At 68.5% G+C, this 55,615-nt stretch carries 50 protein-coding genes and 1 pseudogene (2 of these 51 only partly in view); 19 read left to right on the top strand and 32 right to left on the bottom strand.

Annotation, left to right across the window (positions count from 1 at the left end; genetic code table 11):
- From ACWHMB_RS03700 to htpX, 3 genes are all read right to left on the bottom strand, one after another.
- On the bottom strand, positions 1-157 hold the beginning of the coding sequence (locus ACWHMB_RS03700) for a phasin family protein (RefSeq protein WP_377482402.1). Its footprint begins 284 nt before the window's first position; 157 of the gene's 441 nt are visible here — the first part of the coding sequence; the start codon lies at positions 155-157; its stop codon lies beyond the left edge, outside the window.
- 132 nt (positions 158-289) lie between these two features.
- Positions 290-874 carry a hypothetical protein gene (locus tag ACWHMB_RS03695; RefSeq protein WP_377482400.1) on the bottom strand — a complete coding sequence of 195 codons (585 nt, stop codon included), beginning with the start codon at positions 872-874 and terminating at the stop codon, positions 290-292.
- A 214-nt stretch (positions 875-1,088) separates the two neighbouring features.
- Positions 1,089-1,958 carry a protease HtpX gene (gene htpX / locus ACWHMB_RS03690; protein ID WP_377482398.1) on the bottom strand — a complete coding sequence of 290 codons (870 nt, stop codon included), beginning with the start codon at positions 1,956-1,958 and terminating at the stop codon, positions 1,089-1,091.
- Between the two features lie 275 nt (positions 1,959-2,233).
- Between htpX and argE the strand changes: the two genes are divergently transcribed.
- The 4 genes from argE (at position 2,234) to ACWHMB_RS03670 (ending at position 8,050) form a co-directional block, all read left to right on the top strand.
- The gene (gene argE / locus ACWHMB_RS03685; RefSeq protein WP_377482396.1) at positions 2,234-3,391 is read left to right on the top strand and encodes an acetylornithine deacetylase; all 1,158 of its coding nucleotides are present in this window, start codon (positions 2,234-2,236) and stop codon (positions 3,389-3,391) included.
- A 60-nt stretch (positions 3,392-3,451) separates the two neighbouring features.
- Complete coding sequence (locus ACWHMB_RS03680) at positions 3,452-5,029, top strand: bifunctional aminoglycoside phosphotransferase/ATP-binding protein (protein ID WP_377482394.1); 1,578 nt, start codon at positions 3,452-3,454, stop codon at positions 5,027-5,029.
- Between the two features lie 326 nt (positions 5,030-5,355).
- A complete protein-coding gene (locus ACWHMB_RS03675; protein ID WP_377482392.1) occupies positions 5,356-6,051 on the top strand; it encodes a response regulator in 696 nt (231 codons plus the stop codon).
- Positions 6,044-8,050 (top strand): sensor histidine kinase, encoded by a 2,007-nt coding sequence (locus tag ACWHMB_RS03670; protein ID WP_377482390.1) that lies wholly within the window; start codon positions 6,044-6,046, stop codon positions 8,048-8,050. Before ACWHMB_RS03675 ends, ACWHMB_RS03670 begins: the two co-directional genes overlap by 8 nt.
- 161 nt (positions 8,051-8,211) lie before the next feature.
- Here ACWHMB_RS03670 and ACWHMB_RS03665 read toward each other — a convergent pair whose 3' ends face one another.
- The gene (locus tag ACWHMB_RS03665; RefSeq protein WP_447648439.1) at positions 8,212-9,012 is read right to left on the bottom strand and encodes a DUF3025 domain-containing protein; all 801 of its coding nucleotides are present in this window, start codon (positions 9,010-9,012) and stop codon (positions 8,212-8,214) included.
- A 34-nt stretch (positions 9,013-9,046) separates the two neighbouring features.
- Here ACWHMB_RS03665 and ACWHMB_RS03660 point away from each other — a divergent pair, with 34 nt between their 5' ends.
- Positions 9,047-10,270 (top strand): low temperature requirement protein A, encoded by a 1,224-nt coding sequence (locus ACWHMB_RS03660; protein WP_377482386.1) that lies wholly within the window; start codon positions 9,047-9,049, stop codon positions 10,268-10,270.
- Positions 10,271-10,273: 3 nt separating this feature from the next.
- On the opposite strand, the gene ACWHMB_RS03655 is transcribed toward ACWHMB_RS03660, so the two are convergent.
- Positions 10,274-11,110, bottom strand: coding sequence for an NYN domain-containing protein (locus ACWHMB_RS03655; protein ID WP_377482384.1), 837 nt, complete (start codon positions 11,108-11,110; stop codon positions 10,274-10,276).
- Positions 11,111-11,172: 62 nt separating this feature from the next.
- Here ACWHMB_RS03655 and ACWHMB_RS03650 point away from each other — a divergent pair, with 62 nt between their 5' ends.
- The 5 genes and pseudogenes from ACWHMB_RS03650 (at position 11,173) to ACWHMB_RS03630 (ending at position 14,201) form a co-directional block, all read left to right on the top strand.
- Positions 11,173-11,424, top strand: a complete 252-nt coding sequence (locus tag ACWHMB_RS03650; RefSeq protein WP_377482382.1) for a transposase — start codon at positions 11,173-11,175, stop codon at positions 11,422-11,424.
- Positions 11,421-12,320, top strand: coding sequence for an AAA family ATPase (locus ACWHMB_RS03645; protein ID WP_377542753.1), 900 nt, complete (start codon positions 11,421-11,423; stop codon positions 12,318-12,320). The genes ACWHMB_RS03650 and ACWHMB_RS03645 overlap by 4 nt, the downstream gene beginning before the upstream one ends.
- A complete protein-coding gene (locus tag ACWHMB_RS03640) occupies positions 12,314-13,360 on the top strand; it encodes an IS481 family transposase (protein ID WP_377542751.1) in 1,047 nt (348 codons plus the stop codon). The genes ACWHMB_RS03645 and ACWHMB_RS03640 overlap by 7 nt, the downstream gene beginning before the upstream one ends.
- A pseudogene (locus ACWHMB_RS03635) lies at positions 13,260-13,487 on the top strand (AAA family ATPase); the annotation flags it as partial. The gene ACWHMB_RS03640 and the pseudogene ACWHMB_RS03635, both read left to right, overlap by 101 nt.
- 141 nt (positions 13,488-13,628) lie before the next feature.
- On the top strand, positions 13,629-14,201 hold the full coding sequence (locus ACWHMB_RS03630; RefSeq protein WP_377542785.1) for a hypothetical protein: 573 nt from the start codon (positions 13,629-13,631) through the stop codon (positions 14,199-14,201).
- 109 nt (positions 14,202-14,310) lie between these two features.
- Here the strand turns inward: ACWHMB_RS03630 and pyrC are convergent, their stop codons facing one another.
- The 3 genes from pyrC to ACWHMB_RS03615 form a co-directional block, all read right to left on the bottom strand.
- On the bottom strand, positions 14,311-15,348 hold the full coding sequence (gene pyrC, locus ACWHMB_RS03625) for a dihydroorotase (RefSeq protein WP_377484192.1): 1,038 nt from the start codon (positions 15,346-15,348) through the stop codon (positions 14,311-14,313).
- 120 nt (positions 15,349-15,468) lie between these two features.
- Complete coding sequence (locus tag ACWHMB_RS03620; RefSeq protein ID WP_377484190.1) at positions 15,469-15,876, bottom strand: GreA/GreB family elongation factor; 408 nt, start codon at positions 15,874-15,876, stop codon at positions 15,469-15,471.
- Between the two features lie 143 nt (positions 15,877-16,019).
- Positions 16,020-16,181: a hypothetical protein gene (locus ACWHMB_RS03615; RefSeq protein WP_377484187.1), complete on the bottom strand. Its 162-nt coding sequence runs from the start codon at positions 16,179-16,181 to the stop codon at positions 16,020-16,022.
- A 110-nt stretch (positions 16,182-16,291) separates the two neighbouring features.
- Between ACWHMB_RS03615 and ACWHMB_RS03610 the strand changes: the two genes are divergently transcribed.
- The 4 genes from ACWHMB_RS03610 (at position 16,292) to ACWHMB_RS03595 (ending at position 20,397) form a co-directional block, all read left to right on the top strand.
- Positions 16,292-16,876: a TRAP transporter small permease gene (locus ACWHMB_RS03610; RefSeq protein WP_377484184.1), complete on the top strand. Its 585-nt coding sequence runs from the start codon at positions 16,292-16,294 to the stop codon at positions 16,874-16,876.
- 85 nt (positions 16,877-16,961) lie between these two features.
- A complete protein-coding gene (locus ACWHMB_RS03605; RefSeq protein ID WP_293225624.1) occupies positions 16,962-18,260 on the top strand; it encodes a TRAP transporter large permease in 1,299 nt (432 codons plus the stop codon).
- A gap of 85 nt (positions 18,261-18,345) precedes the next feature.
- Positions 18,346-19,392, top strand: a complete 1,047-nt coding sequence (locus ACWHMB_RS03600) for a DctP family TRAP transporter solute-binding subunit (protein ID WP_377484181.1) — start codon at positions 18,346-18,348, stop codon at positions 19,390-19,392.
- Between the two features lie 111 nt (positions 19,393-19,503).
- A complete protein-coding gene (locus ACWHMB_RS03595; protein ID WP_377484179.1) occupies positions 19,504-20,397 on the top strand; it encodes an amino acid ABC transporter substrate-binding protein in 894 nt (297 codons plus the stop codon).
- Between the two features lie 63 nt (positions 20,398-20,460).
- On the opposite strand, the gene ACWHMB_RS03590 is transcribed toward ACWHMB_RS03595, so the two are convergent.
- Complete coding sequence (locus ACWHMB_RS03590; RefSeq protein ID WP_377484196.1) at positions 20,461-21,198, bottom strand: amino acid ABC transporter ATP-binding protein; 738 nt, start codon at positions 21,196-21,198, stop codon at positions 20,461-20,463.
- Positions 21,199-21,223: 25 nt separating this feature from the next.
- Positions 21,224-21,892 carry an amino acid ABC transporter permease gene (locus tag ACWHMB_RS03585; protein ID WP_377484177.1) on the bottom strand — a complete coding sequence of 223 codons (669 nt, stop codon included), beginning with the start codon at positions 21,890-21,892 and terminating at the stop codon, positions 21,224-21,226.
- Between the two features lie 148 nt (positions 21,893-22,040).
- On the opposite strand from ACWHMB_RS03585, the gene ACWHMB_RS03580 reads away from it, so the two are divergent.
- Positions 22,041-23,012 (top strand): IS481 family transposase, encoded by a 972-nt coding sequence (locus ACWHMB_RS03580; RefSeq protein WP_377542748.1) that lies wholly within the window; start codon positions 22,041-22,043, stop codon positions 23,010-23,012.
- A gap of 50 nt (positions 23,013-23,062) precedes the next feature.
- Here ACWHMB_RS03580 and ACWHMB_RS03575 read toward each other — a convergent pair whose 3' ends face one another.
- The 3 genes from ACWHMB_RS03575 to ACWHMB_RS03565 form a co-directional block, all read right to left on the bottom strand.
- A complete protein-coding gene (locus ACWHMB_RS03575; RefSeq protein ID WP_293225617.1) occupies positions 23,063-23,821 on the bottom strand; it encodes an amino acid ABC transporter permease in 759 nt (252 codons plus the stop codon).
- A 115-nt stretch (positions 23,822-23,936) separates the two neighbouring features.
- Complete coding sequence (locus tag ACWHMB_RS03570; RefSeq protein ID WP_447648438.1) at positions 23,937-24,833, bottom strand: transporter substrate-binding domain-containing protein; 897 nt, start codon at positions 24,831-24,833, stop codon at positions 23,937-23,939.
- A gap of 89 nt (positions 24,834-24,922) precedes the next feature.
- Positions 24,923-26,842 carry an ABCB family ABC transporter ATP-binding protein/permease gene (locus ACWHMB_RS03565; protein WP_377481382.1) on the bottom strand — a complete coding sequence of 640 codons (1,920 nt, stop codon included), beginning with the start codon at positions 26,840-26,842 and terminating at the stop codon, positions 24,923-24,925.
- Positions 26,843-26,886: 44 nt separating this feature from the next.
- Here ACWHMB_RS03565 and ACWHMB_RS03560 point away from each other — a divergent pair, with 44 nt between their 5' ends.
- Positions 26,887-27,351, top strand: a complete 465-nt coding sequence (locus ACWHMB_RS03560; RefSeq protein ID WP_447648437.1) for an acyl-CoA thioesterase — start codon at positions 26,887-26,889, stop codon at positions 27,349-27,351.
- Between the two features lie 5 nt (positions 27,352-27,356).
- On the opposite strand, the gene ACWHMB_RS03555 is transcribed toward ACWHMB_RS03560, so the two are convergent.
- The 3 genes from ACWHMB_RS03555 to ACWHMB_RS03545 form a co-directional block, all read right to left on the bottom strand.
- On the bottom strand, positions 27,357-27,842 hold the full coding sequence (locus ACWHMB_RS03555; RefSeq protein WP_293225609.1) for a thioesterase family protein: 486 nt from the start codon (positions 27,840-27,842) through the stop codon (positions 27,357-27,359).
- 70 nt (positions 27,843-27,912) lie between these two features.
- Complete coding sequence (locus ACWHMB_RS03550; RefSeq protein ID WP_377481385.1) at positions 27,913-28,686, bottom strand: enoyl-CoA hydratase; 774 nt, start codon at positions 28,684-28,686, stop codon at positions 27,913-27,915.
- Positions 28,687-28,711: 25 nt separating this feature from the next.
- Positions 28,712-30,514 (bottom strand): chloride channel protein, encoded by a 1,803-nt coding sequence (locus ACWHMB_RS03545; protein WP_377481388.1) that lies wholly within the window; start codon positions 30,512-30,514, stop codon positions 28,712-28,714.
- 144 nt (positions 30,515-30,658) lie between these two features.
- On the opposite strand from ACWHMB_RS03545, the gene ACWHMB_RS03540 reads away from it, so the two are divergent.
- Positions 30,659-31,744 (top strand): tellurite resistance/C4-dicarboxylate transporter family protein, encoded by a 1,086-nt coding sequence (locus ACWHMB_RS03540; RefSeq protein ID WP_377481391.1) that lies wholly within the window; start codon positions 30,659-30,661, stop codon positions 31,742-31,744.
- A 1-nt stretch (position 31,745) separates the two neighbouring features.
- On the opposite strand, the gene ACWHMB_RS03535 is transcribed toward ACWHMB_RS03540, so the two are convergent.
- The 12 genes from ACWHMB_RS03535 to ACWHMB_RS03480 form a co-directional block, all read right to left on the bottom strand.
- Positions 31,746-32,348 (bottom strand): 2-hydroxychromene-2-carboxylate isomerase, encoded by a 603-nt coding sequence (locus ACWHMB_RS03535; protein ID WP_377481394.1) that lies wholly within the window; start codon positions 32,346-32,348, stop codon positions 31,746-31,748.
- Between the two features lie 198 nt (positions 32,349-32,546).
- On the bottom strand, positions 32,547-33,290 hold the full coding sequence (locus ACWHMB_RS03530) for an SDR family oxidoreductase (RefSeq protein WP_377481397.1): 744 nt from the start codon (positions 33,288-33,290) through the stop codon (positions 32,547-32,549).
- A 210-nt stretch (positions 33,291-33,500) separates the two neighbouring features.
- On the bottom strand, positions 33,501-34,373 hold the full coding sequence (locus ACWHMB_RS03525) for an acyl-CoA thioesterase (protein WP_377481400.1): 873 nt from the start codon (positions 34,371-34,373) through the stop codon (positions 33,501-33,503).
- Between the two features lie 76 nt (positions 34,374-34,449).
- Positions 34,450-35,658 (bottom strand): acetyl-CoA C-acyltransferase, encoded by a 1,209-nt coding sequence (locus ACWHMB_RS03520; RefSeq protein WP_377481403.1) that lies wholly within the window; start codon positions 35,656-35,658, stop codon positions 34,450-34,452.
- Positions 35,659-35,683: 25 nt separating this feature from the next.
- A complete protein-coding gene (locus tag ACWHMB_RS03515) occupies positions 35,684-38,167 on the bottom strand; it encodes a 3-hydroxyacyl-CoA dehydrogenase/enoyl-CoA hydratase family protein (RefSeq protein WP_377481406.1) in 2,484 nt (827 codons plus the stop codon).
- Between the two features lie 21 nt (positions 38,168-38,188).
- The gene (locus tag ACWHMB_RS03510; protein ID WP_377481409.1) at positions 38,189-38,617 is read right to left on the bottom strand and encodes a DUF2147 domain-containing protein; all 429 of its coding nucleotides are present in this window, start codon (positions 38,615-38,617) and stop codon (positions 38,189-38,191) included.
- Between the two features lie 60 nt (positions 38,618-38,677).
- Positions 38,678-40,474: an acyl-CoA dehydrogenase C-terminal domain-containing protein gene (locus ACWHMB_RS03505; protein WP_377481412.1), complete on the bottom strand. Its 1,797-nt coding sequence runs from the start codon at positions 40,472-40,474 to the stop codon at positions 38,678-38,680.
- A 26-nt stretch (positions 40,475-40,500) separates the two neighbouring features.
- On the bottom strand, positions 40,501-41,154 hold the full coding sequence (locus tag ACWHMB_RS03500) for a TetR/AcrR family transcriptional regulator (RefSeq protein ID WP_447648436.1): 654 nt from the start codon (positions 41,152-41,154) through the stop codon (positions 40,501-40,503).
- Between the two features lie 196 nt (positions 41,155-41,350).
- Positions 41,351-42,220: a fumarylacetoacetate hydrolase family protein gene (locus ACWHMB_RS03495; protein ID WP_377481418.1), complete on the bottom strand. Its 870-nt coding sequence runs from the start codon at positions 42,218-42,220 to the stop codon at positions 41,351-41,353.
- A 69-nt stretch (positions 42,221-42,289) separates the two neighbouring features.
- Positions 42,290-42,931, bottom strand: a complete 642-nt coding sequence (gene slmA / locus ACWHMB_RS03490; protein WP_377481421.1) for a nucleoid occlusion factor SlmA — start codon at positions 42,929-42,931, stop codon at positions 42,290-42,292.
- 209 nt (positions 42,932-43,140) lie between these two features.
- Positions 43,141-44,034, bottom strand: coding sequence for an acetylglutamate kinase (gene argB, locus ACWHMB_RS03485; RefSeq protein ID WP_447648435.1), 894 nt, complete (start codon positions 44,032-44,034; stop codon positions 43,141-43,143).
- Between the two features lie 55 nt (positions 44,035-44,089).
- Positions 44,090-45,202 carry an MraY family glycosyltransferase gene (locus ACWHMB_RS03480; protein WP_377481427.1) on the bottom strand — a complete coding sequence of 371 codons (1,113 nt, stop codon included), beginning with the start codon at positions 45,200-45,202 and terminating at the stop codon, positions 44,090-44,092.
- A 128-nt stretch (positions 45,203-45,330) separates the two neighbouring features.
- On the opposite strand from ACWHMB_RS03480, the gene ACWHMB_RS03475 reads away from it, so the two are divergent.
- Positions 45,331-49,083 carry a methyltransferase domain-containing protein gene (locus ACWHMB_RS03475; RefSeq protein ID WP_377481430.1) on the top strand — a complete coding sequence of 1,251 codons (3,753 nt, stop codon included), beginning with the start codon at positions 45,331-45,333 and terminating at the stop codon, positions 49,081-49,083.
- Between the two features lie 133 nt (positions 49,084-49,216).
- Entirely contained in the window at positions 49,217-51,649 is a 2,433-nt protein-coding gene (locus tag ACWHMB_RS03470) for a DUF7657 domain-containing protein (RefSeq protein ID WP_377481433.1), read from the top strand.
- A 39-nt stretch (positions 51,650-51,688) separates the two neighbouring features.
- Here the strand turns inward: ACWHMB_RS03470 and ACWHMB_RS03465 are convergent, their stop codons facing one another.
- The 4 genes from ACWHMB_RS03465 to ACWHMB_RS03450 form a co-directional block, all read right to left on the bottom strand.
- Positions 51,689-52,588: a class I SAM-dependent methyltransferase gene (locus ACWHMB_RS03465; protein WP_377481436.1), complete on the bottom strand. Its 900-nt coding sequence runs from the start codon at positions 52,586-52,588 to the stop codon at positions 51,689-51,691.
- 13 nt (positions 52,589-52,601) lie between these two features.
- On the bottom strand, positions 52,602-53,810 hold the full coding sequence (locus tag ACWHMB_RS03460) for an ABC transporter ATP-binding protein (protein ID WP_377481439.1): 1,209 nt from the start codon (positions 53,808-53,810) through the stop codon (positions 52,602-52,604).
- 87 nt (positions 53,811-53,897) lie between these two features.
- Positions 53,898-54,698, bottom strand: coding sequence for an ABC transporter permease (locus ACWHMB_RS03455; protein WP_377481442.1), 801 nt, complete (start codon positions 54,696-54,698; stop codon positions 53,898-53,900).
- 48 nt (positions 54,699-54,746) lie between these two features.
- On the bottom strand, positions 54,747-55,615 hold the 3' portion of the coding sequence (locus ACWHMB_RS03450) for a peptidylprolyl isomerase (protein WP_377481445.1). Its footprint extends 100 nt past the window's final position; the window shows 869 of its 969 coding nt (coding positions 101-969); the start codon falls outside the window, past its right edge — the gene reads right to left on this strand; its stop codon occupies positions 54,747-54,749.

Here is a 55,615-nt window from a genome sequence, read left to right as displayed (position 1 = left end):
TGTCCAGCCGAAAGGCCTTCAGGCCGGCGCGCAGCAGCTCTTCGGTGCTGGGCAGGCCGGCGGCGGCGGGCGCCGGCTCGGCCGGGGCGGGCGCAGCGGCCGGGGCCGTGGCGCGCTGGCGCCGCGGCGGGGTGGGCGCGGTGGTCTTGCTGGCCATGGATGACTCCTGCTGAAGACCCGAGGATAAGGGAGAAGGCCTGCGTCCGCGGTCGCAAGCGACGCGCGGGCGCAGGCCTTCTCCGGGGACCTGACGCTGACGATGGCCCGGTGCGGGCCACCGGGCGGCCGATCAGGCGGCCTTGCGCGCGCCGCGGCGGGCGGCGGGGCGCTTGGCGGAGCGCACGGGCTTGGCGACCACGTCGGTCACTTCGGCCTCGGCCTGCTCGGCCTTGGCGACGAAGGCCTCGGCGCGCTCTTCGACGCGCTGGGCGCCGGCGGCGACCTTGTCGGCCAGCCTGGCCGACAGCTCGGCCACCGGCAGTTGCAGCGACACCACGCCGTTGACGAACTGGCGCACGGCGGGCGAATCGATCATCACGGCGCGCTGGGTGGCGGCGTCAATGCCGCTGGTGGCGGCGACGGCCACGCGGTCGAACACGGTGACGGCGGTGTTGGTGCCGGCCTCCAGGCGCTGCAGCACCATGTCGCTCCACTTGGCGCCGGTCTGCAGCCACTGGTCACGGGCGGCGTCGCTCAGCACGGAAGGCTGGTGCGCGCGAAAGGCGTTCTGGCGCGCGGCAATGCGGGCCAGCGCGCCCTGCACGCCCTTGCAATAGGCGGCGGCAAAGGTCTTGGCGGCGGCGTTGTAGGACTCGACCACGCGGGTGTTGGCGGCGGCGAGGTTCTCGATGGCGGAAAGGGTTTGCTTGGTCATGTGAAAGCTCCTGGAAGTAAAGCCATGCACGATGGCGATGGGATGATTGTCGCGGGTAAACCCTAGGGCCTGCCAACCAAAAACCATCAAAAACTAGGGCGTTTGACCTAATTAGCACCAAAAACAACAAAACCGCAGACGCTGCCATCGCGCTGCGGTTTTTATAGCTGCTGGCGCTTGTCCCGCAAGCGCCTGAAGGCGATCAGGCCATCAATCAGCGCCCCAGCGCCTGCAGCGCGGCAATGCGCTGCTCCATCGGCGGGTGGGTCGAAAACAGCTGGCCGATGCCGCCGGCGATGCCCATGGCCGCCAGGTTCTTGGGCATGTCCTGGCCCTGCGCGTGCATGCCGCCCAGGCGCTGCAGCGCGGCGATCATGTTGCGCGCGCTGCCCGTCAGCTGGGCCGAGCCGGCATCGGCGCGGAACTCGCGCTGGCGCGAGAACCAGGCCACCACGATGCCGGCCAGAAAGCCGAACAGGATGTCGAGCACCACGGTGGTGATGTAGTAGCCCACGCCCGGGCCGCTGCGGTCGTCGCCACGGCGCAGAAAGCCGTCCACCAGCGAGCCGATCACGCGGCTGGCAAACACCACGAAGGTGTTCATCACGCCCTGGATCAGCGCCATGGTCACCATGTCGCCGTTGGCCACGTGCGCCACCTCGTGGCCGATGACGGCCTCGACCTCCTCGCGCGTCATGCCGCGCAAGAGGCCCGTGGACACGGCCACCAGCGACGAGTTCTTGAACGCGCCGGTGGCGAAGGCGTTGGGCTCGCCCTCGTAGATGCCGACCTCGGGCATGCCGATGCCGGCCTTGTCGGCAAAGCCGCGCACGGTCTCGACCAGCCAGGCTTCGTCAGCGTTTTGCGGCGCCTGGATGATGTGCACGCCCATGCTCATCTTGGCGGCGGTCTTGCTCATCAGCAGCGACACGATGGCGCCGGCAAAGCCGACGATGAGCGAAAAAATCATCAGCTGGCCGGTGTTGGTGCCGGTGTAGCGGCCCACGCCCAGCAGGCTGGAGACGATGCCGACCACCACCATCACGGCGATGTTGGTCAGCACGAACAGTGCGATGCGCTTCATGAAGTCCCTCGGAGAATGGCCGCCGTCGGTCGAGTGCCGGGGCTGGCGCGAATGGTAGGGGCAATTGGAGCCGATTCAAGCCCCGGGGTTCCGTGGGGGCCTGCTTGACTCGGTTCAAAAAGCCTCTGAACGCAGAGGGCGCAAAGGATTCGCAGAGGGCGCAGAAAAAATCCACAATCCACTTCGTTCAGGTTTCTTCTGCGTCCTTTGCGTTTTCTTTGCGCCCTCTGCGTTCGGCTGTTTTAATCGGTCTGATTCACCCCTGAGGATTTTTCATGAACACCCTCGCCTGGCTCGAACGCCTGGTCGCCATCGACACCACCAGCCGCAATTCCAACCTGGGCCTGATCGAGACCGTGCGCGACGCGCTGGCCGGCCACGGCCTGGCGCCCTGGCTGGCCGCCAACGCCGAAGGCAGCAAGGCCAACCTGTTCTGCACCCTGCCCGCGCAGGACGGGCAGACCCAGGGCGGCATCGTGCTGTCCGGCCACACCGACGTGGTGCCGGTCGACGGCCAGGACTGGACGAGCAACCCCTTCAAGCTGACCGACAAGGGCGACGGCCGCCTGTACGGGCGCGGCAGCTGCGACATGAAGGGCTTCATCGCCGCCAGCCTGGCGCTGGTGCCGCAGGCGCTGGCCATGCCGCGCAAGAAGCCGCTGCACCTGGCTTTCTCGTACGACGAGGAGGTGGGCTGCGTGGGCGCGCCCGTCATGCTGGCCGAGCTGCAGCGCCGCGGCATTCGCGCCGACGGCTGCGTGGTCGGCGAGCCGACCTCGATGAAACCCGTGGTGGCGCACAAGGGCGGCTACTTCTTCAGCTGCAAGGTGCATGGCAAGGCGGCGCATTCCTCGCTCACGCCGCAGGGCTGCAACGCCATCGAATACGCCGCGCGGCTGATCTGCCACATCCGCGACCTGGCCGACACCTGGCGCGCCCAGGGGCCGTACGACAACGCCTTCGACGTGCCGCACACCACCATCACCACCAACCTGATCGCCGGCGGCATCGCCATCAACACCGTGCCCGAATCCTGCGCCTTCAGCTTCGACTTTCGCCACCTGCCCGGCCACAGCGCCGAAGGCATCCAGGCTGACGTGCAGCGCTATGTGGACGACGAGCTGCTGCCGCGCATGCGGCGCGAATACGCCGGCGCGCGCATCGACATCGAATGCGGCGCCGCCGTGCCCACGCTGGACGCCAGCGAGCAGGCCGCCATCACCGCCCTGGTGCGCGCCCTCACCGACGACCGCGCCGTGCGCAAGGTCGCCTACGGCACCGAGGCCGGCCAGTTCAGCCAGGCCGGCATCCCCGCCGTGCTGTGCGGCCCGGGCTCCATCGAGCAGGCGCACAAGGCCGACGAATGGGTCGAGGTCGAGCAGCTGGCGCAGTGCGACCGCTTCTTGCGGCGCATGGCCGAATCCTTGTGCTGAGGACGCCCGCCGGTCCGCTCACCCGCGCGAATCGCGCAGCGCGCTGGCGCGGGACGTGCCATGGCCACCCCCGCTGAAGCCGCCACGACACGCCTGGTCGACGCCCTGCGACGGCAGCTGGCCGCGCAGCACCCGGGCGCGCAGGTGCAGCGCATCGAAACCCACATCTCCTGGCTGCTGCTGGCCGGCGCCGACGCCTACAAGCTGAAAAAGCCGCTGACGCTCGACTTCCTCGATTTCGCCACCGGGGCCCAGCGCCGCGCGGCCTGCGAGGAAGAGTTGCGCATCAACCGCCGCAGCGCGCCCGATCTTTACCTGCAGGTGCTGCCCGTCACCGGCACGCCCGAGGCGCCGCGCCTGGGCGGCGACCCCGCACAGGCCATCGACTGGGCCGTGCACATGCGCCGTTTTCCGGACCATGCGCTGCTGTCCGCGCGGGCGGCGCGCGGCGCACTGGGCCCCGCGCACATCGACGCCCTGGCGCGCGAGGTGGCCGCGTTTCAGGCCCAAGCCGCCGTGGCGGCGCCGGACAGCCCCTGGGGCCGGCCCGAGGACCTGGCGCAGCTGGCCCAGGACAATTTCAAGCCTCTTTTCGACCTCCAGCCCTTGTCCGATCAGCGCGGCCAGCTGCAATTTTTGCAGCAATGGACGCAAGCCGAAGGCGCCCGCCTGGCCCCGCTGATGGCCGCCCGCCGCGCCGCCGGCTGCGTGCGCGAAGGCCATGGCGACCTGCACCTGGGCAACCTGCTGTGGCTGGATGGCCGCGCGCGGCTGTTCGACGCCATCGAATTCAACCCCGCGCTGCGCTGGATCGACACCGCCGGCGACATCGCCTTCCTGGTCATGGACCTGCACGCCCACGACCTGGCGCCGCTGGCCTGGCGCTTTCTGAACGCCTGGCTGGAGCACACGGGCGACCTTGGCACCGTGGCGCGCCTGCCCTGGGACGCGGTGTATCGCGCCCTGGTGCGCGCCAAGGTGGCGGCGCTGCGCGTGGCGCAGTGCCAGCACGCCGCCGACCGCGCCGCCGCGCTGGCCCAAGCGCAGCGCTACGTGCGCCTGGCCGCCCGCCTGGCCGCGCCGCGCCGGCCCTGGCTGGCGCTGACCCTGGGCGTGAGCGGCTCCGGCAAGAGCAGCCAGTCGCAGGCGCTGATCGAGCAGCGCGGCCTGGTGCGCCTGCGCGCCGACGTCGAACGCAAGCGCCTGTTCGGCCTGGCGCCCGAAGCCAGCAGCGCGGCCGTGCCCGGCGGCATTTATGGAGAAGACGTGAGCGAGCGCGTGTTCGCCCACCTGCTCGATGCGACGCGCGCGCTGCTGCAGGCCGGCCAGCCGGTGCTGGTGGACGCCACCTTCATCCGCCGCGCGCGCCGGGAGCCCTTCGTCGCGCTGGCCGAATCGCTCGGCCTGCCCTGGCGCATCCTGGCCTTCGACGCGCCCGAAGCCGTGCTGCGCGAGCGTGTGCGCCGCCGCCACGCCAGCGGCGGCGACGCCTCGGAAGCCGATGAAGCCGTGCTGCTCAGGCAGCTGGCCCAGCGCGAACCGCTGGCGGCCGACGAAGCCGCGCACGCGCTGCGCATCGACACCGACGCGCCGGTGGACTGGGCGCACTGGGACGCCGCCTTGCCGCCCGCCGATTGATCCTGAAATGATAGCTGCCCACGCTTTATGGACGGGCGCCAGCGGCAGATTTGCCTTCAAACCTTCAGGGGAGCGACGCGCACTTCAGGCGCGCCGCCGCAAGCCGCGCTAGCCCAGGCCGGGCGGGCGCCGGGCGCTGTTATTCGATAGCACTCCCTGTGACGCCTGGTCGCCCGCCGGTCTGCAGCGTGTCGAATCTAGGATATTTGTGTCGTATTGTATGTAGCCCGAACGGGCCACGGCGCCGGCCGTGTCGCCCGTTTGGGCGACATGCCAAAGGCCGTGCGCTGGGCGATGATGTCGAACTGCGCCCCCAACCGTCCACCATGCCGCCGCCGTCCACCCCCGCGCCCAGCCGCACCGCCGCCATCCGCGTGGCGGTGGTGGAGGACGACGCGGCCTGCCGCGCCTCGGTGGTGCAGGCCGTGCAGGCGGCGCCCGACATGCGGCTGGCCTGGCAAGCCGCCGCGCGTGCGCCGGCGCTGGCGCTGCTGCCCGACACGCCGCTGGACGTGCTGCTGGTCGACCTGGGCCTGCCCGACGGCTCGGGGTTGGAGGTGATTGCCGCCGCGCGCCAGCAGTGGCCCGACTGCGCGGTGATGGTGAGCACCATTTTTGGCGACGAGACGCACGTGCTGCGCTCGATCGAGGCGGGGGCCATGGGCTATCTGCTGAAAGACCTCGACGCGCCGGCCCTGCTGGAGGAGGTGCGCAGCCTGCACGCGGGCGGCAGCCCGATCAACCCGATGGTGGCGCGCAAGCTGCTGCTGCGCACGGTGGGCGGAGACACGCCGGCCGGGCCGGCGGCGCCCGCGGCCCCCGCCAGCGCGCTGTCGGCGCGCGAGGCCGAGGTGCTGCGCCTGGTGGCGCGCGGCCACACGCTGGAGGAGGTGGCGCAGGCGCTGGGCGTGTCGCGCCACACGGTGCGCAGCTTCGTGCGACGCATCTACGACAAGCTGCAGGTGGGCACGCGCGCCGAAGCCGTGCGCGCCGCCGCGCGGCAGGGGTGGCTGGATGAATGAACGGGCGCCCTCGGGCGGGGCGCTCGCGGTGCTTCGATGGCTGCTGCTGCTGGCGGGCCTGCTGGCGGGCCTGCTGCTGGCCGGCTGCGCGCCGGCCGCGGGCCCGCCACCCGCGCACCTGGTGCAGGCCGAGTTCTGGGCCTCGCCCAGCAGCGACTGGGCGCCGCCGCCCAGCCTGCCCGCCGCCAGCGACGGGGTGAACGCCGCGCGCACGCCCTGGGCCGCCGTGGCCCTGCCCCACGCGCGCGCGCGCCAGGCCGCCACCGACCCCCGCGGCGCCACGCCGCCGCCCGAGGTGGTGTGGTATCGCGTGCAGCTGCCGGCCGCGGCGCTGACGCCGACGCCGCAAGGGCCGCGCCTGTACATCCCGCGCTGGCAGACGGTGGGCACGGTGGCGGTGTACGTCGACGACGACCTGGTGTGGCAAACGCACGGCAGCCGGGTGTGGAACAGCTTCAACCACCCGGTGTGGATCGACCTGGGCGGCCTGCTGCCGCCGCCCGGCCAGTCGCTGAGCGTGCACGTGCGCATGGCCAGCCTGCCCGGCGTGGGCGGCGCGCTGTCCACGCTGTGGGCCGGCCCGGCCGAGGCGCTGCAGCCCGGCTGGCGGGCGCGCACCGTGCTGCAGACCACGCTGGTGGGCTTCATGCGCGGCTCGTACCTGATCCTGGGCGTGTTCGCGCTGGGCCTGTGGGCGGCGCGGCGGCGCCACGGCGAATCGATCTACGCCTGGTTCTTCCTGATGGCGGTGTTCCAGATGCTCAACACCCTGCCCTACCTGGTGGACGAGCAGGGCATGATCGACCTGCCCGACCCCTGGTTCGCCTGGCTGACCCACGTGGTGGGCACGCTGGGCTCGGCCCTGGCCTCGTTTTACTTTCTGCGCGCCATCAACGCCCTGCGCTGGCGGCGGCTGGCGCAGGCATTGGTGCTGTACGTGGCGCTGGTGGCGGCGCTGACCTTTCCGCCGCTGGGCCTGCACCTGGACCGCGTGCTGCCCCTGCTGCGCCTGGCCCTGGTGCCGACGGCGCTGGCGGTGGCGGCGGCCGCGCTGTGGGGCGCGTGGCTGCGGCGCACGCCCACGTCGCTGCTGCTGGCAGCGTGGATCGTGCTGTCGTTTCCGCTCGGCTTTCACGATCTGGCACTGCAGAGCTACCGCATCGACATCGAGCACATCTATTTCACGCCCTACATCTACGTGGGCCTGTTCACCATGTTTTTGGTGATCGCCCACGCGCGCTACCTGCGCGCGCTGGGCGTGGCCGAGCGCGCCAACGACACCCTGGCCGAACGCCTGGCCGCGCAGCAGCAGGCGCTGGACGAGACCCACGCGCGCCTGCGCGCCGCCGAGCGCGCGCAAACCCTGCTGCACGAGCGCCAGCGCCTGATGCGCGAGATGCACGACGGCGTGGGCTCGTCGCTGATGAGCGCGCTGCGCTGGGTGGAGCACGGCGGCCCGGGCGCGGTGGACGTGGCGCAGGTGCTGCGCGAGAGCATCGACGACCTGAAGATCTCCATCGACTCGCTGGAGCCGGTGGACGCCGACCTGCTGGCGCTGCTGGCCAGCCTGCGCTATCGCCTGGGGCCGCGGCTGGAGGGCGCGGGCCTGGCGCTGCACTGGCAAGTGCAGGACCTGCCGCCCCTGCCCTGGCTGGACGCGCAAAACGCGCTGCACGTGCTGCGCATCGTGCAGGAGGTGCTGACCAACATCGTCAAGCACAGCGGCGCGCGCACCATCACGCTGCGCACCGCGCCGGCGGCGCGCGGCGGCGTGGCCGGCGTGCAGGTGCAGGTGCAGGACGACGGCCGCCCCTTCACCCCACCGGCGCCCGAGGCGCGCCAGCCCGGCCGCAAGGGTCTGGGCAACGTGCAGGCGCGCGCGCAGGCGCTGGGCGCGCACGTGGACTGGGCACCGCAGGCGGGCGGCGGCAACGTGTTCACGCTGTGGCTGCCGCTGCAGGGGCCGGGCGAGGTGCCCTCCGGCGGCTGGGTCAAGTAGGCGTGGCAGGCGTAGTAGTAGGCGTAGGCTGGGTCAGCGCAGCGTAACCCAGCGAATGTTCAACGCCGCTGCTGGGTTTCGTTCCTCAACCCAGCCTACGGAGTCAATATCAAATTGATAGCTATTGGCGCTTGATGGACGGACGCCGGAACTTGATTTGGTCAATATTTACGGTGTTGCCTGGCGGGCCGAAACACCTCGGCATCGTCGTAGAAGGCCGCGTCCTCGTTGGCCGCCCACCAGCCCGGCACGCCCAGCAGCGGCAACGGCGCAAAGGGCTTGGCGGCCAGCTTGTCGGGCGTCAGGTTGGCGGCCAGCCAGGCGTCCAGCGCAGCCAGATCGCCCGCCGCATCGAAGGGCTGCGCCACGCGCCACACGTGGCCGGTGATGGACTTGTAGGGCGTCACCAGCTTCTCCAGCGCGGCGTGGCCGAACACCAGCACGCTGGCCTGCCGCCACAACGGGCGCAACGGGCCGAACAGCTCGCCCCAGCGGCGCCCGGCCAGCGCCTGCCACAGCGCGTCCGGGGCGTGCAGCAGCACGGCGTTTTCGTCGAACACGGTGGCGGCGTCGCGCACCGGGCCGCGCCGGGCGCGCACGCCGTCGCGCGCGATCTCGGCCGCCTGCAGCGCGTTCAGGCGCGCCTTGGTGGCGGGCAGGCGCAGCCACACCAGGCCGTTGAAGGCGTCGTGCCCGTTGTCGCGCGTGGGCACGGCCCGTTGATGGGCGATGAAGGCTTCATAAGCCGCGTCGGCGGGCAAGCGGGATGCCGGCACGAAGCGCACCGGCAGGCCGGGCGGCGCGCTGGCGCCCAGCGCCGCGGCCACCGCGCCGGGCGCCGCCGCACCCGCGCGGCGCCACACCGCCTGGCCCACGCCGCGCCAGGGCGCGAACCAGGGCGCCGCCCAGTCCGGCTGGGGCCGGGGCCAGGCCGGCGGCGCGGCGGTGTCCTCACGTACCATCACGGCCGATCGTGCCACACGCCCGCCGCCGCCCATGACCTCGCCCGCGCCCGCCGCCCGGCACCCGCACGCCCCGCGCGGGCGCGACATCCACGAAGCCGGGCGCACCGCCACGCCGCTGGAGCTGCTGTTCGACCTGACCTTCGTGGTCGGCGTCGCGCTGGCCGCCGCGCAGCTGCACCACGCCGAGGGCGCGCACCACGTGCTGGCGGCGCTGCCGGGCTATCTGCTGGCGTTTTTCGCCATCTGGTGGGCGTGGATGAACTACACGTGGCTGAGCTCGGCCTACGACACCGACGACGCCGTCTGGCGCGTGCTGACCCTGATGCAGATGACGGGCGTGCTGATCTTCGCCACCGGCGTGCCCGGCCTGTTCGAGGGCCGGACGCAGCTGGCGGTGGTGGGCTACGCCGCCATGCGCCTGCCCCTGTGCGTGCAGTGGCTGCGCGCGGCGCGGGGCGATGCGGCGCGGCGCGCCACCTGCCTGCGCTATGCCGGCGGCGTGGCGGCGGTGCAAGCGCTGTGGATCGCCAATGACGCCGCCAGCGGCTGGCTGCCGGCCGCCGGGGCTTGGCCGGCCATCGGCGTGCTGGTGCTGCTGGAGCTGGCGGTGCCCGTGTGGGCCGAAACGCGCGGCCCGCCCACGCCCTGGCACGCGCACCACATCGCCGAGCGCTACAGCGGCTTCGTCATCATGATTTTGGGCGAAAGCATCCTGGGTGCCACCAACGCCGTCAGCAACCTGGTGCAGGCGCACGGGCTGACGGCCGAGCTGGCGCTGGTGGGCCTGGGCGGCGCGCTGCTGGCCTTTTGCCTGTGGTGGATGTATTTTTTGCTGCCCTCGGGCGCGGCGCTGCACGCGCACCGCGAGCGCAGCTTCGGCTGGGGCTATGGCCACTACGTCACCTTTGCCGCCCTGGCCGCCGTCGGCAGCGGGCTGGAGGGGGTGGCCGACGCGATGAAGCCCGACGGCGGCGCCAGCGCGCTGGCCGCCGTCGGCGCGGTGGCCGTGCCGCAGGCGATCTACGTGGCCTCGATCTGGGCACTGCACCGCCACGCCACGCGCGGGCCCGACCGGCAGCTGGCCCTGCTGGCGCTGGTGCTGGCATGCATCGGCCTGGGGCCGCTGGCGGTGGCGCGCGGGCTGCCGCTGCCCTGGGGCCTGCTGCTGCTGTCGCTGGGGCCGGTGGTCATGATCGTGGCGCAGGAGCGGCGGCGGGTGGCGAACTCCACCCGCGGCGACACGCCAAAAAATTGACGCTCAGGCCGCGCGCGCGGCCCGCTTGTCGCGCACGCTCACGCGTGACGTTCCCTCGTCGCGAAAGTCGAACGCGCCGGTCGCCGCCAGCAGCTTGCTGAGGCTGGCGTAGCCGTAGTTTCGCGGATCGAAACTGGCCTTGTTGCTGATCTGCGTGCCGACCGCGCCGACGCGGGCCCAGCCCGACTCGTCCTGCATGGCGTTGACGGCGTCGCGCAGCAGGTTCATCAGGGCCGAGTCCTGGCGCAGCTGCGCGGTCGGCACGCGGATGCGCTGCGGCGCCGGCGCGGCGGTGGCTGCCGGTGACGGCGCTGCCTTGGCCGGCGATTTGGCGGCGGCGCGTTCGGCGTCCAGTGCGGCGGTCGACACGCTGCCCATGTCGGACTCGCCCTCGCCGCCCGCCTCGGCCAGCGCCTCCAGGTACAGAAAGCGCGAGCAGGCGTTGACGAAGGGCATGGGCGTCTGCGCGGCGCCGAAGCCGTACACGGCGGCGCCCTTGGCGCGCAGATGCATCACCAGTGGCGTGAAGTCGGCGTCGGACGAGACGATGCCGAAGGCGTCCGGCCGCTCGGTGTACAGCAGCTCCATCGCGTCCACCGTCATCGCCATGTCGCTGGCGTTCTTGCGCTTGGAATAGTCGAACTGCTGCATCGGCCGAATGGCGAAGTCCAGCAGCCGCTCCTGCCAGCCGTGCAGCGCCTGCTTGGTCCAGTTGCCGTAGGCGCGCCGGATGTTGATCACGCCCAGCGTCGACAGCTCGGTCAGGATCTCGTCGATCAGGTCGGCCGGCGCGTTGTCGGCGTCGATGAGGAGGGCGATGCGGGGTTGGGGGGCTTCCATGGCACGGGCTTGGCGGGCTGGGTTAGCGAAGCGTAACCCAGCAGCCACCCCACAATGCGCGCATGCGACGCTACATCCGCGCGCCGAAACTTGGCGAGGCCAGCTACTTCTTCACGTTGACCTTGGCGGAGCGACGCGGCAACGATCTGCTGATGCGGCACATCGACGCGCTGCGGCAAGCCTTTGGAGCGGTGCGGGCGCGCCACCCCTTCACGATCGAAGCCATCGTGGTCTTGCCGGACCATCTGCATGCGCTGTGGCGCCTGCCGAAGGAAGACGACTACACATTTGCCCTCACAATACCGGCACTATGAAACTCGCATCGCTGTCAGTTCGCTCTTATCGCACCATCGATTCAATCGATCTAGAGTTCCTTGGTTCCTATGCGGCTCTCTGCGGTCCGAATGATTCCGGGAAAACCAATGTCATCCGCGCTATTCGAGCGATGATGCGCGAAGAAGACGAAGGGGTTTATTTTCCTGGTGACGACGAATCAGTCACTGTAAAAAACGATTTCCCGAAGTGGCTTGACACTCCGCCAGAGCAGCAAACGATCTCGATTAGCTTGAGACTGCAGATAGACGCTCAACGGGACGCGGGCATCTATCAATTTATCTTACGGCAACTTCAAATTGGGGAGCATCCGTCCGGACTTGAAATAGCAATGTCCGCCACATACTCAGGTGAGGGGGCGACGCCCAAGGTGAACGTTGAGTGTGATGGAAAGACGTTCGAAGGTCTTGAAGCTCAGGAGGTTTTCAAGAAGCTTCGTACTTCAAAGAGCATGCTCTTTCATAACTCGCCGCAAAGCGAGCTGGCTCGCCTACGATTTCGCGAAGGATTCGGAACATTGCGTGAGGTTTCAGGCAACAGCGCGGAAGCTCTTGCCAAACTCAAAAAAGACATGGACAGAGGGCTTCAGAAAATTGCAAAAAATCAGCAACAAGAACTTGAAGCACTGCTTGGTCGCCTAGAAACAAAGTATCGTATTGGTCTATCGGTTGCCGCTTTCGATTTAGGTTGGCTTCCTCTAAATCTGACACTGGGTGATAGCAAACACAATGTTCCACTGGACAATTGGGGAAGCGGTACGTGTCGCATCCCGGACGATTACATAGATGAAAACCGCTACCCGCTGTTCATGGCCCGAGCCGTATTGCGGGAGTTGATAGAGTCCTTGCAAGCCACCGGGAGTGCCACGCCATGCTGATAGCCCTGCACAAGAACGCCCGCACGACACCGGCCGTGCGCGCCGAGATCGCGGCCAGCCACGAGACCGCCGCTGTCCTGGCCCAGCGCTTTGGCATCACCGAGCAAACGGTCTACAAGTGGAAGAAGCGCCAGGTCTTTGGGGATCGCTCGCACACGGCCCATCGCCTGCAGACGGTGCTCACGCCGGCGCAAGAGAGCGTGGTGGTGCACCTGCGGCGCACCTTGCTGCTGCCCCTGGATGACCTGCTGGCTGTCACGCGGGAGTTCATTTGCCCCCATGTCTCGCGCTCAGGCCTGGATCGGTGCCTGCGCCGCCATGGCGCGGGCAACCTCAATGCCCTCAAGCCCCAGGAGCCTACCGTGGCCCACAAGGCCTTCAAGAGCTACGAGCCGGGCTATGTGCACATGGACGTGAAATACCTGCCCCAGATGCAGGACGAGAGCAGTCGGCGCTACCTGTTCGTGGCCATCGACCGGGCCACGCGCTGGGTGTACGTGGCCCTCAAGGCCAACAAGACCGCCGCCAGTGCACAGTCCTTCCTGAAGGCACTGCACAAGGCCTGCCCGATCAAGATCCACAAGCTGCTGACCGACAACGGCAAGGAGTTCACCGATCGCCTGTTTGCCAGCCGCGAGCGCCAGCCCAGCGGCAACCACGAGTTCGATCAGTTGTGCGACGAGTTGGGGATCGAACACCGCCTGACCAAGCCCAGAACGCCCAGGACCAATGGCATGGTGGAGAGGTTCAACGGTCGCATTGCCGACGTGCTCAAGACGCACAGGTTCAACAGCCGCGAGGACATGGAGCAGACCTTGCTGCGTTATGTGGCCCTGTACAACCACCAACTGCCGCAGTCAGCGCTGGGCAGCAAGACGCCTATGCAGGCCATGAAGCAGTGGTATCAGGAGAGCCCGCATCTGTTTCACAAGCGACCTTATGATCGTCCGGGATGCGACAGGTACGCAAAACCGTACACTAATTTTACGAACATTATTCCGCGCGAAGCAAATTGGAGAATCCGAGGCAAGCGCTTCTAAAGTAACCCCTCTAATCATTATAGAAGAACCCGAAAGCTTCCTCCATCCCTACGCTCAAGCGGAGTTTGGGCGTATTTTGCAGGACTTGGCGGAGGAATTCAAAGTACAAGTCATTGTCACCACGCATAGTCCGTATCTGCTTAGCCTTACGAACGCAGAATCAAATATTTTGCTAAGTCGACGCTCGCACTACGGCCAGTTACGAGAGACTACACGGGTTGACAGTGGAGGGGAAAACTGGATGGCGCCGTTCGGACAGGCATTGGGCATGAGTTCTGACGAATTTAAGCCGTGGCAGAAATTATTCGGCAGTCAAAGCGACGCAATCCTGCTCGTTGAAGGTGACACTGACAAGGCGTACTTTGAAATGCTTCGCGAGTCGTCCCATGGGTCGAATGCACTTGCGTTCGACGGTGAGATCGTGATCTACGACGGCGCCAGTACCCTAAAGAACAATATGCTTCTCCGATTCATCAAGAACCGATACAAGCGTGTTTTCTTGACGTTCGATCTCGACATGAGAGCCGAAATTGAAAGGTGCCTTACGTCATTGGACTTAAAGAAGGACCAAGACTATTTCGCCATTGGCATAGATGAACCTGGAAAGCGAGCGATAGAGGGCCTGCTACCCGAATCCGTACGTACTGCAGTATTTGCAGCAAATGCCGATCTCGTCATGGCCGCAACTTCTGGCACCAAGGATGAAAGAGAAAGCGCCCGCAATTCTCTCAAGAAGAAATTTCTCGCAGAATTCAGGCGCGTAGCGCAGCCAGGCTCGGAATACTTCGGCGAGTTCTATCGTGTGGTCAAAGTGGCGAACCGCGCCCTCAAGGTTGCCTGATAACTGCTTGTCTGTATTGGAGTTCGGGAGTCAGCATCGACGGTGAATGCGCGGCGAGTAGGCGGATTGCTGGGTTTCGCAGTGCTCTACCCAGCCCACGAGTCTGTGCTCACGCAAGACGCCACGCCAATGTTTCCCCACCCCGCAACGGCTTGACCACCGCCTCCCCGAACGGCAGCTCATCCGGCAGCGTCCACGCTTCTTTTCGCAGCGTGACGCGCCCGCTGTTCCTGGGCAAGCCGTAGAAATCGGCGCCGAAGAACGCCGCGAAGCCTTCCAGCTTGTCCAGCGCGCCGGCGGCCTCGAAGGCTTCGGCGTACAGCTCCAGCGCGGACAGTGCGGTGTAGCAGCCGGCGCAGCCGCTGGCGTGCTCCTTCAGGTGCGCGGGGTGCGGGGCGGAGTCGGTGCCGAGGAAGAATTTCGGCGATCCGCTGGTGGCCGCCTGCACCAGCGCCTGGCGGTGCACTTCGCGCTTGAGCACGGGCAGGCAGTAGTAGTGCGGGCGGATGCCGCCGAGGAATATCGCGTTGCGGTTGTAGAGCAGGTGGTGCGCGGTGATCGTCGCGGCGGTGTGCGCGTCGGCCGCCTGCACGTACTGCGCCGCCTCGCGCGTGGTGATGTGCTCGAAGACGATCTTCAGCTCGGGCAGGTCGCGGCGCAAGGGTGCCAGCACGCGGTCGATGAACACGGCCTCGCGGTCGAACAGGTCGATCTCGGGGTCGGTCACCTCGCCGTGCACCAGCAGCAAGAGGTTCGCGCGCTGCATGGCCTCCAGCGTCTTGTAGGTCTTGCGCACGTCGGTCACGCCGGCGTCGCTGTTCGTCGTCGCGCCGGCCGGGTAGAGCTTGAGGGCGGCGATGCCGGCGTCCGCCGCGCGCACGATTTCATCGGGCGGCGTGTTGTCGGTCAGGTACAGCGTCATCAGCGGCTCGAAGGCCGTTCCCGCAGGCACGGCCTGCGCGATGCGCTCTTTATATGAGAGCGCCTGCGCCGTGGTGATGACCGGCGGGCGCAGGTTGGGCATGATGATGGCGCGGCCGAACTGCGCCGCCGTGTGCGGCACCACCGCCGCCATGGCAGCGCCGTCGCGCACGTGCAGGTGCCAGTCGTCGGGGCGGGTGAGGGTGAGGGTCTGCGGGGCGGTCATGGGGCGATTGTCGCGCAGGCGCGTGCCGGGGCACGGCGCGTTTCAAGCCATTTCGGGCATTGGCGCCCGCCCATCAAGCGCGAGCAGCTATCCAAACAATAGCGTTCGACGGCCGCCCCATCACTCGGTGTAGTCCCCGTTGGCCTCGGGCTGAAACTCGATGGCGCGCAGGATGAGCGCGGTTTCGCGGCCGTCGGCGCCGCGCCAGCGGGCGGTTTCGCCCACGCGCAAGCCCAGCAGCGCGGTGCCCAGCGGCGACAGCACCGAGATGAAGCCACGCGCGGCGTCGGCCTCGGGCGGATAGCACAGGGTCAGGCTGCGCTCGGCGCCGCCGGCCGGGTCGGCCACGCGCACGCGGCTGAGCATGGTGACGACGTCGGGCGCGACGGTTTGCGGCGTGACGACCTCGGCGGCGTCGATCAGCTCGGCCAGCGGGGTGTCGTCGGCGGCACCCTGGCGCTGCAGCAGCTTGTATAGGCGGATGTGGTCCAGGTCGGTGATGGTGCGGGCGAAGGCGGTGTCGGTCATGGGGGCTCCTTTGCAGGTCAAATCAGGAAGGCGCCCGGGTGCCGGGCGGGGTCGAACGAGGCGGCGCGGTGCCGGGACGGTGCAGGCCCGACGATCGGTGGGGCGCTGTGCGGGGGCGAGGGGGTGCAGCGGGACCGTCGGGCTCAGGTGAGTGCGGCCGCGAGGCGGGCCGCGCGAGCCGTGCGGGCTCGCCAGATCACATGAGGCGCGAAAAACGCGATGCGCGCGCGCGCCCTGCCGGCGGCCACGGGGGCCGCGTCGGGGTGCGCGATGGCGCGCACGGGCAGGACGCTCAGGGTTTGCATGGATCAATGATAGCCGCAGGGCCGGCCAAAAGCCATGCCGGCGCCTTTAAGATAGGGCGCATGTACGGTTGATCAAGGGATCAGCCGTTTTTTTGGCCTTTCGCGTCCCCATGTCCGCTCCCGATCCCAGCACGCGCCCGCCGGCCGCTGCCGACCCCTCCTCCCCTCCCGCCCCTCAAGCCCGCGTGCCGCTGGCAATCGAGGACTGGCTGACCGTGATCATCATGGCGCTGCTGGCGCTGATCACCTTCGCCAACGTGCTGGTGCGCTACTTCACCGACGCCTCGTTTGCCTGGACCGAGGAGGTGTCGGTGTTCCTGATGATCCTGCTGGCCATGGTGGCCAGCTCGGCCGCGGTGGCGCGCAACCGGCACATCCGCATCGAGTTTTTTGCCGACAGCGGCCCCGAGAAGCGCCAGCGCGCGCTGGCCATTCTGGGCGCGGCGCTGGTGGCGCTGCTGTTCATCCTGATGGCGGCGCTGTCGGCGCGGCTGGTGTGGGACGACATCCGCTACGGCGAGACCTCGCCCGGCATCGGCGTGCCGCAGTGGTGGTATTCGATCTGGCTGCCCATCGTCTCCATCGCCATCGCGCTGCGCGCCATCGGCCTGATGCTGCGCGGCGGCCGCCCGGCGGCGGACAACCCCGAGCTGCCGAGTTCGCCTGAAATCCTGGACGAGGAGCGCGCGCCATGAGCACCGCACGGCCGCCCGAAGGTGCGAAGGCCCCCGTGGGGGGCAGCGCAGCATGCGAAGCAGCGAAGCGTGGGGGCCAAGTCTCATGATCGCCACCCTGCTCTTCGCGGTCTTCATCGTCACCATGCTGCTGGGCGTGCCGATCGGCGCGTCGCTCGGCCTGGCGGGGGCGGCGGCCATCGCCCTGGCCAACAGCCAGACGCAGTGGTTCGGTCTGCTGGCGGTGCCGCAGAACTTCTACGCCGGCCTGGGCAAGTACCCGCTGCTGGCGATCCCGATGTTCGTGCTGGTGGGCTCGATCTTCGACCGCTCGGGCGTGGCCGCGCGCCTGGTGAACTTCGCCACCGCCATCGTCGGGCGCGGGCCGGGCATGCTGCCGCTGATCACCATCGCGGTGGCCATGTTCATGGGCGGCATCTCGGGCTCGGGGCCGGCCACGGCGGCGGCGGTGGGCGGCGTGATGATCGCGGCCATGACCAAGGCGGGCTACCCGCGCGCCTATTCGGCCAGCGTGGTGGGCGCGGCGGCGGCCACCGACATCCTGATCCCGCCCTCGGTGGCCTTCATCGTGTACTCGGTGCTGGTGCCGGGCGCCTCGGTGCCGGCGCTGTTTGCCGCCGGCCTGATTCCGGGCGTGCTGGTGGGCCTGGCGCTGATCGTGCCGGCGGTGTGGATGGCGCGCAAGCATGGCATGGGCCAGCTGGAGGCCGACCTGCCGCGCCCGCCGCTGCTCAAGAGCTTCATTGAATCCATCTGGGGCCTGCTGGCACCAGTGGTCATCCTGGGCGGCATGCGCATGGGCTGGTTCACGCCGACCGAGGCGGCGGTGGTGGCGGTGTTCTACGGCCTGTTCGTGGGCATGGTGATCCACCGCACCATGACCTGGCGCGACCTGTTTCCCGTGCTCAAGGAGTCGGGCGAGCTGTCGGCCGTCATCCTGCTGGTGGTGGCGCTGGCGGGCATCTTCGCCTTCTCGCTGTCCACGCTGGGCGTGATCGACCCGATCACCCACGCCATCGTCAACTCGGGCCTGGGCGAATACGGCGTGCTGACGCTGATCGTGCTGCTGCTGGTGGTGCTGGGCATGTTCCTGGACGGCATCTCGATCTTCCTGATCTTCGTGCCGCTGATGTGGCCGCTGATGCAGCACTACCACTGGGACCCGGTGTGGTTCGGCGTGCTGCTGACGTTGATGGTGGCCATGGGCCAGTTCACGCCGCCGCTGGCGGTCAACCTGATGGTGTCGTGCCGCATTGCCGGCGTCAGCATGGAAACCACCGTGCGCTGGGTCGTCCCGCTGGTGCTGGCGCTGGGCGTGGTGGTGCTGATGGTGATCGTGTGGCCGCAGCTGGCGCTGTGGCTGCCGCAGGCGCTGGGGTTCTGATTTTTTAGCCAAATATGGCTCTGGCGCCCATCCGATCTGCGCGAGCAGCTCATTTTTTCATAGTGACTCTAGAGGAGATCCTGTCATGAAGCAACGTCGAAACCTGCTGGCCGCGGCCGCCGCCACGGCGCTCGCCACCGCGCTCACGCTGGGCCTGCCCGCCAGCGCGCAGGCGCAGAACTACAAGAGCGAATACCGCATGTCGCTGGTGGTGGGCACCGCCTTCCCCTGGGGCAAGGGCGGCGAGATCTGGGCCGACAAGGTGCGCCAGAAGACCAACGGCCGCATCAACATCAAGCTGTACCCCGGCGTGTCGCTGATCCAGGGCGACCAGACGCGCGAGTTCTCGGCGCTGCGCCAGGGCGTGATCGACATGGCCATCGGCTCGACCATCAACTGGTCGCCGCAGGTCAAGCAGCTCAACCTGTTCTCGCTGCCCTTTTTGATGCCCGACTACGCCGCCATCGACGCGCTGACGCAGGGCCAGGTTGGCCAGGAAATCTTCAGGATCCTGGACAAGGCCGGCGTGGTGCCCCTGGCCTGGGGCGAGAACGGCTACCGCGAGCTGACCAACTCCAAGCACGCGGTCAAGAGCCCGGCCGACATGAAAGGCCTGAAGATCCGCATCGTGGGTTCGCCCCTGTTCATCGACACCTTCACCGCCCTAGGCGCCAACCCGACGCAGATGAGCTGGGCCGACGCGCAGCCGGCCTTTGCCAGCGGCGCGGTGGACGGGCAGGAAAACCCGATGAGCATCTTCACCGCCGCCAAGCTGCAGAACGTGGGCCAGAAGTACCTGACCATGTGGGGCTACGTGGCCGACCCGCTGGTGTTCGTGGTCAACAAGGACGTGTGGAACAGCTGGACGCCGGCCGACCGCGAGGCGGTGCGCCAGGCCGCCATCGAGGCCGGCAAGGAAGAAATCGCCATCGCGCGCAAGGGCATGATCGAGCCCGGCCAGCCCCTGCTGAAGGAAATCGAGGGCATGGGCGTCACCGTCACGCACCTGACGCCGCAAGAGCGGGAGGCCTTCGTCAAGGTCACGCGGCCGATCTACGACAAGTGGAAGCCGCAGGTCGGCACCGACCTGGTGAACATGGCCGAAAAAGCCATCGCGGCGCGAAAAAAATAACACTGCGGCGTTATTTTTGGCTGCATGAGGCACCCAAAATGCCCAAAAAGGATGCATCCTCGGCCATCGGCTGAGGTTTACATCCTTTTTCACAAATCTTGAGGAGACATCATGCAGCGTTCCCTGGCCTGCCTTGCGTTCGGCCTTGCGGCTCTGTTGCCGCTGGCCAACGCAGGGGTTCTGGATGACATTCGCGCGCGCGGCGAGGTGCGCCTGGGCTATCGGCCCGACGCCCCGCCGCTGTCCTACGCCTCGGCCGACGGTAAGCAGGGCCTGGGCTTTGCCGTGGACCTGTGCAAGGCCGTGGTCAAGGACCTGGAGCAGCGCAAGCTGATCCCGCAGGGCACCAAGATCGTCTACGTGCCGCTGTCCAACGCCGATCGCTTCAAGGCCGTGGTCGAGCGCAAGGTCGACGCCGAATGCGCCGACACCACCAACAACCGCGAGCGGCGCGACAAGATCGGCGTCGCCTTCACCATCCCGCACTACTACGCCGGCGTGCGCATCCTGGTGTCGGCCCACAGCGGCATCCAGGGCGTGGCCGACCTGAAGGACAAGACCGTGCTGGTGACCAAGAGCACCACCACCGCCAAGATCATCGAGGAGCGCAACGCCAGCCTGCAGCTCAATGCCCGCACGAAGGAGTGCGACTCGCCCAGCGTCTGCTTCAAGGAGCTGGGCGACAAGCAGGGCGACGCCTACATGATGGACGACATCCAGCTGTTCGCCCTGCGCGCGGCCGCCGCCAAGCCCGGCGACTGGCAGGTGGTGGGCAACCTGCTGTCGATCGAGCCGCTGGCCATCATGCTGCCCAAGGGCGACGCCGCCTGGAAGCAGGAATTCGACGGCGTGCTGCGGCAGATGATCTTCGACCGCAGCTTTCACGCTCTTTATGCGCGCTGGTTCGAAACCCCCATTCCGCCCAAGCAGCTGAACTACAACATCCCGATGAACTACCTGCTGAAGGATTCGCTGAAGTTCCCGAGCGACCAATTGGGCGACTGAAAAAGGGCCTCGGCATGAAAAAGGACGGCCAGGGCCGTCCTTTTTTTGTCGGTCTACCGGCCCTCAGTGCTGGAGGATCTTGCCGAGGAAGTCCTTGGTGCGCGGCTGGCGGTTCTCGGGGTGGTTGAAGAACTCGTCCTTGCTGCAGTCTTCCAGGATGTGGCCGCCGACGTCGATGAAGATGACGCGGTTGGCCACCTTGCGGGCAAAGCCCATCTCGTGCGTGACCACCATCATGGTCATGCCCTCGCTGGCCAGCTTGACCATGACGTCGAGCACCTCGCCCACCATCTCGGGGTCGAGCGCGCTGGTGGGCTCGTCGAACAGCATCACGTTGGGGTCCATCGACAGCGCGCGCGCAATGGCCACGCGCTGTTGCTGGCCGCCCGACAGCTGGCCCGGGAACTTGTCCTTGTGCGCCATCAGGCCGACGCGGTCGAGCATCTTCAGGCCGCGCACCTTGGCGTCGTCGGCCTTGCGCCCCAGCACCTTGATCTGGGCGATGGTCAGGTTCTCGGTGACCGACAGGTGCGGAAACAGCTCGAAGTGCTGAAACACCATGCCGACCTGGCTGCGCAGCTTGGGCAGGTCGGTCTTGGGGTCGGTGACCTTGATGCCGTTGACGGTGATCTCGCCCTGCTGCACCGGCTCGAGCGCATTGACGGTCTTGATGAGGGTGGACTTGCCCGAGCCCGAGGGGCCGCAAACGACGACCACATCGCCTTTTTCGACCTCCAGCGAGCAGTCGTGCAGCACCTGCACCGCGCCGTACCACTTGGAGACGTTCTTGAGCTGGATCATGGGGGTGGACATGGGGACGATCTCCTTATCGGATGATGGCAATTTTTCTGTTGATGCCCTTGACGACGGATGACAGCGAATAGCTGATGACGAAGTAGGTCACGGTCGCCATCAGGTAGGTTTCGATCGGGCGGCCGTAGTTCTTGCCGGCGGTCTCGAAGCCCTTGAGCAGGTCGTAGGCGCCGATGGCGTAGACCAGCGAGGTGTCCTGGAACAGGATGATGGTCTGCGTCAGCAGCACCGGCAGCATGTTGCGGAAGGCCTGCGGCAGGATCACCAGCTTCATGTTCTGCGCATAGCTCATGCCCATGGCTTGGCCGGCGAACACCTGGCCGCGCGGGATCGACTGGATGCCCGCACGCATGATCTCGCTGAAGTAGGCGGCCTCGAAGGCGATGAAGGTGACGACGGCCGAGTATTCGGCGCCGATGGGCCGCCCGATCATCAGCGGCACCAGCAGGAAGAACCACAGGATCACCATCACCAGCGGCACCGAGCGCATGACGTTGACGTACAGCGCCGCCGGCGTGTCCAGCCAGCGCTTGCCCGACAGGCGCATCAGCGCCAGCAGGGTGCCGAAGAAAATGCCGCCGGCGGTGGCCACCGCCGTCAGGAAGATGCTGAACCACAGCCCCTTGAGGATGAAGTTCTGGATCAGGCCCCAGTTGAGGATCGAGAAATCGAGGTTCAGCATGACAAGCCTCCCGCCGGGCCGCCCCAAGGGAGGCTAGCTGTCGCATCCCGGACGATTACATAGATGAAAACCGCTACCCGCTGTTCATGGCCCGAGCCGTATTGCGGGAGTTGATAGAGTCCTTGCAAGCCACCGGGAGTGCCACGCCATGCTGATAGCCCTGCACAAGAACGCCCGCACGACACCGGCCGTGCGCGCCGAGATCGCGGCCAGCCACGAGACCGCCGCTGTCCTGGCCCAGCGCTTTGGCATCACCGAGCAAACGGTCTACAAGTGGAAGAAGCGCCAGGTCTTTGGGGATCGCTCGCACACGGCCCATCGCCTGCAGACGGTGCTCACGCCGGCGCAAGAGAGCGTGGTGGTGCACCTGCGGCGCACCTTGCTGCTGCCCCTGGATGACCTGCTGGCTGTCACGCGGGAGTTCATTTGCCCCCATGTCTCGCGCTCAGGCCTGGATCGGTGCCTGCGCCGCCATGGCGCGGGCAACCTCAATGCCCTCAAGCCCCAGGAGCCTACCGTGGCCCACAAGGCCTTCAAGAGCTACGAGCCGGGCTATGTGCACATGGACGTGAAATACCTGCCCCAGATGCAGGACGAGAGCAGTCGGCGCTACCTGTTCGTGGCCATCGACCGGGCCACGCGCTGGGTGTACGTGGCCCTCAAGGCCAACAAGACCGCCGCCAGTGCACAGTCCTTCCTGAAGGCACTGCACAAGGCCTGCCCGATCAAGATCCACAAGCTGCTGACCGACAACGGCAAGGAGTTCACCGATCGCCTGTTTGCCAGCCGCGAGCGCCAGCCCAGCGGCAACCACGAGTTCGATCAGTTGTGCGACGAGTTGGGGATCGAACACCGCCTGACCAAGCCCAGAACGCCCAGGACCAATGGCATGGTGGAGAGGTTCAACGGTCGCATTGCCGACGTGCTCAAGACGCACAGGTTCAACAGCCGCGAGGACATGGAGCAGACCTTGCTGCGTTATGTGGCCCTGTACAACCACCAACTGCCGCAGTCAGCGCTGGGCAGCAAGACGCCTATGCAGGCCATGAAGCAGTGGTATCAGGAGAGCCCGCATCTGTTTCACAAGCGACCTTATGATCGTCCGGGATGCGACAGCTAGCCCCCTTGGGGGGCAGCGAATACACGAAGTGAGTAGCGTGGGGGCTCATGTCAATGTCCTCCCGCGCCCGTGCCGGCGGACACGAAGCCCGGCACCCGCGCCCGCTTCTCGATCCAGGCGAACACGCGGTTGACCACCAGCGCCGAAATCGCGTAGAGCACCGTGACGGCCAGGTAGACCTCGATCGGGCGCGCGGTTTCCTCGCCCACCTGCAGCGCGTACTGCGTCATCTCGGGGATGGACACGGCAAAGGCCACGGCCGAGTTCTTGAAGATGTTCATCGACTCGCTGGTGAGCGGCGGGATGATGATGCGATAGGCCATGGGCAGCAGCACGTAGCGGTAGTACTGCGGCGTGGTAAAGCCGACCGCCATGCCGGCGTAGCGCTGGCCCTTGGGCAGGGCCAGGATGCCGGCACGCACCTGCTCGGCGATGCGCGCCGAGGTGAACAGGCCCAGCGCCAGCACCACCAGGATGAAGGGCGGGAAGTTCTTCATGGGCGGCACCAGGGCCGGCAGCACGAAGTACCACAGGAAGATCTGCACCAGCAACGGGATGTTGCGAAACAGCTCGACCCAGGCATTGCCCAGGCGTACCAGCCAGGGGCTGCCCGGCAAGGTGCGCACGACGCCGATCAGCGAGCCGACGACCAGCGCCACCACCAGCGCCGTGAGCGAGACCGACACCGTCCAGCCCCAGGCCGAGAACAGCCAGTCCAGGTAGGTGATGTCGCGCCCCTTGCCGAAGCAGCCGGGCACCACGTCACCGCTCAGGGTGTCCTTGCAGAACACCATCCAATCCATTGCCATCACGACCCTCCTGCGGCCGAAGCAGCCCGCTTCGCGATCTTCATATGCGCGAACGCCCACTTGAAGCCAAGTGGGCGTCCCTGCGGCTCACGCCTTCAATGCGCGCGTTGCGCGATCACTTGTTGCCGTAGTCTTCCATCGGCTTGTCGTTGGGGTGCGCCCAGGCGTTCTTGGTGCCTTCCGAGGCCGGCATGTTCAGGTTGACGTTGTTGGGCGGGATCGGCTGCATGAACCACTTGTCGTACAGCTTGGCCAGCGAGCCGTCCTTGATCTGGCGCACGATGGAGTCGTCGACGGCCTTCTTCAGCTTGGCGTCGCCCTTGGGCAGCATGCAGGCGATCGGCTCGACCGACAGCACCTCGCCGACGATCGCGAAGTCCTTGGGGTTCTTGGCCTTGGCGATGTTGGCCGCCAGGATGGAGCCGTCCATCACGAAGGCGTTGGCGCGGCCGGCCTCCAGCAGCAGGAAGCTGTCGGCGTGGTCCTTGCCCTGCACGGTCTTGAAGTCGATGCCCTGGGCGCGCTCGTTCTTGCGCAGGGTTTGCACCGAGGTGGTGCCGGTGGTGGTGGCCACGGTCTTGCCGTTCAGGTCCTTGATGGACTTGATGCCCGACTTGGTGTTGACCGCCATGCGCACTTCTTCGACGTAGGTGGTGTAGGCGAAGTCCACGTCCTTTTGGCGCGCGGTGTTGTTGGTGGTGGAGCCGCACTCGAAGTCGATGGTGCCGTTCTGGATCAGCGGGATGCGGTTTTGCGAGGTGATGACCTGGTAGTTGGTCTTCAGCGGCACGCCCAGGTCCTTGCTCAGGTCGCCGATGATGCGCTCGGCCATCTCGGTGTGAAAGCCCACGTACTTGCCGCCGCCCAGCGTGAAGCCCAGGCCGGAGGAGTCGCGCACGCCCAGGTTGACCGCGCCGCGCTCCTTGATCTTGGCCAGCGTGTCGGGGGCCTGGGCCATGACGGCGCCGGCCGCGAAGGCCAGGATGGAGAAAGCCAGCAATTGCTTCTTCATGAGAAATCCCTTTGCAAAAAATGAATGAGGGGATCGTCCAACGACACCCCGGAAGCCGCATTCTACGAAGCTTCGACTAGTGGACAACCCTAGTGGACAGCCCCCTGATCGCCGTCCGGATTTTGCTGATGGCTGCGCTGGATGGCCCACATCTGGGCGTAGGCGCCGTGCGCGGCCAGCAGCTCCAGGTGGGTGCCGCGCTCGACGATGCGCCCCTGGCTCATCACCAGGATCTGGTGCGCGTCGACGATGGTGGACAGCCGGTGGGCGATGACCAGGGTGGTCTTGCCCTGCGCGGCGCTGGCCAGCTCGGCCTGGATGGCGCGCTCGTTGGCCGAGTCCAGCGCGCTGGTGGCCTCGTCGAAGATCAGCACCGGCGGGTCCTTCAGCAGGGTGCGGGCAATGGCCACGCGTTGCTTCTCGCCGCCCGACAGCTTCAGCCCGCGCTCGCCCACCATGGTGTCGTAGCCTTTCGGCGTGGACACGATGAAGTCGTGGATGCGCGCGGCGCGCGCCACCGCCTGCACCTCCTCGTCGCTCGCGCCCGGGCGGCCGTAGCGGATGTTGTAGGCGATGGTGTCGTTGAACAGCACGGTGTCCTGCGGCACGATGCCGATGGCGCGGCGCACGCTGGCCTGGGTGACGGTGCGGATGTCCTGCCCGGCGATGAGGATGCGGCCGCCGCCGGCGCCGGGCCGCCCCAAGTCGGCGGCAGCCCCCTCGGGGGGCAGCGCGGCATGCGAAGCAGCGGAGCGTGGGGGCACAAGGCACGGGTCATAGAAGCGGTACAGCAGCCGCGCCAGCGTCGATTTGCCCGAGCCCGAGGGGCCGACCACCGCCACCGTCTTGCCGGCCGGGATGCTGAACGTGACGTCGTGCAGGATGGGTCGCTCGCTTTCATAGGCAAAGCCGACGTGCTCGAAGCTCACATCGACCGGGCCGTTGGTGTGCAGTTCGGGCGCGCCGGGTGCGTCGGCCACCTCGCGCGGGCGGTCCATCAGCGCGAACATGCGGTGCAGGTCGGTCAGGTTCTGCTTGAGCTCGCGGTAGATCACGCCCAGGAAGTTGAGCGGGATGTACAACTGGATCATGAAGGCGTTGATCATCACCAGATCGCCGATGGACAGGTGTCCGTCGGCCACGCCGGCGGTGGCGCGCCACAGCATGGCCACCAGGCCGATGCCGATGATGAGCTGCTGGCCAGTGTTGAGCAGCGACAGCGAGGACTGGGATTTGAGGCGCGAGCGCTGGTAGCGGCGCAGGCTCTCGTCGTAGCGGCGCGACTCGAAGCCTTCGTTGCCGAAATACTTGACGGTCTCGTAATTCAGCAGCGAGTCGATGGCGTGGTTGTGCGCGGCCGAGTCGGCGCTGTTGGCCTCGACGCGAAAGCGCGTGCGCCATTCGGTCACCCACACGGTGAACACCACGTAGGCGCCCAGGGCGGCCAGCGTGATCCAGACAAAGCCGGCGTCGAAGCGCGTGCCCAGGATGGCCAGCACCAGCGCCACCTCCACCAGCGTGGGGATGATGGAGTACAGCGAATAGGTGATCAGCGCCTCGATGGCGCGCACGCCGCGCTCGATGTCGCGCGTCATGCCACCGGTCTGGCGCTCCAGGTGAAAGCGCAGGCTGAGGCTGTGCAAGTGCTCGAAGGTCTGCAGCGCCACCTGGCGCGTGGCGCCCTGCGTGGCCTTGGAAAACACCAGCTCGCGCAGCTCGGTGAACACGGTGGTCATCAGGCGCAACAGGCCGTAGGCCAGCAGCAGCCCGACCGGCACCACCACCAAGGCCAGCGGGTCGCCGGCCTTGATGTTCATGCGGTCGACCAGGTCCTTCAGCAGGATGGGCACGCCCACGTTGGACAGCTTGGCGCCGGTCACCATCAGCAGCGCCGCGCCCACGCGCCAGCGGTAGCGCCACAGGTAGGGTGCCAGGCGCGCCAGCGTGCGCCAGTCCGACTGGGGGGCCGTGCCCGCGGGCATGGGCATGGGCTCAGCGGCGGCGCGCATGTTGGAAAATGTCTTTCATCGATTCCTCACAGGACATTGTGCCGATGCCATCCGATCCCCGCCCAAGCACCGTGCTGCGCCCGCCCAACGAGACCGCGGTCAACGCCCCCTACGAGCCCCTGCCGGCCGACCACACGCTGGTGCTGAAGGTCATCCCCATGCCCAGCGACGCCAACGCCAACGGCGACATCTTCGGCGGCTGGGTGATGGCCCAGGTGGCCCTGGCCGGCTCGGTGCTGCCGGCGCGCTATGCCCAGGGGCGCATGGCCACGGTGGCGGTCAACCAGTTCATCTTCAAGCAGCCGGTGCGGGTGGGCGACATCCTCTCGCTGGTGGCCAAGATGGAGCGCATCGGCCGCAGCTCGATGACGGTGAGCGTGGGCGTGTATGCCGAGCGCATCCGCAACCAGGGGCACTACATCAAGGTGACCGAGGCGCAGCTGACCTACGTGGCCATCGACGACGAGGGCCGCCCGCGCCCGGTGCCGGTGCACGACCTGGCGCCCTGACCGCGTCAGGAAACGATGTAGGCCGCCGCGCCGGTCGACAGCAGGCTGCCGTCGGCGGCGTGAAAGGCCATGCGCGTGCTGGCCACGCGCGAACCCAGGCGGATCACCTCGGCGCTGGCCGTGAAGTGCGTCCCCACGCCGGGGCGCAGGTAGTCCACGCGCAGGTCGATGGTGCCCAGCTTGGTGAAGCGCGCCAGGCGCTGCTCGGGCGCCTCGTCCATGTGGCGCGCGCCGATGGCGGCCATCACCGCGATGCCGCCGGTGGCGTCCAGCGCCGCGCTGATCACGCCGCCGTGCAGGCGCTGGTGCTGAAAGTGGCCGATCAGCTCCGGGCGCATGTCGATGCGGCAGCACACCCGCTCGCCCGCGAGCTCGACCAGCTGGAGCCCCAGCAGCTGGTTGAAGGCGATGCGCTCTTCGAACATCTGCGTGAGCGCGGCGACGAAGGCGGGTTCGAAGGGCCGGGCAGGGGCGGCGGGTTTGGCGTTCATGGTTCAGGTGGCAGGCGCGACAACTATCATAATCATAGCTGCTGGCGCTTATGCGACGGGCGCCAGGGCCTCAAAGCTTGCTGAAGTCGGGCTTGCGCTTCTGCGCGAAGGCGGCAAAGGCCTCGCGCGCGGCGGGCTCGTGCAGCATGCGGCCGAAGACCTCGCCCTCCTCGTCCATGCGCGCCAGCACCGCCGCCTGCTGGCCGCCCTTCATCAGGCGCTTGGTGGCGATCAGCGCGCTCATCGGCTTGGCCGCCAGCTTGCGCGCCTGGGCCTGGGCGATGGCGTTGCACTCGGTGGGCGGCACCACGCGGTTGACCAGGCCCACTTCGAGCGCCGCCTCGGCCATGAAGGGCTCGCCCAACAGCAGCGCCTCGGCCGCGCGGTGCAGCCCGAACATCTGCGGCAGCAGCAGGCTGGAGCCGGCCTCGGGCACCAGGCCCAGGTTGACGAAGGGCAGCGCGAACGCCGCGTTGTCGCCGGCGTAGACCAGGTCGCAGTGCAGCAGCAGGGTGGTGCCCACGCCCACGGCCGGGCCGCAGACCGCCGCCACGATGGGCTTGGGAAAGCTGGCGAGGGCGCGCAGAAAGCGCCACACCGGCTGCTGCTCGCGCGGGCCGGGGTCGGCCGGCGCGGCCTGGAAGTCGCCGATGTCGTTGCCGGCCGAAAACACCGTGGCATCGCCCTGGATCAGCACCACGCGCACGGCGGCGTCTTGTGCCGCCCGCTCCAGGCCGTCGGCCAGCGCGGCGTACATGGCGCGGGTGATGGAGTTTTTCTTGTCGACCCGGTTGAAGGTCAGGGTCATCACGCCGGTTTCGACGTGGGTGAGGATGTCGCTCATGCAGGCTCCTGGGTGAAAGAAGGGTTCATTCGTCGGCGTCGCGCGCGCCCGGCCGGGGCCAGCGCGCGGAGGTCAGGAAAAAGCGCTCGCGCTGCGATTCTTCCTCGTAGGCGGCGCGCCGCGGCTTGACCAGGTCGCTGCGGCTGACGATGCCGACCAGCCGGCGCGTCTCCGGCGCGTCGATGACGGGCAGCCGCTCGATGTCCAGCGCCGCCATGCGCGAGGCCACCATGCGCAGGGTCTCCGCCGGCAGGGCAAAGGCCTCGGCCGGCGCCGCGATCAGGCTGGCGACCGGCTGCGCCAGCAGCGCCGCATCCAGGTTCAGGAAGTCGGCCCGCTCCACCATCGCCAGCAGCCGCCCGTCCTGCTGCACGGGGTAGGCGCGCTGCGACTGGCTGCTACCGAAGTACTGGTCGATGACGTCGGCGATGGGCAGCTGCGCCTCGATCGCCTTCACCTCGCGCGTCATCACGTCGGCGATGAAGCTCTGCTCCAGCGGGTCGACGCCGTACTCGCGGTAGATGCGCCGGCCGCGCCGCACGATCTTCTCGGTCAGGATGGAATGCGGCATCACGATCACCGTGAAGGCGTAGGCCACGATGCAGCCCAGCAGCAGCGGCAGGATGGCGTTGGCGTCGTGCGTCAGGCCGAAGGCGAACACGATGGACATCAGCGGCGCGCCCAGCGTGCCCGCCATGGTGGCGGCCAGGCACACCAGCACCCACAGCTGGATGTCGGCGCCGGGCAGCCAGCGCCCGATCACCACGCCCAGGCCGGCGCCCATGGTCATCAGCGGCGCCAGCGTGCCGCCCGAGGTGTTGGAGCCCAGCGCCACGGCCCAGATGATGGCCTTGACGATGACCAGGCTGGCGGCCGTGGCCAGCACCAGGTTGTTGGCCAGCAGGTCGCCGATCACGTCGTAGCCCACGCCCAGCGCGCGCGGCTGAAAGTAGCCGCCGATGCCCACCACCAGCCCGCCCAGCGCCGGCCACCACATCCAGTGAATGGGCAGGCGGGCAAAGCCGTCCTCGATCCAGTGGTACAGGCGCGTGACCGAGGTCGACAGCGCGCCGCAGGCCAGGCCGGCGGCGATGGCCGAAACGATGGCGATCGCCGTCGGCTCGCTGGTGGTCATCGGAAACAGCGGCCCGCTCTCATACCACAGCGGGCGCAGAAAACCCGCCACCGCGCAGGCGATGGCCACCGGCAGCAGGCTGCGCGGACGCAGCTCGAACAGCATCAGCTCGACCGCGAACAGCACCGCCGCCACCGGCGTGCCGAACACCGCCGTCATGCCGGCGCAGGCGCCCGCCACCAGCAGCGCCTTGCGCTCGACCGAGGTCAGGCTGACGGCCTGCGCCAGCAGCGACGCCGCCGCGCCGCCGGTGACGATGACCGGCCCCTCGGCGCCGAACGGGCCGCCGCTGCCGATCACGATGCCCGACACCACCGGCTTGAGCATGGCCACCTTGGGCGACATGCGACTCTTGCCGTAGAGGATGGCCTCGATGGCCTCCGGAATGCCGTGGCCGCGGATTTTCTCGGTGCCGTAGCGCGCCGCCAGGCCGGCGATCAGCCCGCCGATGGCCGGCACGATGATGACCCAGGCGCCCAGCTGGTTGTCGGCCGGCGAGCGCGCCACGAACGACAGGCTCTGAAAGAAAAACAGGTTGGTGAAGAAGCGGATCGCCATCAGCAGCACGTAGGCGCCGATCGAGCTGATGACGCCGATGACGATGGCCAGGCCCGACAGCAGCAGGAAGCGGTCCTGACCGTAGAAATCGCGCCACTGCGGGCTCGCGGCGGTGTCAGGCTGGGGCGCGGTCATGCGGTTCGGCTTTTTGGGGTGGGCGCGGGCGGGCCCGTGACGTCCTCGCTCCGATGGCTGGCCCCGTGCGGCGGGGCCAGCGCAAAATTTTAATCCGCGTCAAGGCGCGTCCCGGTCCGCTGCCCGGCACCGCACAATGGCCGCATGCGCGCGTCCGATTCGTCCCCGTCGACCGCCGCGCCGGCCCGGTCCTGGTCCCAGCTGGTGGCCGGGCTGCCGCCGGCCAGCTTCGGCATCGTCATGGCCACGGGCATCGTCTCCATCGCCGTGCAGCAGCTGGGCCTGCCGGTGCTGGCGCGCGCCCTGCTGGCCACCAACGCCGTGCTGTACGCGGGGCTGTGGGTGTTGACCGTGCTGCGCCTGCTGCGCCACACGGCCCGCTTCGTCGCCGACCTGCGGCACCACGGGCGCAGCCCGGGCTTCTTCACCATCGTGGCGGCCTCGGGCGTCTTGGGCAGCCAGTGCCTGCTGCTGGGCGGCCCGCGCACCGCCGCCGAGGCGCTGTGGTGGCTCACCGCGGGCCTGTGGCTGGTGCTCACCTACGGCATCTTCGCCATCCTCACCACCACCCCCAACAAGCCCCGGCTGGACCGCGGCATCGGCGGCGCCTGGCTGCTGGCCGTCGTCGCCACGCAGTCGGTGGCGGTGCTGGGCGTGCTGCTGGCTCCCGGCTTGACCGAGGGCCCACGCCTGGCGATGCACTTTCTGGCGCTGGCGCTGTGGTTGTGGGGCGTCATGCTCTACATCTGGATCATGACGCTGATCTTCTACCGCTACACCTTCTTCGCGCTGGCCGCCAAGGACCTGACCCCGTCCTACTGGATCAACATGGGCGCCATGGCCATCTCGACCCTGGCCGGCGCGCTGCTGGTGCAGGCCGCGCCGCAGGCGCCCTTCCTGCAGTCCATGCATCCCTTCATCGAAGGCTTCACCCTCTTTTGCTGGGCCAGCGGCACCTGGTGGATCCCCCTGCTGATCGTGCTCGAGGTCTGGCGCTACGCCATCCGCCACGTGCCCCTGCGCTACGACCCCATGTACTGGGGCGTGGTGTTTCCGCTGGGCATGTACGCGGTGTGCACGCGCGAGCTCACGCGCGCCCTGGGGCTGAACGTGATCGACGCCCTGCCGCCCCTGTTCGGCCTGGCCGCGCTGCTGGCCTGGCTGCTGGCCTGCGCCGACTCGCTGCTGCGTGCGTGGCAATGGGGCGTGGGCCGGCGCGCGCGGCATTGAATCAGCGTTGCGCCAGCGCCTCGCGCAGCCAGTCCAGCCGGTCTTGCCCCCAGAACATCTGCTGGCCGACAAACATCGTCGGCGCACCGAACACGCCGCGCGCCACGGCTTCCTCGGTGACGGCCTTCAGGCGGTCCTTGACCGGCTGCTGGCCGGCCTGCGCCAGCAGCTCGGCCGGATCGAAGCCCGCGGCGTGCAGCACGGCGCCGACCACGGCCGCGTCGCCCATGTTTTTTTCATCGACCCACATGGCGTGGAACATGGCGCGGCAGTAGTCGCCAAAGCGCGCGCCGCCGTCCAGCATCTGCATCGCGGTGGCGCCGCGCATCAGCAGCAAGGTGTTGATGGGAAAGTGCGGGTTGAAGCGCATCGGCACGCCGTAGCGCGCGGCGTACAGCTCGAGGTCGCGGCGGATGTAGCGGCTCTTGGCCGGCACCTCGGCCGGCGAGCGATTGCCCGTGGCCTGAAACACGCCGCCCAGCAGCATGGGCTTGTGAACCAGCTCGGCGCCGGCCTGCTCGCACAGCGCGGGCAGCTGCGTCCAGGCCAGATAGGTGGCGGGGCTGCCGAAGTCGAAGTAGAACTCAACGGTCTTGCGGGTCATGATTGCTCCTCTTCCGCTTTCACTCTTGCGCTTTCATCATCGCAACCACGGACGGTCGCGCATCAACCAAAATGAGTCCCATGGCCGCAGAGCAGGCCAGGCCAGCGATCGCCGTGGCCGGGGTTTCCCCGGTCACTGGCGATGCCCCCTCGAGGGGGGAGGCGCAACATCGCGCAGCGAGTGGAGCAACGGGGGTGGTCAAAACTTCTCTATCCAGGGGCGCAGATCGAGCTCGTGCGTCCAGGCATCGCGCGGTTGGCGGTGCAGCATCACGTACTGGGCGGCGATGTGCTCGGGGTTCAAGATGCCGTCCTGCGCCTTCAGGGCGTAGCGCTCGGGAAACTGGGTGCGGATGAACTCGGTGTCGATGCCGCCGTCGATCACCGGATGCGCCACGTGGATGCCCTCGGGTCCCAGCTCGCGCGCCATGCTTTGCGCCAGCGCGCGCAGCGCCGCCTTGGCGCCGGAAAAGGCCGCGAAACGCGCGCTGCCGCGCAGCGAGGCGGTGGCGCCGGTGAACAGGATGGTGCCGCGCTGCCCGCCGGTCGGCAGGGGCCGCGCCATCATGCGCTTGGCCACTTCGCGCGCGTTCAAAAAGCCGGCGAAGCAGGCCATCTCCCACACCTTGTAGTACTTGCGCGCGGTTTCGGTCAGGATGCTCTCGGGCACGTTGGCGCCGATGTTGAACACCAGCACCTCGATCGGGCCGACCTCGCGCTCGATGCGCTCGACGAGCGCCACCACCTCGTCCTCCTTGCGCGCGTCGCTGCCGAAGGCGTGCGCGATGCCGCCCGCGGACTCGATCTGCGCCACCAGCGGCGCCAGCTTGTCGGCCTGGCGGCGCGTGACGCAGGTGGCGTAGCCCTCGCGCGCAAAGGCGCGGGCGATGGCGCCGCCGGTGGCGTCACCGGCGCCGACGATGAGAGCAGCTTTGGAGGGCATGGTGAATTTCCTTTTTTAACAGCCGAACGCAGAGGACGCAAAGGATTCGCAGAGGACGCAAAAAATACCTGAATAAATTGCTCTTGAAAAAGGAGCTGTTTGTGCTTATTCATAAAGGGCTGAACAGCGATTTCATTTATGAATTTTTTGCGCCCTTTGCGTGATCTTTGCGTCCTCTGCGTTCGGCTGTTTTCAATACGTTGAGTGCCCTCACTCCTTGAAGTAGACCAATTGATGCGTGGTCGCCAGCAACTGTCCGGCGGCGCTCCACAACTCGCCGCTCTGGTCGAAGTAGCCGTTGAAAAAGCGCTGCCCGCGCGCCTGCGCCAGCACGTGGCCGGTGCCGCAGGCGGCCAGCAGCGCGGCGTCGACGTGGAAATAGACCGAAAACGAGATGGTGCCGATCGGCGTGCGGGTGGCGCGGCGCAGCCACACGCGGGGGTAGAAGCTGTCGCACAGTGCGGTCAGGCTGGCGTAGTCCAGCGGGCGCGGCGGCTCGTCGCGCACCCACAGGCCGGTTTCACTGCCGGGCGTTTCGGCGCCGTCCCATTCGCGCGGCATCGGGCCTTCGAAATAGCGCATGTCGTAGCGGCCGAACCAGGCCACGTGCGCGATGCGCGGCGCGCTGGGCACTTCATCGGCCGCGGGCACCGCCGGCATCGTGCGGTCGGTGGCGCCCCAGGTGGCGCGCCGCACGGCCGTGACCGCGGTGGCGGTGAACACCACGGCGTCCCGGCCCGACGCATCGGGCTGGTGCACGGTGACGGTCCAGTGTTGGGTCGAGCGGTTGGTGCGCGCCGGCACGGACTCGACCGTGAACGGGCCGTCGGCCAGCGCGGCGGCGAAGTTGCCGGTGAAGGCCACCGGCTCGCCCAGCCGGTCGGGATGCAGCAGCACCGCCTGCAGCGCCTGCGCGGCGGTGATGCCGCCAAAGGGACCGACCATGTTGGCGTAGTCGGCGCTGGTGTGGCCACGAAAGCGCCGCGGCGCGCCGGCCGCGCCGGCCGGCAACGGCTGCAGCGCCACCGCGCGATCGAAAGCGTGCTCGGCGCGACCCGCATCCCCATCCCCATCCCCATCCATAAAAATCCTAAATTGATAGCTGCTGGCGCTTGTCAAGCAAGCGCCAGAGGCCGATTCGACTCATATTCCGTGAAGCTCAAACGCGCTCGAAGATGCCCGCCGCGCCCTGCCCCATGCCCACGCACATGGTGACCATGCCGTACTTCAGATTGTGGCGCCGCAGGGCGTGAACGACTGTCGCCGACCGGATTGCGCCGGTGGCGCCCAGCGGGTGGCCCAGGGCGATGGCGCCGCCCATGGGGTTGACGCGCGCCGGGTCCAGATGCAGCGTGTTCATCACCGCCAGCGACTGCGCGGCAAAGGCCTCGTTCAGCTCGATCCAGCCCAGGTCGTCCTGCTTGAGGCCCGCGGCCTTCAGCGCCGCCGGAATGGCCTCGATCGGGCCCACGCCCATGATCTGCGGCGGCACGCCGCGCGCGGCAAAGGACACGAAGCGCGCCAGCGGCGTCAGGCCGAAGCGCTTGACCGCCGCCTCGCTGGCCAGGATCAGCGCGCCCGCGCCGTCGCTGGTCTGGCTGCTGTTGCCCGCCGTCACGCTGCCGCGTGCGGCAAACACCGTGCGCAGCTTGGCCAGGCCGGCCAGGCTGGTGTCGGGGCGCGGGCCTTCGTCGATGTCCACCGTGCGCGTCGTCAGCACCGGCTCGCCGGTCTTCAGGTTGGCGCCGCGCGCCGTCACCTCGACCGGCGTCATCTCGTCCTTGAACTCGCCCGCCGCGATGGCGGCCGTGGCGCGCTGGTTGGACTGCAGCGCAAAGGCGTCCTGCGCCTCGCGCGAGACCTGCCACTGCTGCGCCACCTTCTCGGCCGTCAGGCCCATGCCGTAGGCGATGCCGTAGTCATCCACGTTGTCGGTGTCGGCAAAGATCGCCGGCGACAGCGAGGGCGTGTTGCCCATCATGGGCACCATGCTCATGCTCTCCACGCCGGCGGCGATCATCACCTCGGCCTCGCCCACGCGAATGCGGTCGGCCGCGATCTGCACGGCGGACAGGCCCGAGGCGCAAAAGCGGTTGACGGTGATGCCGCCCACCGACTTGGGCAGCCCCGCCAGCACCGCGCCGATGCGCGCCACGTTCAGGCCCTGCTGCGCCTCGGGAATGGCGCAGCCGCAAATCAGGTCCTCGATGGCGGCGGGGTCCAGCCCCGGCGCCTGCCGGAGCGCCGAGCGCAGCACCGTGGCCAGCAGATCGTCCGGCCGGGTGTTGCGGAAATAGCCCTTGTGCGACTTGCCGATCGGCGTGCGCGTGGCGGCAACGATGTAGGCGTCCTGGATTTGTTTGCTCATGATTCGTTTGCTCCTTGCCGCGCGCTCAATTGCGCAGCGGCTTGCCCGTGGCCAGCATGCCCATGATGCGGGCCTGCGTCTTGGGGTGGCCCAGCAGGCCCGTGAAGGCGCGCCGCTCCAGCGTCATCAGGTATTCCTCGCTCACCAGCGTGCCGGGATCGACGTCGCCGCCGGTCACCACGCCGGCGATCAGGCTGGCGATGTGAAAGTCGTGCGCGCTGATGAAGCCGCCGTCGCGCAGGTTGACCAGCTGCCCCAGGATGGTGGCCTTGCCGTCGCGTCCCGCGACCGGGAACAGGCGCTTCACGGGCGCGCGCCAGCCGGCCTGATGCATGGCCTTGGCTTCGCTCACGGCCACGTGCAGCAGCTCGTCCTTGTGCGGCACGATCACGTCGCTCCACTGCAGCCAGCCCAGCTGGCGCGACTCGATGGCGCTGGTGCCCACCTTGGCCATGGCGGCCGCGGTGAAGCCTTCGGTCAGGAAGGGCAGCAGGTCCTTGCCGGTGCTGGCCTGCGCGTTCTCGGCCGCGCGGCGGGCGATGTAGGTGAGACCGCCGCCGCCGGGCACCAGGCCGACGCCGACCTCGACCAGACCCATGTAGCTTTCCAGGTGCGCCACGCGGCGCGCGCAGTGCACCGACAGCTCGCAACCGCCCCCCAGCGCCATGCCGCGGATGGCCGCGACCACCGGCACCTGGGCGTAGCGCACGCGCAGCATCATGTCCTGCAGCTCCTGCTCCATCGAGCCGACCAGGTCGGCGCCGCCGGCCACGTAGCCGGGCAGCATGGATTCGAGGTCGGCGCCGACGGAAAACGGTTCGTCGTCGTGCCAGATCACCAGGCCCTGGAAGTCGCGCTCGGCGCTGTCCAGCGCCTGCGTGAAGCCCTCGGCCACCTGCGGGCTGATGACGTGCATCTTGGTCTTGAGCGAGGCGATCAGCACGTCATCGTCCAGCGTCCACACGCGGATCGCCTTGTCCTCGAACACCGTCTTGCCGGCTTCTGCAGAACGCGGCCCGCCTTCGCCCAGCAGCAGCTCGGGAAAGATCTGGCGCTGATACACCGGCAACGTGCGGCGCGGCTCGAAGGCGCCGGTGCTCGGGCTCCACGAACCCTTGTCGGTGTGCACGCCGCCGGCCTCGGCCACCGGGCCCTTGAACACCCAGTCGGGCAGCGGCGCGGTGCAAACCGCCTTGCCGGCGTCGATGTCGGCCTGCACCATCTTCGCCACCTCCAGCCAGCCGGCCTCCTGCCACAGCTCGAAGGGACCCTGCTTCATGCCGAAGCCCCAACGCATGGCCTGGTCGACGTCGCGCGCGGTGTGGGCAATGCTCTGCAGATGCACGGCGGCGTAGTGAAAGCCGTTGCGCAGGATGGCCCACAAAAACTGCCCCTCGGCGCCGGTCGAATCGCGCAGCAGCTTCAGGCGCTCGGCGGCGGGGCGCTGCAGCATGCGGCCGTACACCGCATTGGCCTTGGCGCCGGCCGGCACGTAGCTGCCGCTCTTCGCATCGAAGCGCAGCACGTCGCGCCCCACCTTCTTGAAGTAGCCCGCCTTGGTCTTTTGCCCCAGGTTGCCCAGCTCGATCAGCTTGGCCAGGTCGGCCGGCGTGCCGAAGGCGGCGTAGAACGGGTCGGTCTCGGCGCTCAGCTTGTCCTGCTGCGTCTTGATCACGTGGCCCAGCGTGTCCAGGCCCACCACGTCGGCGGTGCGAAAGGTGCCGCTGCTGGCGCGGCCCAGGCGCTTGCCCGTCAGGTCGTCGACCACGTCATACGTCAGGCCGTAGCGCTCGACCTCCTTCATGGTCAGCAGCAGGTTGCCGATGCCGATGCGGTTGGCGATGAAGTTGGGCGTGTCCTTGGCGCGCACCACGCCCTTGCCCAGGCCGCTGGTGACAAAGGCCTCCAGCTGGTCGAGCACCTCCGCATCGGTGGTCGGCGTGGCGATCAGCTCCACCAGGTGCATGTAGCGCGGCGGGTTGAAGAAGTGGATGCCGCAAAAACGATGGCGCAGCTGCTCGGGCAGCGCCTGCGACAGTTCGGTGATCGACAGGCCCGAGGTGTTGCTGGCGAGGATGGCGCTCTTGCCCACCGAGGCGGCGATCTTGTGATACAGGTCGCTCTTCCAGTCCATGCGCTCGGCAATGGCCTCGATGATCAGGTCGCAGCCCTTGAGCTTTTTCAGGTCGTCGTCGTAGTTGGCCGCCTCGATCAGCTCGGCGTCCGCCGCCACGCCGATGGGCGAGGGCTTGAGCTTCTTCAGGTTGGCGATCGCGTTCAGCACGATGCCGTTCTTGGGGCCTGCGCCGCCGCCGGGCCGCCCCAAGGCGGCGCCCGCCCCCTCTGGGGGCAGCGAACCACGCACAGCGGGGAGCGTGGGGGGATCATTTTTCGCAGGGAGATCGAACAGCACCACAGGCACTTTCAGATTGACGAGCTGCGCCGCGATCTGCGCGCCCATCACGCCGGCGCCGAGCACGGCGACTTTTTTCACGTTGAATCGGGTCATGGTGTTTTCCATTGAATGGGCTTATGGCACGCGCTGCCAGATCTGCGTGCGCCAGAACGGCCCCAGGTAGCCGCGCACCTGCAGCTGCTTGCCGCCCTCGATGGGGGTGAAGCTGGCGCGGTATTGCTTGCCGTTTTCGGGATCGAGAATGGTGCCGCCCTCCCAGGTGTCCTTGTCCGCATCCTTCTTGCCGCCGCGGATGATCTCCAGCCCCACCATGGGCTGGCCCTTGCGCTCGTCGGTGCACTCGTCGCACACCGTCTTGGCGCCGGGGCGCAGGGTTTTCTCGATGCGGCCCGACAGGCCGTTCGCGCCCTCGGTGATGCGGATCTCGGCCTTGGGCTCCTGGGTCTTGTCGTCGATGCTGTTCCAGGTGCCGACGGGGGTCATCTGGGCCCAGGCGGGAAGCAGGAATGCTCCCAATGCGATAGCTGTCAGCGCTTGTTTCATGAGGGCTCTCATGCGATTTGTTCATGAACCCTCTCACCCGGCGGGCGAGAGGGCCGAGCGTCAGGCCAGCGCCGCCTCGGTGTCCAGCAGATTGGCCGCGCCGGCGCGCGCGGTGATCATCAGCGTGGCCGTCTCGGGGAACAGGCGCGCGAAGTAGAAGCGCGCGGTCTGCAGCTTGGCGGCATAAAACGGGTCGGCGTTGCCGGCCGCGATCTGCTTGAGCGCCACGCTGGCCATGCGCGCGAACAGGTAGCCGAACACCAGGTGGCCAGCCACGCGCAGGAAGTCGGTGGCCGCCGCGCCCACCTCGTCGGGGTTGGTCATGCCCTTGAAGCCGATCTCGGTGGTGAACTTGGTGAACTTGTCGGCCAGGCCCGCCAGCGGGTTGATGAACTCGGCCATGGACTCGTTCACGCCCTCGGCGCGGATCAGCGCCTCGATCTGCGCCCCCACCTTCTTGAGCGTGGCGCCCTGGTTCAGCAGCACCTTGCGGCCCAGCAGGTCGAGCGCCTGCACGGTGTTGGTGCCCTCGTAGATCATGTTGATGCGCGCGTCGCGCACGAACTGCTCGGCGCCGGTCTCGTGGATGTAGCCGTGGCCGCCAAAGACCTGCATGCAGGTGTTGGTGGCGGTAAAGCCGTTGTCGGTCAGGAAGGCCTTCACGATCGGCGTCAGCAGCGCCACCATGTCGTCGGCGTCCTGGCGCGTCTTCTGGTCGGGGTGATGCTCGGCCTGGTCCAGCAGCAGCGCGCACCAGGTGGCCAGCGCGCGGCCGCCCTCGGCGTAGGCCTTGGCGGTCAGCAGCATCTTGCGCACGTCGGGGTGCACGATGATCGGGTCGGCCGGCTTGTCCTTGGCCTTGGGGCCCGACAGGCTGCGCATCTGCAGGCGGTCCTTGGCGTAGGCCAGCGCGTTCTGGTAGGCCACCTCGGTCAGGCCCAGCGACTGGTTGCCCACGCCCAGGCGGGCGCCGTTCATCATCACGAACATGGCCATCAGGCCCTTGTTGGGCTCGCCCACCAGGGTGCCTTCGGCGCCGTCCAGGCTGAGCTGGCAGGTGGCGTTGCCGTGGATGCCCATCTTGTGCTCGATGCCGGTACACACGATCGGGTTGCGCTCGCCCGGGCTGCCGTCGGCCTTGAGCTTGAACTTGGGCACGATGAACAGGCTGATGCCCTTGCTGCCCTTGGGCGCGTCCGGCAGGCGCGCCAGCACCAGGTGCACGATGTTGGGCGCGAAGTCGTGTTCGCCGGCGCTGATGAAGATCTTGCTGCCGGTGATCTTGTACGTGCCGTCGGCCTGCGGCTCGGCCTTGGTGCGCAGCAGGCCCAGGTCGGTGCCGCAGTGCGGCTCGGTCAGGCACATGGTGCCGGTCCACTCGCCGCTCACCAGCTTGGGCAGGTACAGCTTCTTCTGCATGTCGCTGCCGTGCGCGTGCAGCGCGGCATAGGCGCCGTGCGCCAGGCCGGTGTACATGGTCCAGGCCTGGTTGGCGCTGTTGAGCATCTCGAACACGCAGGTGTTCATCACCATCGGCTGGCCCTGGCCGCCGTATTGCGGGTCGCACGACAGCGCGGGCCAGCCGCCCTCGACGTACTGCTGATAGGCCTCCTTGAAGCCCTTGGGCGCCGTCACGGTGTGATGGGTCTTGTCCAGCGTGCAGCCTTCGGCGTCGCCGCTCAGGTTGATCGGGTGCAGCACCCCGGCGGCGAACTTGCCGGCTTCCTCCAGCACGGCGTCCATGGTCTCGGCGTCCACGTCGGCATAGCGCGGGATGGCCTTGAGCTGGTCGACGGCACCGAGCAGCTCGTGCAGCACGAATTGCATGTCGCGCAGGGGCGGGGTGTAGCTGGGCATGGCGGGGGCTCTCCTGAAATGAAGGGTTAGGCGCCGTAGCGCTGAAGGATGTTGACGAAACCTTGCCTGGCGCGGGCCATCGAGCCGGGGCGGCGCATGAAGCGCGCCTCGTAGTGCAGCGCCAGGATCAGGGCGTGGATCTCGAAGGTGATCTGGCGCGGGTTGGCGTCGGCCGCCAGATGGCCCTCCTCGCAGGCCTGGGCCACGGCGCGCGTCATGGCGCCGATCCAGGCGTCGACCGCCTCGGCCAGCGCGTCGTGCACCGCGCCGGGGCGGTCGTCGAACTCGACCGCGCCGCTGATGAAGATGCAGCCCGAATCCAGCTCGGCGCTGGTGTGGCGCATCCAGTTCTCGAACAGCGCGCGCACCCGCGGCAGCCCGCGCGGCTTGCGCAGGACGGGCTCGAACACCTCCGCCTCGAAGCGGCGGTAGTACTCGCGCACCACGGCGATCTGCAGCTCCTCGCGCGAGCCGAAGTGGGCGAACACGCCCGACTTGCTCTTGCCCACCGCGTCGGCCAGGGTGCCGATGGACAGGCCCTCCAGCCCCACGCGCGCGGCCATGCCCAAGGCCACGGCGACGATCTCGGCGCGCGTCTGCTCGCCCTTGGCCAGTGCGCGCGGCGCACGCTCGGCACGGGCGGCCGCATGCGCACGGGGGAGAGCGATCGAGGTGGTCATAATAAAACGAACGATCGTGCTATTTTGATGTTGTTTCGCGCCTTTGCCAAGAGTCGGAATCCGCCATCGAATAGGTATTTACCCGCAGATCGAGGCGTTGGATGTCCTGCTTGCCCTCGGGGGCACTGTGCGAGCCCCGGGCAGCTCTGTCAACTGGCCGGCCGGGCCCAGGAGGCCGGCCGCGCCCCTTCCGCGGTCAGCCCGCCCGGTAGGCCACCACCGCCTGGCGCTGCTGGCCCAGCCCGTCGATGCCCAGCGTCATCACGTCGCCCGGCCTGAGAAAGCGCGGCGCCGGCTGGCCCCTGGCGTCGCGCCGGCCCATGCCCACGCCGGGCGGGGTGCCGGTGGTCACCACGTCGCCCGGCTGCAGCGTCATGAAGCGGCTGGTGTAGGCGACCAGCCGCGCCACGCCGAAGATCATGGTGCGCGTGCTGCCGGTCTGCATGCGCTCGCCGTTGACGTCCAGCCACAGGCCCAGGCGCTGCGGGGCGGGCACCTCGTCGCGCGTCACCAGCCAGGGGCCGATGGGGCCGAAGGTGTCGCAGCCCTTGCCCTTGTCCCAGGTGCCGCCGCGCTCCAGCTGGTATTCGCGCTCGCTGACGTCGTTGACCACGCAGTAGCCGGCCACGTGCGCCAGCGCGTCCTTCAGCGCCACGTGGCGCGCGGTGCGGCCGATGACCACGCCCAGCTCGACCTCCCAGTCGCTCTTCTTCGAGCCCTTGGGCAGCATGACGTCGTCATCCGGCCCCTGGATGCACGAGATGGCCTTGGTGAAGACCACCGGCTCCTTCGGGATCGGCATGCCGGCCTCGGCCGCGTGGTCGGCGTAGTTCAGGCCGATGGCGATGAACTTGCCCACGCCCGCCACCGGGCAGCCCAGGCGCGGGCGCCCGCGCACCGCCGGCAGCGCGGCGGGCTTGAGGCGCACCAGCCGCGCCAGGGCGGCATCGCCCAGCTGGGCCGCGCCGATGTCGGGCACCTGCGCCGACAAATCGCGCAGCACGCCCTCGGCGTCGATCAAACCCGGTTTTTCCTTGCCCAGGGGGCCATAGCGCACCAGCTTCATGATTTGCTCCAGAAAATATGACAAACAGGGTTTCAGCGCCCGCCAATCAAGCGCCGATAGCTATAAATATCATAGTATTCGTGCCAGGCAGGCCGCCAGCTGGTCGAGCGGGCTGCGCCGAAAACCCGAGCGCGCAAAGCGCTGCAGCCGCCCGGCCATGAAGGCCGCCAGCAGCGATGCCGCCACCTTGGCGTCGGCCTCGGGCGTGGCGGCCGCGCCGTCCTGCGCCGCGCCCTCGCGCAGGCTTTGGCGCAGCGCCGCTTCCAGCTTGTCGAACAGCAGGTTCATGCGCTCCTGCAGGCGCTCGTGCTCGCCCACCAGGGCGTCGCCGACCATCACGCGCGCCATGCCGGGGTTCTTCTCGCCGAACTGCAGCACCATGGTCACGATGCGCGCCGCGCGCGCGGCGCCGGCCGGATCGCGCTGGCCGATCTGGTTGACCAGGCCGAACACGCTGGCCTCGATGAAGTCGATCAGCGCCTCGAACATCTGCGCCTTGCTGGCGAAATGGCGGTACAGCGCCGCCTCGCTCACCTGCAGGCGCGCGGCCAGGGCGGCGGTGGTGATGCGCTCGCCGCCGGGCTGCTCCAGCATGGCGGCCAGCGCCTGCAGGATCTGCTCGCGCCGCTCGCCGGGCCGGGCGCGCTTGCGCGGCGCAGCGGGGTCGAGGGCCGGGTCGGCCGTGCTGGCGGGGACGTCGTCGGGCGGCATGGCGGCGGTCGGGTGTGTCCAAATGATTCTCGCACAGCATTCCGAGCAATGGCCACTGGGGCCGGCCGCCTGCAAGACTCAATGGGCCGAAGGGCCGCGGAGCAGGCCGCGCCAGCGATCGCCGCGGCCGGGCTTGAACCGGCCGCCGGCGATGCCCCCTGGAGGGGGGATGCCGCAACATCGCGCAGCGAGTGGAGCAACGGGGGTGGTCAACTTTTTTTGATCATCGTGCCGAAGGCCTGGTCGGTCAGCACCTCCAGCAGCATCGAATGCGGCACGCGCCCGTCGATGATGTGCACGGCGTTGACGCCGCTCCTGGACGCGTCCAGCGCGCCGCTGATCTTGGGGATCATGCCGCCGGAGATGGTGCCGTCCTGCACCAGCGCATCGATGCCGGCGGGCGTCAGCTCGGGCAGCAGCTGGCCGGCCTTGTCCAGCACGCCGGGGATGTTGGTCAACATCAGCAGCTTCTCGGCCTGCAGCACCATCGCCAGGCGCGCCGCCACCACGTTGGCGTTGATGTTGTAGCTCTCGTTGCGCGCGCCGAAGCCGATCGGGCTGACGACGGGGATGAACTGGTCGTCCTGCAGCGCCTTGACCACCGCCGGGTCGATGGCCTCGATGTCGCCCACCTGGCCGACGTCGTGCTCCACGCTGGGGTCTTTCTGGTCGAGCATGCGCAGCTTGCGCGCGCGGATCAGGCCGCCGTCGCGCCCCGTCAAGCCCACCGCCTTGCCGCCGGCCTGGTTGATCAGGCCCACGATGTCCTGCTGCACCTCGCCGGCCAGCACCCACTCCACCACCTCCATGGTCTCGTCGTCGGTCACGCGCATGCCCTGGATGAAGTGGCCCTGCTTGCCCAGGCGCTTGAGCGCGGTCTCGATCTGCGGGCCGCCGCCGTGCACCACCACCGGGTTGATGCCCACCAGCTTGAGCAGCACCACGTCCTCGGCAAAGGCCTGCTGCAGCGCCGGCTCGGTCATGGCGTTGCCGCCGTACTTGATGACCATGGTCTTGCCATGAAACTGGCGGATGTAGGGCAGCGCCTGGGCCAGGATCTGGGCCTTGTCGCGCGCGGTCGTGGCGGTGGTGTCGAGAGTCATGGCGGGCGGCGGGTGTGGGGTTGATGGCGGCAAGCCGCCGATGATAGAAGAAGGCCTACATGCGCGAGCTGCGAAACACCCGCGGCACCTTGAAGCGCACCAGCGCCAGGTAGGCCGCCACGTAGCTGACGGCGAACAGCACGCAAAAACCCAGCAGCACGCCGCTGAAGCGCCAGAACAGCAGCGCCGGCACGACCGACAGCGCGATGAAGCCCCACAGGTAGGGCGCCGTGCGGTTGTTGCGCTTGAGCATGTTGCGCGCCTCGTCCTCGTCCAGCACGCTGCGCACCACGCGCCGGTAGATCAGCTGGTGCAGGTGCAGCGCGTCGGCCATGCCGGGCGAGTCGCCGCGCACCCACTTGCGGTACATCGAAAACAGCGTCTCCCACACCGGGTAGATCAGCAGCAGCAGCGGAAACCAGGGCGAGACGATGGGATGGCGCTGCACCAGCAGCAGGCTGATGACCGCGATCAGCAGGCCCCACACGTAGGCGCCCGCGTCACCGGCGAAGATCAGCCCGCGCGGGTAGTTCCAGACCAGAAAGCCCCCGGTGGCCGCCGCCAGCGCCACCGCCAGCGAGGCCAGCTCGCGGTCGCCCACCTGCTGCGCCACGTGCGCCAGCGCCAGGCACACCACGATGGCCATCACCCCGGCCAGCCCGTTGTAGCCGTCGATGATGTTGAAGGCATGCGGCAGCCCCGCCACCGCCAGCACCGCCAGCGCCACGCCCAGCGCCGGCCAGGCGCGCCACCAGCCGTCCAGCCAGGCGAAGTCCAGCCGCGGCACCGCCACGCCCAGCAGCACCCAGGCCAGCAGGCCCGAGCTCAGCGTCAGCAGCAGGCGCCAGCGCGCAGGCAAGCGCTGCGTCAGGTCCTCCACCACCCCACCGGCGACGGCCGGCAACAGCATCGCGGCCCACTTCCACAAATGGATGCGATCGCTGTCGATGTTGCCCGCCAAATCGGCCCATTGCAGCAGCGGCAGCGCCGCCAGCGCCAGCAGCCAGCCCGCCAGCACGCCCAGGCCACCCACGCGCGGCACCTGGCCCACATGAAAACGCTGCGGCGCGTCCAGCGGATACCGCCTCGCGCGCCGGCGCAGCACCCGGCGCACGACCAGCGTCAGCACCATCGACAACAGGAAAGCAAGCGCCGCCAGGGACAACATGGGCCGTGATTATCGACGCATGGGACCCGCCCTCCGGGCTCCTCCAGCGCGCAAAAATTGAGCACCATGGTAGCATCCGAGCCCCTGTGCGCGCCGCCGCACGATAGCCCTCGACGGCTTGATTCCTGATGGATTCCGCCCCCCCTTCCCTGCACGTCTACCAGCGCGAGATCGACACCGCGGAACGCAGCTCGCTGTCGGTGCTGGCCGCCCGCATTCCCACCGGTGCGCGCGTGCTCGATCTGGGCTGCGGCAGCGGCGCCGTGGGGCGCCACCTGGCCGCCCGCGGCGGCGCCGGCCCGATCGACGGCCTGACCATCAGCCGGCAAGAGGCCAATCTGGCCGCGCCCCACTACCGCCGCGTCGAAGTCGCCAACCTCGAAAGCGCCGACCTGACGGCGTTGTTCGCCCCCGCCAGCTACGACATCATCGTCTGCGCCGACGTGCTCGAGCACATCCGCCATCCCGAGCAGGTGCTGGCCCAGTGCCGGACCTTGCTGGCCGAAGGCGGGCGCGCGCTGCTCTCCATCCCCAACGCCGGCTACGTCGGCCTGCTGGCCGAGTTGATGGCCGGCGAATTCCGCTACCGCCCCGAAGGCCTGCTGGACGAAACCCACCTGCGCTTTTTCACCCGCCGCACCCTGCTGCGCATGCTGACCGAGGCACGCTGGGCGGTCGACGAGGTCGAGACGGTGCAGCGCCAGCTGCCCGACTCCGAGTTCAACGTCGCCTTCGACGCCCTGCCCCCCGCCGTGGCGCGGCACCTGCTGGCGCTGCCCGATGCGCTGACTTATCAGTTCATCGTCGCCGCCCGCCCGGCCGCGCCGGGCGAGGCCTTGGCCTTGCCGGACGCCCCGGCGCAACTGCCCGCCCAAGCGTTGTTCACAAGCCAACTCTACCTGGGCGATGCCGACGGCTTCGACGAACAGCACAAGCTCACCGCCAGCGGCATCGTTGGCGACGAGCGGCAAACCCTGGCCTTCCAGCTGCCTGCCGCGCCGCCCGCGGCGCTCAAGCTCGACCCGGCCGACCGGCCGGGTTTCCTGTCGCTCTACAGCCTGCAGTTGACGAGCGCCCAAGGTGAGGTGCTGTGGCGGTGGAGCGCCGACGACGCGCAAACCCTGCTGGCCGCGCCGCGCGACGGCGTCGAGGCGCAACCCGGCGCCTGGCCCGGTGGCCCCTTCATGCTGCTGCTGCACGGCGACGACCCCTGGATCGAGCTGCCCGTCCCGCCCGCCGCCTTGCGGCAGGCGGCCGGCGGCCGCTTCAGCGCCGAGGTCGGCTGGCCGATGTCGGCCGATTACCTGGCCCTGGCCAGCCTGACCCACCAGCGCATCGCCGAAGCCCGCCAGCAGGCCAGCCAGGCCGCCAACGAGCTGTTCGAGGCCCACAGCCGCCTGGCCCGGGCCGAGCAGACCAGCCACGGCCTGCAAGAACAAAATCAGCACCTGCGCAGCCAGAAAGGCGCCCTGCTGGCCCACACCCACGTGCTGAGCCAGGAGCGCGACGAAGCACGCCAACTGGTGCACGACATCGAGAATTCCACCGTGTTTCGCGCCACCCGCCCCATCGTGCACGCCAAGATGCGCGTCGACCGCCTGCTGGGCATCGGTTCGGCCCGCGCACCGCAGGCCACGCCGGCGCCCCAGCCGCTGACACCCGCCGCCCACCCGATCGACATCATCGTCCCCGTCTACAAGGGCCTGGCCGACACCCGCCGCTGCATCGAATCGGTGCTGGCCGCGCCCTGCACCACGCCCTGGCGCCTGATCGTCATCAACGACGCCAGCCCCGAGCCCGAGGTCGCCGAATACCTGCGCACCCTGCCCCCGCTGGACGCCCGCATCGAGTTGCTGGAAAACGAGCTCAACCTGGGCTTCGTCGGCACCGTCAACCGCGGCATGGCGCTGTCGGCCGACAACGACGTGCTGCTGCTCAACAGCGACACCGAAGTCGCCCCCGGCTGGCTCGACCGCATCCGCGCCGCCGCTTACGGCGACCAGAAGGTGGCCAGCGTCACGCCCTTTTCCAACAACGCCACCATCTGCAGCTACCCGCGCTTCTGCCAGGACAACGACCTGCCCGAGGGCTGGGACACCGCGCGCCTGGACGCGCTGTTTGCCCGCACCAATGCCGACCAGGTGGTCGACGTGCCCACCGGCGTGGGCTTTTGCATGTACATCCGCCGCGCCGCGCTGGCCGAGCTGGGCCTGTTCGACGTCGAGCACTTCGGCAAGGGCTACGGCGAGGAAAACGACTTCTGCATCCGCGCCGCCCGCGCCGGCTGGCGCAACCTGCACGCGCTCGATACGTTTGTGCGCCACTACGGTGGCGTCAGCTTTGGCGCCAGCAAGAGCCCGCGCGAGCGCGCCGCCATGCAGACCCTGCGCCGCCTGCACCCGCGCTACGAGGGCCAGGTGCTGCGCTTCGTGCAGCAAGACCCGGCGCGCGCCGCACGCACCGCCGTCGACCTGGCGCGCGTGCAGGACGGCGCACGCCCCGTCGTCTTGGCCGTGCTGCACGACCGCGCCGGCGGCACCGAGCGCCACGTGCACGAACTGGCCCAGGCGCTGCGCCAGCAGGCGCAGTTTCTGGTGCTGCGCCCGCTGCCGGGCCAGCGCCTGAGCCTGCGCCTGCCCGACCCGGACGAAGGCTTCGAGCTCGACTTCACCCTGCCGCAAGACGGTGATGCCCTCGTCGCCCTGCTGCGCCAGCTGGGCGTACGCCACCTGCACTACCACCACCTGCTGGGCCACGGCGCCTTCGTGCAGGGCCTGCCCGCGCGCCTGGGCGTCGGCTACGACTTCACCGCGCACGACTTCTATCCCATCTGCCCACAGATCTCGCTCACCGACCACACCGACGGCTATTGCGGCGAAAAGGGTGTGGACCAATGCACCGCCTGCCTCAAGCGCGCCCCTGCACCCGGCGGCGTGGGCATCGTCCCGTGGCGGCAAAAGAGCGCCGAGTTCCTGAACGGCGCGCGCTGGGTCATTGCTCCGTCGCGCGACGTGCTGGCGCGCCTGGTCAAGCTGGTGCCCGGCGCGCCACTGGCCCTGGTGCCGCACACCGACATCGATCCAGCCCAGCCCCTGCCCGAACCCGCGCCAGCGCCACTGGCCGGCGATCGCCCGCTCAAGGTGGCGGTCATCGGCGCACTCAGCGTCATCAAGGGCGCCGACGTGCTCGAGGAAGTGGCCATTGCCGCGCGCAAGCAGGGTGCTCCTGTCGAATTCGACCTGATCGGCTACGGCTACCGCAGCCTCAAGACCCAGCCGCACGCCAACCTGACGATGCACGGGCGCTACGACGAGGCCGACCTGCCCGAACTGCTGGACTGGTTGCAACCCGACCTGGTGTGGTTTCCCGCCCGCTGGCCCGAAACCTACAGCTACACCCTGTCGGCCTGCCTGCAGGGCGGCTGGCCGGTGGTGGCGCCCGATCTGGGCGCCTTTGCCGAGCGTCTGGCCGGCCGCCGCTGGAGCTGGGTCGTGCCCTGGCAGCAAGGCACCGCGGCCTGGCTGGCGTTCTTCACCGACATTCGCTCGCGGCACTTCGCGTCGGGCCACGGCCCGGCGCCGCTGGAGCCCCAGCCGCTGGTCGACGCCACCCAGGCCACCGCCGCCTTCAGCCGCCAGGCCCCCGACTGGTACGCCGAGGCCTATTTGGCCGAGCTGCCGGCGCCGGACAGCAGCGCCGCCGTGCCCGAGTCGGCATGGGAGCCCTTCCTGCCCGCCACGGATGCCGATGCTGCCGGGGGCCCCAAGGGACACGCGCTGAACACCCTGGCCCGCCTGCGTGCCCTGCCAGTGCTGGCCCCCGTGGCGCGGGCCATTCCTGCCCATTGGCAAACCCGGCTCAAAAACTGGTTGCGCGCTTGAAGCGGCGACCCCAGAATCAAGCGATCATCCTTGGCCCCGGGTCGCCGATCCTGATTTGGAATTGATCCCCGCCCCGCATTTGCCCCTGGCGCACGCCCGGTCGTCGTCTTGGCTGCGCCGGCTATCGGCATGGATGCTCGGGTGGACGCTGCTGGCACTCGGCGTGGCCACGGCTGCTGCCCCCATGGGCCACGGCTACGTCGACCGCGTGCAGGTCGACGGCCGGCAGCTGACGGTGGCCGGCTGGGCGGCGTCCGAGCGACCCGAGGTGTTCATCACGGCTGCCATCGTGCGCCTGGACGGCCGCACCGTCTATCGCGGCCGCGTGCAGCGCCACGAACGACCCGACGTCGCCGCCGCGACCGGCCGTCCGGACTGGGGTGGCAGCGGCATCAGCGTGCGCCTGGCGCTGCCGCGCGACATTGGCCCGGGGACGCACACGCTCGAAGTCGAGATGCAGCGCAGCGACGGCCAAATCTTCGCGCTCGCCATCACCCCGTCGCTGCGTCAAATCACCATCCCCGCATCGCCCAAACCCTCGCCGATGGTGCTGCTGGCCCTGCTGCTGGCCGTGGCGCTGCCGCTGGCTGCGCTCGTGCTGCCATCGACCTCGGCCTGGCCCCGCTCCTGGCCGCCGCCGCTGGCGTTCGTGGTGGCGCTGCCCGTGTCCTTCATGCTGCTGGTGGCCAGCGGCGCCACCGGCTCGTCGGTCGCGCTGCTGCTGCGCCCGCCGGCGGTCACGGTCGAACGGGCCGAGCCCTGGCTGGGCAGCCCACAGTTCGTGCGCAGCGACGAATGGGAGGTCATCACGCCGCTGGCCATGGCTCAGGCCACACACACCCCGCCCTGGCCGATCGTCAACCACAACCTCGGCGAGGACGGCCAGAACATGCTGGTCATCGGCATGACCGGCATGCCGGTGGCCCACGCCAGCACCTTGGCCAAGCCGGCCACCTGGGGCTGGTTTGCCTTCGACCAGCGCCGCGCCCTGGCCTGGGCCTGGTGGCTGCCGGTACTGGGCGGGTTTGCCGCCTGCTGGGCGCTGCTGATGCGCCTGACGCGCCTGGCCTGGCGGCCGGCCGCGGCGCTGGCGGCCGGCCTGGCGTGGGCGCCCTACTCCGCGGGGTTTTCGTTCTGGCCCTCCTATCTGCTGCTGTTTGTCGCGCTGGGCCTGCTGGCGTTCGACCGCCTGCTGCACGCCCGTCGCGCCGCCGCCGGGCTGGCCTGGGGCGCCCTGCTGGGCTGGTCGGCGGCGGCTTATGCGCTGGTGCTTTATCCCGCCTGGCAAATCTCCCTGGCCTGGCTGTGCGCGCCATTGGCCCTGGCCTGGGCCTGGCGCGAGCGTGCCCACTGGCGCTGGGGCGCAGCCCAGACGCTGGGCGCGCTGGCCGGCGTCTTGCTGGCCGGCTTGCTGCTGCTCGCCTGGTGGCTGGATGCGCGTGACGCCGTGGCCGTGATGCAAGGCACGATCTATCCCGGCCAGCGTGCTACCGAGGCCGGCGGCGACATCGATCGCTGGTTCGAGCTCAAGGGCTGGCTCAACCCCTTCACCCTGCATGTCAACACCCCCATGGTCAGCAGCGAGGCCGCCTCGTTCCAATTTTTGTGGCTGCCCACGCTGGCGCTGGTGCTCTGGCGCTGGTGGCAGGCGCGGCGCATCGAGCCGGTGTCGCTCGCCCTGCTGGCCTTCATGGCATTCGCGCTGACGTTCCAGTTCATCGGTTTCGCACCCTTGCTGGCCCGCGTCACCGGCTGGGGTTCGGTCACCTCGTACCGGCTCGACCTGGCGCTGGGCACGGCGCAGTTGCTGCTGATCGCCTGGTGGCTGGCCCCTGCGTCCGAGCCAGCTCCACTGCCGCGCCCCGGCCCGGCCGTTGCCCTTGCCCTGGCGGTGCTGGCGCTGGCGGGTTGCGAGCTGTCGACCATGCCGCTGGACATTCGCGACGGCCTGCCGGCTGGCTTGGTGCTGGGTGCCATGCTGGCCATGGCCGCGTGCGCAGCGCTGCTGGTGCTGCGCCGCACCGGCGCCTTCATCGCGCTCTACGGCGGCTGGACACTGGCTGCGGTGCTGCCCTTTCACCCGCTCGGCCAGGCCCCCGCCCGCCTCAGCCTGGCGCCGCCGCTCAGCGCCGCCGGCCTGGCCGCGCCATCGACCGACGCCGCCGGCCGGCGCGGCGTGGCCGTGGTGGGTGCGCGCGACTGGGCCATGACCCTGCCCGCCGCCGGCGTGCCGGTCGTCAACAGCGTGTTCTACTACCCGCAAGCCACGCTCTGGAAACGACTGGACCCCGCCGGCGCGCAGCGGGTGCTCTACAACCGTTACCAGCGTCTGATGTTCGAGCTGGGCGCGCCCGCGCAGGGCGCTGCCCAGCAGATCGAATCGCCGCGCCTGGACGAGGTGCGTGTCACGCTTGATCCAGCGCTTTTCGACTTTCGCCTCCTGGGCGCGCGCTGGGTCATCATGCCCGCGGCCGACGGTACGCGCGTTGCCCGCAATTCCACGCTGGCGCGTGTCGCGACGGGCGACGGCAGTGCACCCTATGCCTTGTTCTTGGTTCAGCCCTGAAGCGCAGCGGCCCTTACCGCGTGCGCGGCCAACCCGCCGCTACGGCGCCGCACGCTTCAAAACCCAAGCGTCCTGATGATTCCAGAACCATTGCGGCGCAAAGCGTGACACGGCCGGCGCATCGGGCAGTTTGGCCACGCGAGCCTGCACAAAGGCAGGGGACGTGAATGTCGTGCCGTATTCCTGCGCATCGATGGCATTCGACTCGCTCGAAGCGGCAAAAAAGTAGCCCTCGCCATCCAGGTTCACGCCGGCGCGGCGCGCGGCCTCGATGCCGTGCGTTGAAAACACCAGCAGTCCGCCCGGCGCCACCGCGTCCCACAGCACCGACAGCCAACGCCCCCAGCTGCCGCGCGGCAAGTGCGAAAACAGCGACAACACGAACACCAGCTCATGCCGGCGCGGCCAGACCAATAGCTCGGGCACGGCGCGCGACACGAAGCCCTGCACGCCAAACGTGCCGCGCGAAAAATCCACCGCGTCGGCCACCACGTCCGACACCGTGACCCGATCGGCGCCCACCGCCTTGACCAGGTGCCGGGTAAAACGCCCATGTCCGCTGGCAAATTCGAGCACGCTGGCCGTTCCGAGCAACGGTTGTTCCACGCTTTCCAGCAGCAGCATCAACTCCGACAGCGTGCGCCAGCCGTCGGCCAGGTAGTCACGCAGCGGGTTGTTCGACGTCGGGTGGCCGGCAAAAAAGTGAAAGATGTCATCCCCAGGCGCGATTCGGCAGTCCAGCCCGAACATGGCCGCAAACGAACCCTCCAAGCTGTGTTGCTCGATCAGGTTGTGCGCGGCCAGACGCGTGGCCGCGTGGGCGCGCGCCCGCACCAGGGCCACACTGGCGCCGGCGCGGTCGCCCACGGCCAGGCGCTGCTGGCCTTCTTGCAACAGCACTAGCGCACCTTCTGGCGCCTCGGCATTCAAGTCATGCATGGGGTCAAGTCCTTTATTCCCACCGATGCGGCAAACGCACCAGACCGGGCATCAGCGTCGGCCGCACGAAGCGAAAATGCCGAAATTGAAACCACTGTTCATAAACCACCAGCCCGCTGGCATCGAACAGGAACGCACTGATCACGTACTGCCCGCTGTGCAAGCCCAGCTCGGGAAAGATAAGCACCGACTGCCACACACCGGGAGCCACCTGGGTCGGCGCTGCACCGTCCTCGTGCGTCGCCAGCGAGGTGATGCCCACGCCCTGGGACTGCTCGATCATGAAACCGATGTTTGGCCGTTCGTCGTCGCGCCCGCGCACCGTGATGGTCACCACCAAGTCGCTGGTTTGAAGAAGAGGCGGGTCGACCGTTTCGTCTAAATCCGCGATCTCCACGGACAAGATGGTCGCGGCGGCCTGAGCCAACGCAGGCGCCGGCGTACTGTCTTTCACGGCGACGGCCGGCGCGGCGCGGTTCTCCGGGCCGGCCAGGAGCCGCGTGTGCATCTCGTAGGCGCCAATCACCGCCTCGGTCGGCCCCAGCTCCATGACCCGCCCGTGATCCAGCCACAACGCCGCGTCGCAGAGCTGACGCACGTGATAAGGGCTGTGCGAGCAAAACAAGATAGTGCAGCCATGCTCGCGAAAGGTCTGGATGCGTTCGATGCATTTTTTCTGAAAGCGCTGGTCACCCACCGCCAACGCTTCGTCGATGATCAGCAGGTCGGGTTCCACCGCCGTCACCAGCGCAAAGGCCAGCCGCACCACCATGCCGGACGAATAGGTCTTGACTGGGCGATCGATCGCCTCGCCGATATCCGCAAAGGCCAGCACCTGGGCCTCCAGCGCCGCCATCTGCGCGTGTTCGATGCCAATCAGGCTGCCGCCGAAGTACAGGTTCTGGCGCCCCGTAAAGTCGGGGTGGAAGCCCGCCCCCAGTTCCAGGATGGCAGTGACGCGCCCGCGCCGCTCGATACGCCCCTGCGTGGGCCGCACCGTGCCCGTGATCAGCTTGAGCAGCGTGCTTTTGCCCGCGCCGTTGTGCCCCACCACGCCCAGGCATTGCCCGCGCTCCAGTTGCAGCGACACATCGCGCAGCGCCCAGTGGCTGCGGTGCAGCGCACGCCCCGTCAGCAGCGACTTCAGGCGTGCGCGCGGGGAGTCGTACAGGCGGTATTCCTTGCCCACGCCGGCCAGGCGCAGCGGCGGCGCGGCATGCACGATGGCAGTGTCAGTCAAAACGAAATCCCGATAGATCGTCGATATTGTCAGTCATGCCCTTGCGCTCGGTGGACTGGATCGCCAGCGCTACAACCAATCCACCAACTGGTCCCGGCTTCGCGCCAGCGCCAGCGCCAGGGCGGCCGCCAGCAGGCCCAGCCAAATGGCCAGCACCCACCACACGGACGGCACGGGCCAGCGGCCCTCCAGCAGCGCCGACTGCAGACCCAGCACCGGCGCCGTCATCGGGTTGAGCCACAGCACCCAGCGCCAGCGTTCGGGAAACAGCGTGACCGGAAACAGCACCGGCGACAAATACACTCCCAGCGACAGCAGCACACCCACCACCTGCACCACATCGCGCAGCGCCGCCGCCAAAATGGCCAACAGAAAGGCCAGCAAAAAGGCCAGCAGCCCCTGCAGTGCCAGCAATGGCAACACCGCCCAAACGCCGGACGCAAAGTGGTGGCTGCCTGCGTACAAAGGCACCAGCGCCAGCAGCAGCGGCGCAAACACCAGGCCGCTGGCCAGCACGGTGCGGGCCGGAAACAGCCCCGGCGGCAGCGGGTTCTTCTGCAGCAGCCCGCCTGCGTCCAGCAGGCTGGTCATGCCGCGCTGCACCGCATCGGCAAACGCCATCCAGGCCAGCATGCCGACGATCAGGTAGGTGCCCACGCGGCTCGTGGGTGCACCCGCACCCAGGCGCATGCCAAACACCACGTCGAACACCAGGTAGTACGCCGCCACCGTCAGCAGCGGCGGCAGCCACACCCACAACAGCCCCCCGGCCGAACCCGCCACGCGAGCCGCCAGCTCGCGCCGCACCAGCACCGCCAGCAGGGCGCGCAGGCGCCACAGTTGGCGGCATTCCAGCCACAGGGCCATCATTGCTGAAGCCGGCCGCACCTTCGCCGCAGCCGCCGCCCGTCCGGCCGGCTATCGGGTGACCGTGCCGCCATGGGCCTCGACCAGCGCGTTGACGGCCGCGTCGTTCAGGTTCACGCCTTCTTCGGCCTTGCGCCACACCGCCTCTTGGGCGCGCCGCTCCAGTTGGGCCTGCACGCCGCGCTCCAGCTGCTCGCGCGCCTGCTCGAACGAAATCGCACCGGCCGGCCGATGGGCCTGCAACTCGATGATGTGCCATCCGAACTGGGTCTTGACCGGGGCACTCAAGTCGCCTGGCTTCTTCAACGCGAAGGCCGCCGCCTCGAACGCAGGCGCCATGCGCCCACGGGCAAACCAGTCCAACTCGCCACCGCGCGAGGCACTGCCCTTGTCGCTGGAGTATTCGCGGGCCAGCGCGGCAAAATCGGCGCCGCCACGCAGTTGCGCCAGCAGGGCCTCGGCCTTGGCCTTGACCGCCGCGTCGTCGCTGCCGTCGGCCGCCACCGGCAGCAGAATGTGGCGCACCTTGACCTGCTCCTCCTTCTGCTCGGCATAGCGCTCCGGAAAACGGTCGTACTCGATGCGTGCGTACTCGCGCAGCACCGCTTCGCTGGCCGGCGGCGGCGTTTGCTGCTTCAGGTACAGGCGCGCCAAGTCGCGCTCGCGCACAAAACGCGGGGTGTCGGCGCCTTGGGCGGCAGGGGCCAGGCCGGCGCTCAGCGCATGGTCGGCCAGCACCCGCTGCGCATACAAGCTGCGGGCAAACCGCAGCGCCGCGCCGGGCTGCAGCCAAAAGTTCTTCTGCTGGTCGGCCGGAACCAGCTCCCGCACGGCGTCTTGCAGGTCGGCGCTGGTGATGCGCGCCGACGGGCCCCAGGCAACCACATCGGGCTGTGGCGCCGCGCCGGCGGCGGACGTGC

Source organism: Ottowia pentelensis (assembly GCF_964341695.1).
Note: the sequence above shows the minus strand (reverse complement) of the source record. Positions and strands in the feature narration are given on the sequence as shown.

Coding starts and splice junctions, on each gene's coding strand:
- ACWHMB_RS03580 (WP_377542748.1), top strand. CDS start 22,041: ATGCTGATAGCCCTGCACAAGAACGCCCGCACGACACCGGCCGTGCGC.
- ACWHMB_RS03470 (WP_377481433.1), top strand. CDS start 49,217: ATGCTCGGGTGGACGCTGCTGGCACTCGGCGTGGCCACGGCTGCTGCC.
- ACWHMB_RS03535 (WP_377481394.1), bottom strand. CDS start 32,348: ATGACCCGCAAGACCGTTGAGTTCTACTTCGACTTCGGCAGCCCCGCC.
- ACWHMB_RS03605 (WP_293225624.1), top strand. CDS start 16,962: ATGATCGCCACCCTGCTCTTCGCGGTCTTCATCGTCACCATGCTGCTG.
- ACWHMB_RS03665 (WP_447648439.1), bottom strand. CDS start 9,012: ATGGTACGTGAGGACACCGCCGCGCCGCCGGCCTGGCCCCGGCCCCAG.
- ACWHMB_RS03570 (WP_447648438.1), bottom strand. CDS start 24,833: ATGAAGAAGCAATTGCTGGCTTTCTCCATCCTGGCCTTCGCGGCCGGC.
- ACWHMB_RS03550 (WP_377481385.1), bottom strand. CDS start 28,686: ATGAGCGACATCCTCACCCACGTCGAAACCGGCGTGATGACCCTGACC.
- ACWHMB_RS03560 (WP_447648437.1), top strand. CDS start 26,887: ATGCCATCCGATCCCCGCCCAAGCACCGTGCTGCGCCCGCCCAACGAG.
- ACWHMB_RS03545 (WP_377481388.1), bottom strand. CDS start 30,514: ATGACCGCGCCCCAGCCTGACACCGCCGCGAGCCCGCAGTGGCGCGAT.
- ACWHMB_RS03525 (WP_377481400.1), bottom strand. CDS start 34,373: ATGGATGGGGATGGGGATGGGGATGCGGGTCGCGCCGAGCACGCTTTC.
- htpX (WP_377482398.1), bottom strand. CDS start 1,958: ATGAAGCGCATCGCACTGTTCGTGCTGACCAACATCGCCGTGATGGTG.
- ACWHMB_RS03620 (WP_377484190.1), bottom strand. CDS start 15,876: ATGACCGACACCGCCTTCGCCCGCACCATCACCGACCTGGACCACATC.
- ACWHMB_RS03595 (WP_377484179.1), top strand. CDS start 19,504: ATGCAGCGTTCCCTGGCCTGCCTTGCGTTCGGCCTTGCGGCTCTGTTG.
- ACWHMB_RS03540 (WP_377481391.1), top strand. CDS start 30,659: ATGCGCGCGTCCGATTCGTCCCCGTCGACCGCCGCGCCGGCCCGGTCC.
- ACWHMB_RS03510 (WP_377481409.1), bottom strand. CDS start 38,617: ATGAAACAAGCGCTGACAGCTATCGCATTGGGAGCATTCCTGCTTCCC.
- ACWHMB_RS03475 (WP_377481430.1), top strand. CDS start 45,331: ATGGATTCCGCCCCCCCTTCCCTGCACGTCTACCAGCGCGAGATCGAC.
- ACWHMB_RS03495 (WP_377481418.1), bottom strand. CDS start 42,220: ATGAAGCTGGTGCGCTATGGCCCCCTGGGCAAGGAAAAACCGGGTTTG.
- ACWHMB_RS03530 (WP_377481397.1), bottom strand. CDS start 33,290: ATGCCCTCCAAAGCTGCTCTCATCGTCGGCGCCGGTGACGCCACCGGC.
- ACWHMB_RS03520 (WP_377481403.1), bottom strand. CDS start 35,658: ATGAGCAAACAAATCCAGGACGCCTACATCGTTGCCGCCACGCGCACG.
- ACWHMB_RS03575 (WP_293225617.1), bottom strand. CDS start 23,821: ATGGCAATGGATTGGATGGTGTTCTGCAAGGACACCCTGAGCGGTGAC.
- ACWHMB_RS03695 (WP_377482400.1), bottom strand. CDS start 874: ATGACCAAGCAAACCCTTTCCGCCATCGAGAACCTCGCCGCCGCCAAC.
- ACWHMB_RS03630 (WP_377542785.1), top strand. CDS start 13,629: ATGAGTTCTGACGAATTTAAGCCGTGGCAGAAATTATTCGGCAGTCAA.
- ACWHMB_RS03480 (WP_377481427.1), bottom strand. CDS start 45,202: ATGTTGTCCCTGGCGGCGCTTGCTTTCCTGTTGTCGATGGTGCTGACG.
- ACWHMB_RS03455 (WP_377481442.1), bottom strand. CDS start 54,698: ATGATGGCCCTGTGGCTGGAATGCCGCCAACTGTGGCGCCTGCGCGCC.
- pyrC (WP_377484192.1), bottom strand. CDS start 15,348: ATGACCGCCCCGCAGACCCTCACCCTCACCCGCCCCGACGACTGGCAC.
- ACWHMB_RS03590 (WP_377484196.1), bottom strand. CDS start 21,198: ATGATCCAGCTCAAGAACGTCTCCAAGTGGTACGGCGCGGTGCAGGTG.
- ACWHMB_RS03615 (WP_377484187.1), bottom strand. CDS start 16,181: ATGCAAACCCTGAGCGTCCTGCCCGTGCGCGCCATCGCGCACCCCGAC.
- ACWHMB_RS03640 (WP_377542751.1), top strand. CDS start 12,314: ATGCTGATAGCCCTGCACAAGAACGCCCGCACGACACCGGCCGTGCGC.
- slmA (WP_377481421.1), bottom strand. CDS start 42,931: ATGCCGCCCGACGACGTCCCCGCCAGCACGGCCGACCCGGCCCTCGAC.
- ACWHMB_RS03675 (WP_377482392.1), top strand. CDS start 5,356: ATGCCGCCGCCGTCCACCCCCGCGCCCAGCCGCACCGCCGCCATCCGC.
- ACWHMB_RS03660 (WP_377482386.1), top strand. CDS start 9,047: ATGACCTCGCCCGCGCCCGCCGCCCGGCACCCGCACGCCCCGCGCGGG.
- ACWHMB_RS03505 (WP_377481412.1), bottom strand. CDS start 40,474: ATGCCCAGCTACACCCCGCCCCTGCGCGACATGCAATTCGTGCTGCAC.
- argE (WP_377482396.1), top strand. CDS start 2,234: ATGAACACCCTCGCCTGGCTCGAACGCCTGGTCGCCATCGACACCACC.
- ACWHMB_RS03515 (WP_377481406.1), bottom strand. CDS start 38,167: ATGACCCGATTCAACGTGAAAAAAGTCGCCGTGCTCGGCGCCGGCGTG.
- ACWHMB_RS03670 (WP_377482390.1), top strand. CDS start 6,044: ATGAATGAACGGGCGCCCTCGGGCGGGGCGCTCGCGGTGCTTCGATGG.
- ACWHMB_RS03655 (WP_377482384.1), bottom strand. CDS start 11,110: ATGGAAGCCCCCCAACCCCGCATCGCCCTCCTCATCGACGCCGACAAC.
- ACWHMB_RS03610 (WP_377484184.1), top strand. CDS start 16,292: ATGTCCGCTCCCGATCCCAGCACGCGCCCGCCGGCCGCTGCCGACCCC.
- ACWHMB_RS03465 (WP_377481436.1), bottom strand. CDS start 52,588: ATGCATGACTTGAATGCCGAGGCGCCAGAAGGTGCGCTAGTGCTGTTG.
- ACWHMB_RS03500 (WP_447648436.1), bottom strand. CDS start 41,154: ATGACCACCTCGATCGCTCTCCCCCGTGCGCATGCGGCCGCCCGTGCC.
- ACWHMB_RS03645 (WP_377542753.1), top strand. CDS start 11,421: ATGAAACTCGCATCGCTGTCAGTTCGCTCTTATCGCACCATCGATTCA.
- ACWHMB_RS03680 (WP_377482394.1), top strand. CDS start 3,452: ATGGCCACCCCCGCTGAAGCCGCCACGACACGCCTGGTCGACGCCCTG.
- ACWHMB_RS03650 (WP_377482382.1), top strand. CDS start 11,173: ATGCGACGCTACATCCGCGCGCCGAAACTTGGCGAGGCCAGCTACTTC.
- ACWHMB_RS03555 (WP_293225609.1), bottom strand. CDS start 27,842: ATGAACGCCAAACCCGCCGCCCCTGCCCGGCCCTTCGAACCCGCCTTC.
- argB (WP_447648435.1), bottom strand. CDS start 44,034: ATGACTCTCGACACCACCGCCACGACCGCGCGCGACAAGGCCCAGATC.
- ACWHMB_RS03585 (WP_377484177.1), bottom strand. CDS start 21,892: ATGCTGAACCTCGATTTCTCGATCCTCAACTGGGGCCTGATCCAGAAC.
- ACWHMB_RS03565 (WP_377481382.1), bottom strand. CDS start 26,842: ATGCGCGCCGCCGCTGAGCCCATGCCCATGCCCGCGGGCACGGCCCCC.
- ACWHMB_RS03600 (WP_377484181.1), top strand. CDS start 18,346: ATGAAGCAACGTCGAAACCTGCTGGCCGCGGCCGCCGCCACGGCGCTC.